The organism is Lewinella sp. W8, from assembly GCF_004375085.3.
GTDB lineage: Bacteria > Bacteroidota > Bacteroidia > Chitinophagales > Saprospiraceae > Neolewinella.
Genome location: NZ_SNAQ03000010.1, coordinates 57672 through 115342, shown reverse-complemented (window position 1 = coordinate 115342; position 57671 = coordinate 57672). Strand labels below are relative to the sequence as shown.

At 55.3% G+C, this 57671-nt stretch carries 42 protein-coding genes and 1 other RNA gene (2 of these 43 cut by a window edge); 10 read left to right on the top strand and 33 right to left on the bottom strand.

What is annotated here, in order from left to right; all coding sequences use genetic code 11:
• The 17 genes from E1J53_RS12755 to E1J53_RS12675 all read right to left on the bottom strand — a co-directional run.
• Positions 1-1027, bottom strand: the 5' portion of a protein-coding gene (locus tag E1J53_RS12755) for a response regulator (protein ID WP_134270794.1). Its footprint begins 20 nt before the window's first position; only the first 1027 of its 1047 coding nucleotides appear in the window; its start codon is at positions 1025-1027; its stop codon lies beyond the left edge, outside the window.
• A gap of 2 nt (positions 1028-1029) precedes the next feature.
• A complete protein-coding gene (locus tag E1J53_RS12750; protein WP_134270795.1) occupies positions 1030-2232 on the bottom strand; it encodes a PAS domain-containing sensor histidine kinase in 1203 nt (400 codons plus the stop codon).
• A 93-nt stretch (positions 2233-2325) separates the two neighbouring features.
• Complete coding sequence (locus E1J53_RS12745) at positions 2326-3021, bottom strand: sulfite exporter TauE/SafE family protein (protein WP_134270796.1); 696 nt, start codon at positions 3019-3021, stop codon at positions 2326-2328.
• 3 nt (positions 3022-3024) lie between these two features.
• Positions 3025-3471 (bottom strand): FixH family protein, encoded by a 447-nt coding sequence (locus E1J53_RS12740; RefSeq protein ID WP_134270797.1) that lies wholly within the window; start codon positions 3469-3471, stop codon positions 3025-3027.
• Between the two features lie 6 nt (positions 3472-3477).
• Entirely contained in the window at positions 3478-5091 is a 1614-nt protein-coding gene (locus E1J53_RS12735; RefSeq protein ID WP_134270798.1) for a 4Fe-4S dicluster domain-containing protein, read from the bottom strand.
• A gap of 115 nt (positions 5092-5206) precedes the next feature.
• Positions 5207-6181 carry a cbb3-type cytochrome c oxidase N-terminal domain-containing protein gene (locus E1J53_RS12730; RefSeq protein ID WP_134270799.1) on the bottom strand — a complete coding sequence of 325 codons (975 nt, stop codon included), beginning with the start codon at positions 6179-6181 and terminating at the stop codon, positions 5207-5209.
• 5 nt (positions 6182-6186) lie between these two features.
• Positions 6187-6363 (bottom strand): cbb3-type cytochrome c oxidase subunit 3, encoded by a 177-nt coding sequence (locus E1J53_RS12725; protein ID WP_134270800.1) that lies wholly within the window; start codon positions 6361-6363, stop codon positions 6187-6189.
• Positions 6364-6420: 57 nt separating this feature from the next.
• A complete protein-coding gene (gene ccoN / locus E1J53_RS12720) occupies positions 6421-8595 on the bottom strand; it encodes a cytochrome-c oxidase, cbb3-type subunit I (protein WP_134270801.1) in 2175 nt (724 codons plus the stop codon).
• The gene (gene ccoS / locus E1J53_RS12715; protein ID WP_134270802.1) at positions 8588-8761 is read right to left on the bottom strand and encodes a cbb3-type cytochrome oxidase assembly protein CcoS; all 174 of its coding nucleotides are present in this window, start codon (positions 8759-8761) and stop codon (positions 8588-8590) included. The genes ccoN and ccoS overlap by 8 nt, the downstream gene beginning before the upstream one ends.
• 397 nt (positions 8762-9158) lie before the next feature.
• Positions 9159-11609, bottom strand: coding sequence for a heavy metal translocating P-type ATPase metal-binding domain-containing protein (locus E1J53_RS12710; RefSeq protein WP_134270803.1), 2451 nt, complete (start codon positions 11607-11609; stop codon positions 9159-9161).
• A complete protein-coding gene (gene hemN / locus E1J53_RS12705) occupies positions 11609-12982 on the bottom strand; it encodes an oxygen-independent coproporphyrinogen III oxidase (RefSeq protein ID WP_134270804.1) in 1374 nt (457 codons plus the stop codon). Before hemN ends, E1J53_RS12710 begins: the two co-directional genes overlap by 1 nt.
• Before the next feature lie 156 nt (positions 12983-13138).
• Entirely contained in the window at positions 13139-14833 is a 1695-nt protein-coding gene (locus E1J53_RS12700) for a M1 family metallopeptidase (RefSeq protein WP_134270805.1), read from the bottom strand.
• 46 nt (positions 14834-14879) lie between these two features.
• The gene (locus E1J53_RS12695; protein WP_216650047.1) at positions 14880-15362 is read right to left on the bottom strand and encodes a RidA family protein; all 483 of its coding nucleotides are present in this window, start codon (positions 15360-15362) and stop codon (positions 14880-14882) included.
• Positions 15363-15699: 337 nt separating this feature from the next.
• Positions 15700-18201: an outer membrane beta-barrel protein gene (locus tag E1J53_RS12690; protein WP_134270806.1), complete on the bottom strand. Its 2502-nt coding sequence runs from the start codon at positions 18199-18201 to the stop codon at positions 15700-15702.
• Positions 18202-19108: 907 nt separating this feature from the next.
• Positions 19109-21643, bottom strand: coding sequence for a TonB-dependent receptor (locus E1J53_RS12685; RefSeq protein WP_134270807.1), 2535 nt, complete (start codon positions 21641-21643; stop codon positions 19109-19111).
• Positions 21644-21954: 311 nt separating this feature from the next.
• The gene (locus tag E1J53_RS12680) at positions 21955-22719 is read right to left on the bottom strand and encodes a Stf0 family sulfotransferase (RefSeq protein ID WP_134270808.1); all 765 of its coding nucleotides are present in this window, start codon (positions 22717-22719) and stop codon (positions 21955-21957) included.
• A 129-nt stretch (positions 22720-22848) separates the two neighbouring features.
• The gene (locus E1J53_RS12675; RefSeq protein WP_253931637.1) at positions 22849-24000 is read right to left on the bottom strand and encodes a Gfo/Idh/MocA family protein; all 1152 of its coding nucleotides are present in this window, start codon (positions 23998-24000) and stop codon (positions 22849-22851) included.
• 154 nt (positions 24001-24154) lie between these two features.
• Here E1J53_RS12675 and E1J53_RS12670 point away from each other — a divergent pair, with 154 nt between their 5' ends.
• The 4 genes from E1J53_RS12670 to E1J53_RS12655 all read left to right on the top strand — a co-directional run bounded on the left by E1J53_RS12670 (position 24155) and on the right by E1J53_RS12655 (position 29332).
• Complete coding sequence (locus E1J53_RS12670) at positions 24155-24568, top strand: thioesterase family protein (protein ID WP_134270809.1); 414 nt, start codon at positions 24155-24157, stop codon at positions 24566-24568.
• A complete protein-coding gene (locus tag E1J53_RS12665; RefSeq protein WP_134270810.1) occupies positions 24558-25553 on the top strand; it encodes a YihY/virulence factor BrkB family protein in 996 nt (331 codons plus the stop codon). The genes E1J53_RS12670 and E1J53_RS12665 overlap by 11 nt, the downstream gene beginning before the upstream one ends.
• A gap of 176 nt (positions 25554-25729) precedes the next feature.
• Positions 25730-26341, top strand: coding sequence for an L-threonylcarbamoyladenylate synthase (locus E1J53_RS12660; RefSeq protein ID WP_134270811.1), 612 nt, complete (start codon positions 25730-25732; stop codon positions 26339-26341).
• Positions 26342-26998: 657 nt separating this feature from the next.
• Positions 26999-29332 carry a TonB-dependent receptor gene (locus E1J53_RS12655; protein ID WP_134270812.1) on the top strand — a complete coding sequence of 778 codons (2334 nt, stop codon included), beginning with the start codon at positions 26999-27001 and terminating at the stop codon, positions 29330-29332.
• 36 nt (positions 29333-29368) lie between these two features.
• Here E1J53_RS12655 and E1J53_RS12650 read toward each other — a convergent pair whose 3' ends face one another.
• A complete protein-coding gene (locus E1J53_RS12650) occupies positions 29369-29590 on the bottom strand; it encodes a hypothetical protein (RefSeq protein ID WP_134270813.1) in 222 nt (73 codons plus the stop codon).
• A 150-nt stretch (positions 29591-29740) separates the two neighbouring features.
• Between E1J53_RS12650 and E1J53_RS12645 the strand changes: the two genes are divergently transcribed.
• Complete coding sequence (locus E1J53_RS12645; protein WP_134270896.1) at positions 29741-30559, top strand: hydroxymethylglutaryl-CoA lyase; 819 nt, start codon at positions 29741-29743, stop codon at positions 30557-30559.
• Here the strand turns inward: E1J53_RS12645 and E1J53_RS12640 are convergent.
• Positions 30556-31059, bottom strand: a complete 504-nt coding sequence (locus E1J53_RS12640) for a hypothetical protein (RefSeq protein WP_134270814.1) — start codon at positions 31057-31059, stop codon at positions 30556-30558. The two genes, E1J53_RS12645 and E1J53_RS12640, sit on opposite strands and share 4 nt — an antisense overlap.
• 104 nt (positions 31060-31163) lie before the next feature.
• Here E1J53_RS12640 and E1J53_RS12635 point away from each other — a divergent pair, with 104 nt between their 5' ends.
• Positions 31164-32870 (top strand): glycosyltransferase family 39 protein, encoded by a 1707-nt coding sequence (locus E1J53_RS12635; protein ID WP_134270815.1) that lies wholly within the window; start codon positions 31164-31166, stop codon positions 32868-32870.
• Here E1J53_RS12635 and E1J53_RS12630 read toward each other — a convergent pair.
• Positions 32867-33400, bottom strand: a complete 534-nt coding sequence (locus E1J53_RS12630) for a GNAT family N-acetyltransferase (protein WP_134270816.1) — start codon at positions 33398-33400, stop codon at positions 32867-32869. The genes E1J53_RS12635 and E1J53_RS12630 overlap by 4 nt on opposite strands.
• The gene (locus E1J53_RS12625; RefSeq protein ID WP_173021468.1) at positions 33397-34770 is read right to left on the bottom strand and encodes a cytochrome P450; all 1374 of its coding nucleotides are present in this window, start codon (positions 34768-34770) and stop codon (positions 33397-33399) included. The genes E1J53_RS12630 and E1J53_RS12625 overlap by 4 nt, the downstream gene beginning before the upstream one ends.
• Before the next feature lie 67 nt (positions 34771-34837).
• Between E1J53_RS12625 and E1J53_RS12620 the strand changes: the two genes are divergently transcribed.
• Positions 34838-40087: a C25 family cysteine peptidase gene (locus tag E1J53_RS12620; protein WP_173021467.1), complete on the top strand. Its 5250-nt coding sequence runs from the start codon at positions 34838-34840 to the stop codon at positions 40085-40087.
• Positions 40088-40092: 5 nt separating this feature from the next.
• Here E1J53_RS12620 and E1J53_RS12615 read toward each other — a convergent pair whose 3' ends face one another.
• The 4 genes from E1J53_RS12615 to E1J53_RS12600 all read right to left on the bottom strand — a co-directional run bounded on the left by E1J53_RS12615 (position 40093) and on the right by E1J53_RS12600 (position 43198).
• The gene (locus tag E1J53_RS12615) at positions 40093-40494 is read right to left on the bottom strand and encodes a DoxX family protein (RefSeq protein ID WP_134270819.1); all 402 of its coding nucleotides are present in this window, start codon (positions 40492-40494) and stop codon (positions 40093-40095) included.
• A gap of 83 nt (positions 40495-40577) precedes the next feature.
• Positions 40578-40673: signal recognition particle sRNA small type (gene ffs / locus E1J53_RS12610), an RNA gene on the bottom strand.
• 66 nt (positions 40674-40739) lie between these two features.
• The gene (locus E1J53_RS12605; RefSeq protein ID WP_134270820.1) at positions 40740-41480 is read right to left on the bottom strand and encodes a gluconate 2-dehydrogenase subunit 3 family protein; all 741 of its coding nucleotides are present in this window, start codon (positions 41478-41480) and stop codon (positions 40740-40742) included.
• The gene (locus E1J53_RS12600) at positions 41480-43198 is read right to left on the bottom strand and encodes a GMC family oxidoreductase (protein WP_134270821.1); all 1719 of its coding nucleotides are present in this window, start codon (positions 43196-43198) and stop codon (positions 41480-41482) included. Before E1J53_RS12600 ends, E1J53_RS12605 begins: the two co-directional genes overlap by 1 nt.
• Positions 43199-44153: 955 nt before the next feature.
• Between E1J53_RS12600 and E1J53_RS12595 the strand changes: the two genes are divergently transcribed.
• Positions 44154-44591 carry an energy transducer TonB gene (locus tag E1J53_RS12595; protein WP_134270822.1) on the top strand — a complete coding sequence of 146 codons (438 nt, stop codon included), beginning with the start codon at positions 44154-44156 and terminating at the stop codon, positions 44589-44591.
• Between the two features lie 104 nt (positions 44592-44695).
• On the opposite strand, the gene E1J53_RS12590 is transcribed toward E1J53_RS12595, so the two are convergent.
• From E1J53_RS12590 to E1J53_RS12575, 4 genes are all read right to left on the bottom strand, one after another.
• On the bottom strand, positions 44696-45679 hold the full coding sequence (locus E1J53_RS12590) for a hypothetical protein (RefSeq protein WP_134270823.1): 984 nt from the start codon (positions 45677-45679) through the stop codon (positions 44696-44698).
• Between the two features lie 114 nt (positions 45680-45793).
• Positions 45794-47512 (bottom strand): SusD/RagB family nutrient-binding outer membrane lipoprotein, encoded by a 1719-nt coding sequence (locus tag E1J53_RS12585; RefSeq protein ID WP_134270824.1) that lies wholly within the window; start codon positions 47510-47512, stop codon positions 45794-45796.
• A gap of 38 nt (positions 47513-47550) precedes the next feature.
• Positions 47551-50709, bottom strand: a complete 3159-nt coding sequence (locus E1J53_RS12580; protein WP_134270825.1) for a SusC/RagA family TonB-linked outer membrane protein — start codon at positions 50707-50709, stop codon at positions 47551-47553.
• A 441-nt stretch (positions 50710-51150) separates the two neighbouring features.
• Entirely contained in the window at positions 51151-51885 is a 735-nt protein-coding gene (locus E1J53_RS12575) for a pyridoxine 5'-phosphate synthase (RefSeq protein ID WP_134270826.1), read from the bottom strand.
• A gap of 254 nt (positions 51886-52139) precedes the next feature.
• Between E1J53_RS12575 and E1J53_RS12570 the strand changes: the two genes are divergently transcribed.
• A complete protein-coding gene (locus tag E1J53_RS12570; protein ID WP_134270827.1) occupies positions 52140-52469 on the top strand; it encodes a helix-turn-helix transcriptional regulator in 330 nt (109 codons plus the stop codon).
• A 366-nt stretch (positions 52470-52835) separates the two neighbouring features.
• On the opposite strand, the gene epsC is transcribed toward E1J53_RS12570, so the two are convergent.
• The 4 genes from epsC to E1J53_RS12550 all read right to left on the bottom strand — a co-directional run bounded on the left by epsC (position 52836) and on the right by E1J53_RS12550 (position 56854).
• Positions 52836-53639, bottom strand: a complete 804-nt coding sequence (gene epsC / locus E1J53_RS12565) for a serine O-acetyltransferase EpsC (protein ID WP_134270828.1) — start codon at positions 53637-53639, stop codon at positions 52836-52838.
• 35 nt (positions 53640-53674) lie between these two features.
• Positions 53675-54190, bottom strand: coding sequence for a DUF4920 domain-containing protein (locus E1J53_RS12560; RefSeq protein WP_134270829.1), 516 nt, complete (start codon positions 54188-54190; stop codon positions 53675-53677).
• A 150-nt stretch (positions 54191-54340) separates the two neighbouring features.
• Entirely contained in the window at positions 54341-54733 is a 393-nt protein-coding gene (locus E1J53_RS12555; protein WP_134270830.1) for a hypothetical protein, read from the bottom strand.
• A gap of 111 nt (positions 54734-54844) precedes the next feature.
• Entirely contained in the window at positions 54845-56854 is a 2010-nt protein-coding gene (locus E1J53_RS12550; protein WP_134270831.1) for an OmpA family protein, read from the bottom strand.
• A 247-nt stretch (positions 56855-57101) separates the two neighbouring features.
• On the opposite strand from E1J53_RS12550, the gene E1J53_RS12545 reads away from it, so the two are divergent.
• On the top strand, positions 57102-57671 hold the 5' portion of the coding sequence (locus E1J53_RS12545) for a hypothetical protein (RefSeq protein ID WP_134270832.1). 393 nt of this gene lie beyond the right edge of the window; 570 of the gene's 963 nt are visible here — the first part of the coding sequence; the start codon lies at positions 57102-57104; its stop codon lies beyond the right edge, outside the window.

The following is a 57671-nucleotide window of genomic DNA, read 5'->3' as shown; positions in this document are numbered from 1 at the left end:
GGGCTTTCAGCTCCAGCACTTCAATCTTGCTGCCCTGAATTCCCACCAGGCCTTCCCGCTTAAAATCGGACAGTGCCCGAATAACGCTTTCCTTGGTGGTGCCCACCATTTGAGCAAGGTCTTCCCGAGGCATGACGATGGGCTCCCCTTCGTGGCGAACCTGCAGATCACATAAGACCAGCGCGGTCCGGCGGCGGACGCTGTCGTATGCCTGATGAACGAGGTGGTCCTCGTTCTCCAGGACACGGCCGGCCAGTAGGCGGGTGATGGCCGCCGCCACGTCGGGATCTTCCCCGATCAGACTACGGCAGCGCTCTGCGGCGAGCATCCGGCACGTACACTCCTTGGCGGCCACCAGGGCATCGTAGGGGTAGACGCTTTGTTCCACCAGGGAGGGGAGTCCCAGGAATTCCTCCGGCCCCAGTTCTTTAAGGATGTAATCCTTTCCGTATTCATGAGACCGCCGGAGGTGAACGTGCCCTTTTTCAATGAGGAACAGGAAGCGGGGTAATTCTCCGGCGTGCACAATCCGCTCCCGCTGGACGAATGATTGCACCCGGCCTTCCTCGGCAAATACCTCGTAAAGCCTTTTCAGACCGCCGTCGGGGTCCAGCAAGGTTTTCTTCGGTCCCGCCGCAGCGCCCCGCAACTGGGCTTTCTTGAGTCTGGTTTTGATTACGGCCAGCAGTTCATCCTTGTAAAAGGGTTTGGTGATGTAATCATCAGCCCCAAGGTTCATGCCCCGACGAATATCTTCCTTTTCGGTGCGCGCGGTAATGAACACGAAGGGAATTCCCGCCGTGGTCGGGTCACCGGCCAGGATATCCAACACCCCATAGCCGTCGAGTTCGGGCATCATGACGTCGCAAAGAATGATGTCCGGCGGAGCGGCCTTGGCGGCCTTTACGCCTTCCATTCCGTTCGGTGCTTCCCGAATGTCATATCCATAAAGTTCCAGGATTTCCGACAAATTTTCCCGCACCTCGGGATTATCCTCGATGATGAGTATGGAGGTTTGTTTTTCCATGTTCAGCTTTTTTGATAGGGCAAGTGCACGTAGAAGGTGGTACCGGATCCCAGGTCACTGGAAAAAGTCACGGAGCCTCCCAATAATTCCACGTAGTGCTTCACAATATTAAGTCCCAGTCCCGTTCCCTTCACGTTCTCTACGTTGCGGGCCCGAAAGAAGCGGTCAAAAAGATGGACCTGATCTTCGGGCGGAATGCCGATCCCCTCATCCCGTATGGAAATCTGGTAAGCATCTCCATCCAGACCACCACCGATGGTAATGGTCTTATGGTTATCGGAGTATTTGGCCGCGTTAGAGATAAGGTTGATGAGAATATGCTTCAGTAACTTACTGTCCGATTCGATCTGTGCCGGCTGTTCGTCAATTTTCAGCATGACCTCCTGACCGGGTCGGAATTGCCCTTCGGCGGCCTCGATGCTGGAAGCCACGATGGCCCGCACGTTCACCTGTTTCAGGCTTACGTCTACTTTACCCTGTTCCAGTTTAGAGAGGGAGAGAAAATCGTTTAGCACATCGGTCAGTTGGCTGACCGCTTTTTTGATCCGCTCGGTGTGTTTTTCCCGCTTCGGTTGTTGTTCCCCTTCGGTATACATTTCAATGAGCTCAATTGAGCTCAGCACCGTGCTGAGGGGCGTTTTAAATTCGTGGGAGGCCATGCTCAGAAAGCGACTCTTCAATTCGTTGAGTTCTTTCTCCTTGCCGAGGGCTTCCCGGAGCTGTTGCTCCCGCAACCGGAGTGCGGCGGTACGGGCTTCTACCTTCTCTTCCAGTTCGGCATTGAGTTGCTCCACCTTGCGCTGGGCTTCCCGAATGGCCGAAATATCGTGCAGTATTCCCGTATAGATGACCGTTTCGTCTTCCAGCACTACCTCGCTCACGGCCAGGCGCAGGGGAAACAACGTACCGTCTTTCCTCCGTCCTACTACCTCCCGGCCAATACCGATGATGTGCGGGTCATGGGTTCTTTCGTAGCGATCCAGGTACTGGTCATGATGAGTCCGATCGTGGTCGTTCATTAAAATGTTGACCTTTTTTCCCCGGACCTCCTCCGCAGCATACCCGAAAAGCTTGCAACCGGCCCGGTTGATGGACTCAATTACCCCGCGATTATTGATGGTGATGATACCGTCCGTAGCCATCTCAAAAAGGGCCTGAAGACGTTTGTAATCATCAAGAGAATTCTGGGATTGCCTGTTGGGCATGCTTGCCGGTAGTTTTCAATTCGGCGGGAATATAGGCCTTCCCGACCAAGGATATGCACGGTGGGAACACATATTTCGTGCGGCAAAGGTCAATTAATGGCACATGGGGGCAAAGTTGGTGGCCTGAAAGAAGTCGAAATCTGCGGGAAGTTGTACCTGTCCGGCCCGCCAGATCAACAATACGCCTACGGCCGCCACGATGAGCGGAGCCCAGGATGGCAGGCGCAGCCCAAATTTTTTCAGTGCTCCCTTCCCTAGCCATACGCTAGCTACCAGCAGGGGGCTGGTGCCCAGGCCGAAGACTCCCATGTAGGCGGCTCCGAGTAGCGGGTTGCCGGCATTGGCCGCGGCAATGACCGCGACGTAGACCAACCCACAGGGCAGAAGGCCGTTCAGCGCTCCTACGCCGTAATGGTTAACGCCTCCACCCCGTTGAAAAAGACGCGCAAAACCGCTGCGCAGAAAAAGTTGAAACCGGGCGAAGGCGGGCAGTCGCTGGAGCCAGTTTCCGGGGTCCACCCGCAGGACGGCGAAGCCCACCAGTAAGATACCGGATACCCAGGCCAGGATTCCCTGGGCGTTCCACAGTTTGGCTCCCCACCCCAGCCACCCCAGCAGGAAACCGAGCACCATATAGCTGGTGATCCGTCCGCCCTGATACAACATCAGCCGGCTCGCGCGGGTAAGCGCACCGTCCGGAGAGGGCAAGGCCAGCATTAACGGACCACACATCCCCACGCAGTGCAGGCTACCGACTAGTCCCAACAGAAAGGCAGTCCAGAGTAACATAATCTAGGGGCGTAGTTGCATCGTGAATTCATCGAAAAACTCCTTGCCCCCGGCGTTCCACTCTACCTTGAGTCGGTAGAAACCCGCCGCCAGGTCATCGGAGGCCAGATACATGCTTCCGGCTTCACTGGTCTTCAGCTGCACCATCTTGTCAAAGTCACTGCTGCTGGGACGGTAGAAATGGGCCGTCCCCGATACGGGGCCCGCCAGGTCCGCCTGCGGAAAAATCAGGTTGAAGCCCCCTTCCATCCGTCGCAACTCAACCGGATTTTCCAGGGCCCGACTGTTGGCCTTGCGGTCAATCATCCGCTGATAAGTGATGTCCTTGGCGTAATAGTCTTCGGCGACGAGACTGTTGTCAAACTCCGTGCTCTTGATCACCACGATGATCAGGGAGAGTGCGAAGAGGCTGTAGAAGAGGAAAATGCCGTGTCCCCAATTGAATTTCATGGCGAATTAATTTATGGGTTGAATGAAGTTGGTTTTCAGCACGTCCAGCTTTTCGTCACCGGACCATACTTCGACCCTTACCTTTACTTTTGCCCCCGCTCCTTTGGTGGGTGGCAGATCAATGAACAGGGCCCCTTCCAGTACCTGCTGTGGTTTGGCGATTGGCGGTTCACCGACGAGTCGTACCCGGCCATCAGGGCGATCCTGCAGTCGGAACTCAATGGGTAAATCCCCCGTCGTTTTGTTCAGCAACTGGAAGGTGTACAGGTTATTCAGGGTGCCGTCTTCGTTTTTCTGATAGAGCAGCCCCGGAGTCCTCAGCAGGACGGCATCCACGGCTTCGCGGCCGGTAAGCAGGAAGATATTCAGTCCAATCAGGGCAACCAGTACGGCGCTGTAGGCCATCACCCGCGGAGACCAGAGTTTGGTTTCCTTTTGCTCCACTCCGGTATGACTGTCGTAACGGATCAGGCCGCGGGGGCGCTTGATTTTGTCCATCACCTCGTCACAGGCGTCGATACAGGCCGTGCAGTTGATACACTCCAGCTGCGTACCGTTACGGATATCAATTCCCGTAGGACAAACCTGCACGCAGAGATTGCAGTCGATACAGTCGCCCAGCGGCTTGGGTTCTTCCAGGGTCATGATCTCCTGGTTCGCAGCAACTTTCATGGGCGTGGCCGCAGGTGCCGTGGCTTTGGGAGCGGCCGTGCCTTCAAGCTGCGTCAATGCACTCGCCATTTTGTTCAGCACATCATCGTGGCAGCCGTCCTTTCCGTCCCGGCAGTTGGCACAATTGCTGCACTCTTTTTCCTTCTTCGGAGTCGCTGCCGGCTTTTTCTTTTTTTGCCGCTTGAGTTTCCCGCGGGGCTCTCCCCGCACCCAATCGTACATGACCGCTACACTGTTGTTGTCCAGCAAGACTCCCTGCAGCCGCCCGTACGGACACACAGCAATGCAGACCTGCTCCCGCATGTAACTGAACACGAAGTAGAATACCCCGATGAAGGCAACGATGGCGGTAAACAGGCCAAAGTTTTCGCGAGGACCGCCGGTAACGATTTCCTGTACGCGCTCCACGCCGATCAGGTAAGACCAAAAGGTGTGGGCGATGAGGGCGGAGATGAGGATGAAGATCAGTTGCTTCCCTCCCTTCTTGAGAATTTTTTCCGCGTTCCAGGGCGCTTTATTCAGGCGGCGCTGAGCGTTGGCGTCTCCCTCAATCCAGTATTCTACCTTGCGAAAAACCATCTCCATGAAGATGGTCTGGGGACAAACCCAGCCGCAAAAAAGGCGGCCCCAGATGACGGTAAACAGGATGATGAACACCACTGCGGTTATCATCAGGATCGCAAAGAGGTGGAAGTCCTGGGGAGTGAAGTGCAGTCCGAAGAGAATAAAGCGGCGCTCCAGGACATTGAGGAGTACCAGGGGCTCGCCGCCCATTTTGATGAAGGGTAAGCCAAACAGGATGGCCAACAGTCCCCAACTCACCCAGGTGCGCCAGCGGTAAAACCGGCCGTTGGGTTTCTTGGGGTAAATCCATTGTCGTTTCCCGTCGTCACCGACGGTCGCGATGGAGTCGCGATAAGTCCCTTTTTCGTCACCGACAGCTTGCATGGGTGTAGTTATTTGATTGATCAGGGAAAAGTGGTTGTCCGGGCCACCGTGAGTGCAGATAAGCGATAGGTGGTTTAGTTGGCGGCCCGGAACAACCGCGGTGTTAAGTCTGAAACTACTCGTTCATGGAGAGGCTTTCTTCACTGGGCTCCTCGGTCGTTTCCGCGGGATCATCCACGTAGATCTCTCCCTGTGCTTCCTTAGGGTTAGGTGGGTTGGTGCCCACCAGGGTCTTGATGAAGCTGGCGACCTCCTGGATTTGCGCGGGGCGCAAATCATTCTTCCAGGGTACCATGCCCTTTTCGGGTACGCCATACTTCACGGTCTTGAAGACGTCGGCGATCGATCCACCGTGCAGCCAGTACTGGTCCGTCAGGTTAGGGCCGATACCTCCTTCCCCGAGTTGGCCGTGACAGACGGCACATTTGGCGATGTAGGTCATTTCTCCCCGACCAATGGCTTCCGGGTCGTCAAGCATCACGACGTTGGTTTCATCCACGGCGTTGGCCTGGGTGGCCAGGAAGGCCTTGACCGAAGCTTCGGCTTCCTCCATTTCCATAACGTAGGCTTCCTGGCTGGACGTTCCGTAATCGGAAAAGTGCTGGTAACCGATGTAAAAGACCGCAAAGGCAGTAGTGACGTAGAAAATGGCCAGCCACCAGGGAGGTAGGCTGTTGTCTAATTCGTGGATACCGTCGTAGTCGTGGTCGAGCATAATGTCCTGCTCCTTTTCCACGGGGACAACGTTGGTCCACTTCTTGTACATTTCCTTCCACCAGGGTTCGGTGCTGACCACATTGGCGACGCCAATTTCCTGCAGTTGTTCGGGGGAGTATTTCTCCAGTACCCGTAGCTTTTGCATCTCCAGCAGGGAGAAGCTCAGCTTGATGATGCTGGCGGCTCCCAGCAGGAGAATCGTGCCAATGAGACCGAGCAGCAACAATTCCATGGACGAGAAACGATCAAGCCCGAGGGCGCCCCCCGTGGGGGCGGTCACGGCGGCTTCGGTAGCTTCCTGAGCCACGGCCGTAACCGAAGTAGTCAGGAGTAGGATAAAGCCGCCCGCTTTACGAATTTTGGTACTGTTCATGACGACTATTCTTTTGGGAGTTCAGGCTTATCGTCCAGCGGGAGGCTGGACACGTGGTCGTACTGCTTTGCCTTACGACCAAAAACCATAATGAGGGTGAGGGAAAAAATGAGGAAGAAAGTCACCAGTGCCATAATGGCCATCCAGTTAATATTTTCTCCCACGAGCAGATACTTTGCCATGATGATATTTTTTGGGCCCGCACCGGAACTACGAGCGCTCCGGTGCGGGACTGGCCATTATTTTTTGGTAGGCTCTCCTACCGTGGTTTTGATGTCGGTACCCAGGCGCTGGAGGTAAGCGATCATGGCAATGATCTGCTTGTCTTCCAGGCGGCCTTCGGCCGGCTCTTCGACGCCCTGCGCCCGGAGGCGATCGGCGATTTCCTTGGCCTGCCGCTGCATGTCCTCGGCGGCCGTTTCCGGATAATCGTCCGGATAGGGCGTGCCCAGCGTCATCAGGGTCCGGATCTTGGCGGGCGTGTAACGCGTGTCCAGATCCTTTTCCAGCATCCAGGCGTAGGGAGGCATGATGCTGCCCGGCGAAGTGATCCGGGGGTCCATCATGTGGTTATAGTGCCAGCTATCGGGGTATTTCTGTCCGACCCGGTGCAGGTCCGGACCAGTACGCTTACTGCCCCAGAGGTGGGGACGATCGTAAATGAATTCTCCGGACTTGGAGTACTCGCCGTAGCGCTCCGTCTCCGAGCGGAAGGGTCGGATCATCTGGCTGTGGCAGGTATTACATCCCTCTTTGATGTAGAGGTCCCGGCCGTTGAGTTCCAGGGCGGTGTAGGGGCGGACGGATTCGATTTTCGGAACGTTATCCTCCACCATAACCATGGGAAAGATTTCTACCATGCCCCCAATCAGGACGACTACCGCCGAACCAATTAACAGCTGCACCGGACGGCGCTCAATCCAGCGGTGCCAGTGCTCCCCTTTGTGGGCTTCCACGGCACCCTGCAGCGGCGGTGCAGAGGCGTCTTCATCGCCGATGAAGTTACCCTGTTTGACGGTTTTGATGAGGTTGTAGATCATCAGGATGACCCCGGCCAGGTAGATGGCACCACCGAAGGCCCGCATCATGTACATCGGCAGGATCGCCGTAACCGTTTCCAGGAAGTTACCGTACTGCAGCATCCCTTCGGGCAGGAATTGCTTCCACATGGAGCTCTGCGTCCAGCCCGCCCAGTACAGGGGAATGGCGTAGAAGAGCATCCCCAGGGTCGCAATCCAGAAGTGGACGTTCGCCAGCTTCTTGCTGTACAATTTGGTGTCAAAGAGACGGGGGAACAACCAGTAGAGGATACCGAAAGTCAGCATACCGTTCCAGCCCAGCGTACCGATGTGTACGTGGCCCACGGTCCAGTCCGTGTAGTGGCTGATGGCGTTGACGGACTTGATGGACAGCAGGGGCCCTTCGAGCGTGGCCATCCCGTAGGCCGTGACGGCCACTACCATCATTTTCAGCACGGGGTCTTCCCGCACCCGGTCCCAGGCACCCCGCAGGGTCAGCAGACCGTTCAGCATCCCACCCCAGCTCGGGGCGATGAGCATCAAACTAAAGACCATACCCAGAGACTGCGCCCAGTCGGGGAGACTGGTGTACAGCAAGTGGTGAGGACCGGCCCAGATGTAGATGAAGATCAGGGCCCAGAAGTGGATGATGGAAAGGCGGTAACTGTATACCGGGCGGTTGGCGGCCTTGGGCAGGAAGTAATACATCAGGCCCAGGTAAGGGGTGGTCAGGAAGAAAGCCACCGCATTATGCCCGTACCACCACTGCACCAGCGCATCCTGTACCCCGGCAAACAGCGGGTAGGACTTCCACAGCGTGGCGGGCAGTTCCAGACTATTACCCACGTGAAGTACCGTAACGGTAATCCAGGTAGCAATGTAGAACCACACGGCGACGTAGAGGTGGCGTTCCCGGCGCTTCATGATGGTCATGAACATATTGATGCCGAAGAAAATCCAGACCAGCGCGATCCCGATGTCAATGGGCCATTCCAGCTCGGCGTATTCCTTACCCGTGCTGATGCCCAGCGGAAGAGTAAGGGCCGCCGCCAGAATGATGATCTGCCAGCCGTAGAAGTGCAGGGTGCTCAATAAGTCACTCCACATCCGGGCCTTCATCAGGCGCTGAAGGGAGTAATAAACCCCCATGTAGATGCCGTTGCCCACGAAGGCAAAAATGGCAGCATTAGTGTGAAGGGGGCGAACACGACCGAAGGTGGTCTCGGGGGTAAAGTTGAGGGCCGGCCAGATCATCTGCAGGGCAGCAAGAAGACCTACCGTCATGCCGATCAAACCCCAAAATGCCGTTGCGTAGGCAAATTTCCGGACGATGTCGTTGTCGTACTTGAAATGCTCAAGTCCAAGGGCGTCCGTTTTGGTAGCCGTCTTAGTCATTAGACGAGGATTTAGAAGAGGTGGAGGGTGATTCATCAAAAAGCATCCGGATGGAAGGCGTTACTTCGTCTTCGTACTGACCGTCATCGACCGCCCAAAAAAAGGCTGCCAGGAAAATGAGGGCAACCACGAGGCTAAGACCAATCAGTAGCAGAATTACTTTCATCGCTGTGCTTTTATGTGCCGCAAGGTAGCGTGCACCCTAAGCGATTTTCATGACCCGAATCAAGGCCAATAGTGATCTATGTCATTTATGCATCAAGGGCCCGACGAAGGTCAACAAATTCCTATTTTTCAACACATTACACATTTAAATTAAGCACCAACAAAGCTTGAACGATCCTCCGAAAATTGAAGAATCCATCCGTAAGCAACAGGCCGTACACGCTGGTCGGATGAGAGCATAGAACTGCCGTCTTGCACGAAGCAAATTCCGGAGAGAACAAGAGAATATCCGGCTAGCCAGCAGTAAAGAGGCGGCACCTCATTCATCGATCCGTCACGGTGATCATTACTGCTTTAACGGGGAGGCCCGGCACCTGCGGTGATCGCCCTGATGAAGATCAGCGGCGAGCAACCAGATTCGTCCCGGCGATGCCGACCACCACGATAGAAATGGAGCTGAGGGGCATGAGAATGGCGGCCACCACCGGAGACAGCAGCCCCCGTACCGCGAAGCTCAGGCCAACGACGTTGTAGAGGAAAGCCAGCGCGTAGGCCACGTAAAGCACCATCTTTGCGCGCTTGATGCTCCGCAGCATTTCCGGCAGCTTCGGCAGGGCGTCGGAGGACAGAATGCCGTCGCAGGCCGGGGAGAACCCCGCCATATCCTCGCTAACTGCCACCCCGACTTCCGCGGTGCGCAGTGCCCCCGCATCATTGAGGCCGTCGCCCAACATGAGAACCCGCTGGCCATCACCCTGCAGTTGCTTGATGTAGCGCTGCTTATCAAAGGGGCTTTGCCGGAAGTGCATCCGGGAGTCGTCAAAATAGGTCATCCAGAACTCCCCGGTATGTGGCTCGTCCCCGGAGAGCAGGTGCAGGCTCCGGTGATCAATGCTATCGAGAAGCTGCAGGGCACCCTCCCGCAAACGGGGTAATTCCCGGCTGAAGGCTGCCTTCAGCTCTCCGTCAGCGGTGACGTAAACACTATGGTTTTCGTGCTGGGGCTGGCCGCAGAAACTGGCGCTTCCCACCCGGTACTCGATTCCCTGATGGTCAAGCCGCAACCCCTTACCCGCAATTTCTTCCACCGTCCCGGTGGCCAGCGGGCGGACACCGTCCGCCGCCAATAATCGGCCGAGGGCCGCGCTCTTGGGGTGATTCGACTGCCGCACCATCGCCAGCACCACCGCGGCGGTTAGCGGGTCCAGGGACGGTTCCTCGGCGGCGGGGGCGCCCAGTCCGGGCTCGGTCAGCGTTCCGGTTTTGTCCAGTACGTAATCCGTTATGCCGTGCAGGGCTTCCACCACCGCAACGCTGCGCAGGTACAGTCCGTGCTTACCCAACTGGCGAATCAGCGATCCGTACGTAAACGGGATGGCCAGCGCCAGGGCACAGGGACAGGCAATGATCAACACGGCCGTAGCGGCATTCAGGGCCCTTCCCGCGTCCGTAGGCCACCAAAACAGGAAAGTGAGCAGGGCGATGGACAGCACCACCAGGGTGAAGGTCTGACTGATCCGATCCGTCAGGTTTCGGTTGCGCACGGCATCTTCCCGGGCCTCCTGTCGCCATAGCTGCAGTAAGTAGCTGTCATCGACGGGTTTTTCTACCAGCAGGTCCAGGGCCGTGGCTACGGCCCGGCCACCGGCATAAATCTGGTCACCGGCTTCCCGGGGCTGGGGTTCGGCTTCTCCCGTGACGAAGCTGTAGTCAATTCCCTCTTTGGCGTCGTTGAGCAGTTTACCGTCGGCGGGAATCAACTCTCCGGGTCGGACCAGTAGCCAGTCTCCCGCCTTAATGTCCGCCAGGGCGATGGGCTCCGTCTGGGCCCCGGTCGCATCATAGCGGTTCGCGGCGATGGGGAAGTAGTGGCGATAGTCCCGGTCAAAGGACAACCGATCGAAGGTGCGGTCCTGAAACCAGCGGCCGACCAACAGAAAGAAGAGTAAACCGGCCAGGCTGTCGAAGTATCCCGCTCCGGTATGCGTCAGAACTTCGTAGGTGGAACGGCCGAACAGGGCCAACAAGCCCACCGAGATCGGCACGTCGATGGTGAGCATTCCGGCCCGCAGGCCGGACCAGGCCGACCGCAGGTAGTCCTGTCCACTATACAATAACAGGGGCACACTGAGCGCCAGGTTCAGGTAGCCAAACGCCCGCGCGAAGGTTCCTCCCTCCAGGTCAATACCCAGTCCGAGGTATTCGGGGAAGCTCAGCAACATCACGTTACCGAAGGTGAATCCCGCCAGTCCAATCTGATAAATAAGTCTGCGGTTCCGGGGCTTGCGGGCGTCGCCCTGATCGCGCTCGTGGAATACGGGGGGATAACCAATGCGGGCCAGCCACTCGGCCAGCTCCCGGAAGGAAATGGTATCCTGGCGGAACACGATGGTGGCGGTTCTCCGGCTGAAGTTAACCGTAACGGCGTGCACGCCTTCGGCCAGCCGGGGCAACCGCTCCAGCAACCAGACGCAGGAAGTACAGTGTATCTGGGGTAACTCAAGCGCCACCCGGGTCTGCTGATTGTCCCGGTACTGCACGAAGGGGGTGGCAAGTTCTTCGACGTCGAGCCAGTCGTAATTGGCGTCTCCCCGTTTTTGCTGGGAGCGGCCGGCCGCCTCATCGAGTTGGTAGAAATCGCCCAATCCGTTGGCCTGCAACAAGTCAAATACCGTAGCGCACCCCACACAACAGAAGTTATCTTCTCCTCTGCTGATTGGAGGCGTCGGACAGGGATCGCCGCAGTGACGGCAGGCAGACTTGTCTTTTACCGTGGCGGAGGAATCCGAAACGGTGTCCACTTCAAGGGCCCGGACGATATCGTTGGGGCTGGCCGTATCCTGTCCCATTACACTGACTGACTAAAGGTGGGGGCTTCCGGACGACGATTCCAAAAGTAGTCGTCCAGGGGCAGGCAAATATTCCGCAGGAAGGGCATCCCTTCCTCACGGACTTCGATGCGGTAGGGCGATCGCCGTAAGAGTCCATCGGCGGCCATGTCGTTCCACAGTGGAACGGCCCGCTCCAGGGCCGAAGCCCGTAGATGTTCTGCCCTCCACTCGGTGGCGTGCTGACACATCAGGTTAAGGATATGCTGCCGTACAACCTGGTCTTCTTCCGTCAGCTGGTGCCCCTTGATGATGGGTAGCCGCTTTTCTACGAAGACGGCTTTCTGGTAGTCTTCCACCTTCTTTTCGTTCTGGACGTACATATCCCAGCTGTCTCCAATGGAGGAACAACCCAGCGCGATGGTCATCTTGGTGGGTAGTGCCGTATAGCCCATGAAGTTGCGGTGTAATTCGCCCGCCTCGCTGGCCTGATACAAATCGTCTTCGGGCAACGCAAAATGGTCAAGGCCAATATCCTGGTAGCCGATGTCGGTCAGCATTTCCTTACCGAGCTCGTAGAGCGCTCGTTTCTCCAGACCGCGAGGAAGATCCGTTTCGTCGTAGGCCCGCTGTCCAGGACTAACCCAGGGCACGTGAGCGTAGCTGTAAAAAGCGATCCGCTCCGGGCGGAGCTCATCGATCCGTTGCACGGTGTTGATGATGTCTTCGCGCGTCTGGGTGGGCAACCCGTAAATGATGTCAAAATTCACCGACTTGTAGCCGGTCGCCCGGGCGTAATCCGCCGTATCGAGTACCTGCTGATGCGTCTGATCGCGGTTGATGAGCTGAAGAATGGCCTGGTTGAAATCCTGAACCCCGATGCTCAGTCGGTCGAATCCGCGGTCGGCCAGGGCCTGAAGGTGCTCCCTGCTCGTGCTGGAGGGGTGGGCCTCGAAACTGTAGTCGAATTTATCCGCCCGATCGGCGTGAACAAAGATTCCGTCAATGAGGCGCCCCAGTTCTTCCGGGCTGAAGAAGGTGGGCGTACCCCCGCCAAGGTGAAGCTCCTTGATGCGGGGACGATGGTTCATCGCCTCGACGTATAACTTCCATTCCGCCAGCACGGCGTTCACGTAGGGAGCCTCTACACCGTGATTAATCGTAATGCGTTTATTACAACCGCAATAGGTACAGAGTTTTTCGCAAAAGGGAAGGTGGATATACAGGCTGATGTCCTGGCTTTCCTCCATACGCTGATTGACGGCGGCCAACCATTCCCCCTGCGTCGGGGGCGTTTTTTGCCAGTAGGGCACCGTCGGATAGCTGGTATAGCGCGGCACGGGCCGGTCATACTTCTCGATCAGGTAGCCATTGGTCGTTGGAGGTACGAGCATAATTGAATAGAATCCTTGCTTCTTCAGGATTACTCTCCAAAGGTGCGGCAAAGCACTACCCTACTCCATGATGGCCATCAAAGGGAAAAATGATAAATATCAAGAATGGGAAAATCCCGTCATTTTCCACCGAAAAAGGTAGAAAAATCGGGGGGTTCAGGGTGCATTCACGATTTCGATCTCGGCCAGAAACCGTCGGCCGTCCAGCCTAACATCACGAGCACGGAACCCCCAGCCCAGTTCCTGCCACTCGGTCGGCACCGGTTGCAGCCGAATGGGCTCATCATCCACCCAAACCTGAACCGGCATATTGAAGGATTCGGCGGCCACTGACCACCGGTACTCAACGGCACCATCATTTTCCCGCAGTAGCAGCAGGGGAACCTCCGGATGCATCAGGTACTGCTCAAAGAAGGGTCCTAAATCCCGCTGGGCGTAACGGCTGAAGTAGTCGATCACCTGCTGGGTGTTGACGATGCTCCGTTCATGATCCTGGTAAAAACTCCGGAGCATACCGAAAAAGAGCGGATCGTCATTGATCGCGTGCCGCAGGGTGTGCAGCACCCAGGCCCCCTTGTAGTAGTGGTCGGAGCTGCCAAAGTCGTCAAAATTGACGTCCAGGGGGCCAAGGATCGGAGACTCATTCTGGATGAATCGCTTCTGGGTCATCAGGTAACGTATCGCGTCCGCCTGCCCGTAGAGAAATTCCACGTACAGCGCCTCCATGTAGGTGGTGAAGGATTCATGAATCCACATTTCGGCGTGGTCGGCCACGCTGATGGAGTTGCCGAAGTATTCGTGCCCCGTCTCGTGGATGATGATGTAATCCCAGTCCATATCCTCGGGGATCAGCCCCCCCAGGTACCCGCGCATGTAGCGGTTGCCGTAGGCAATTCCACTCTGGTGTTCCATGCCGAGGTAGGGGGTTTCGATGAGGGCAAAACCGTCTTCCCAGAAGGGATACTTCCCGAAGTAATGCTCATAGGCCCGCAACATCGGACCAACCTGACGAAACTGTTTACGGGCACGCGCTTCGTTGTAATCGATGACGTAATAGTCCAGGGCGAGTTCTTCTCCATCGGTGGCGACGTAGGTAGAATCAAAGTGGACGTAATGACCGATGCCCAGGGAAACGTTGTAGTTGTTGATCGGGTAGGATACGAACCAGTCGTAGCGCTTTTTCCAACGGCCCACTTCCTCCTCGGCCCGCAGGTTACCGTTGCTGGCCACGAATAAACGCTTCGGTACCGTCACGCTGATCAGCATCGAATCGGGTTCGTCGCTGAGGTGGTCCTTATTGGGCCACCAGAGGCTGGCTCCGGTGCCCTCGCAGGCCACGCCCACCCAGGTGCGGTCCTTTTGGTCGAGGCTCCAGACGAAGCCACCGTCCCAGGGAGCGTTCTTCGCCGCGATGGGCTTGCCCCCGTAATAGATGGTCATCGCGTGACGGGAATTTTCGGGAAGGATTTCCGGCAGGTCCACAAAGACAGCATCCTCGATCCGGGTAAAACGCAATTCCTTACCGTCCTGAACGATACGGTCCAGCCCCATATTCCGGAACAGGTCCAGCTGAAGGCGCCGGGTGGGCGCCACCACCGTGTATTCCATGACGACTTTACCCTCCAGTTCCCGGTCCTCCACGTCCACGTCCAGGTGAAGCTCGTAATAGGTCACGTCGAAGGAGGTACGTTCCGGGCGGAGTGCCCCCCGCAGGCTGTCGGCACGGCTGAAGCTGTGCTCCGCAAAGTAGGCCGGGTCGACCTGAGCGAGGACGCAGGTGCCGTGCCCCAGGCCAAGGAGCAAAGAACAAATGAGGGCAAAAGAACGCACGTTAAGGGGAGTAGCTTTCATTCAAGGGAGGTTGGTTGGGCGGCAGCGAACGCTGATTCGCCGCACTTTACTTTAATTCAACGATCATTTCAATTTCTACGGCAATGTTGCTGGGTAAGGCGGCCATACCCACCGCGGCGCGGGCGTGTTTACCCCGCTCGCCAAAGACTTCCACCATCAGGTCCGAAAAGCCGTTGATCACCTTGGGCTGATCGGTGAAGTCGGGGGTGGAATTCACCATCCCCAGCACCTTGACGATGCGGCGGACCCGGTTCAGGTCACCGATTTCGGCCTTGAGGGCGGCCAACTGGTTGACGCCCACCAACCTGGCGGCTGCGTAGCCTGCTTCGATGTCGAGGTCCTGCCCCAGCTTGCCGGTGACCCGCGTGCCATCGGCACGCGTGGGGCCCTTCCCGGCCAGGAAAACCAGCTTACCGGTCGTGACCGCGTTCACGTAGTTCGCCACGGGCTTACTCGGGGTGGGCAGGGTGATCCCCAGCGAATCAAGGATGGCCTCCACGTCCGTAGTGGTCTCCTGCTCCACGGCCATTACCTCGTCCGTAGACTGTTCCACTTCCGCTGAATCGATGGCTTGATCGCATCCGTATAGTAGCCCCGCCAGGGCCAGTAGCATCCAGTATTTCATGGGAGCAAGATAAACAGTATTGGGGTAGTTCATTAGGTTCCCCGGAACACTAACGAACTACCCCAATAATTATTCAGTCCGGTAGGACTAGCCCTAGGCTGTGCCCTGAGGTTTCATCAGCGATTCCTGCGGAATCGCGGCAGTTCAGAGGGGCAAATGGTAGCGGCAAGGCATGCCTTGCCGCTACTAGTAAATTCAATGACTTGATGGCCAAAGGATTAATTCACGGAACAGCCTAGGCCTACCCCCCTACCCGACTGGCTTCATCTTCCAGTCCGGTGTTCCGCTTGCGGCTCTTCACCTTCTGGTTGCCGAAGTTGTAGCTGATGCTCAGGGTCACCCGACGGCTGTCCCAGTTGCCCCGGCCGGAGCTCACCAGGCCGTTGAATTCCGAGGTTCCCCGCCAGCCGGTGGTGAAGAAAAGATCACTACCGCTCAGTTTCACGTTCATCTGATTGTCGAGGAATTTCTTCTGTAATCCGAGGTTGAAGGAGCCGCTGGTTTCGTACTCAAAGACGCCTCCCCACACACCGGGGCCGGAAAAATATCCACTTATTTCCCCCGTGAATCCTCCGGGCATCTGGAAGGTATGCTGGGAGAAGATACTGTAGGTGAAGGCCTGCAGATCAATGGTCACCCCGTCTCCGTAGTCCGCCTGGTTATCCAGATAACCTCCGGACAGGTTGAAAAAGGCGTTCCAGCTTTTGGTCACGGTAAAGGGCAGGGCGGCGTTGAAACTGTAGTTCGTTTGGGTCGCCAGATTATCCCATCCGACGAAGGCTGCCCGGGGATCGACGTTGTCCGGTCCGATCAGACGGGTGATCTGGTTGCTCGTCCGGCTAAAGGCCAGCTTGAAGTTATAGCGGTAGGCCAGGGTGTACCCCAGTTCGAGGTTGTCCACGATTTCCGGACTGAGGAAGGGGTTACCCTTCTCGTACATCAGCTGACTGATCTGGTTCCGGAACGGATTCAGCACATTGTAATCCGGACGGTTAATTCGCCGACCGTAGTTCAGCGAAACGGTGTTGCCCTTCTGGGCGTTCAACGCGTAGGTGATGCCCGCGCTGGGGAAAAAACTTACGTAGTTAAACTCCACGGGGGGTTCTTCCAGGTCAACCCGGAAGGCCCGCAAGTCGCCGGTAGCGTTGGTAATTTCAGACCGTAGTCCGGCCGAGAAGCTGATCTGATCGTTCAGCTTTCCGGCGTAGGATACGTAGCCCGCATACACCCGCTCGTCGTAGTTAAACTGGTTTGATTGTCCGTCGTTCAGCTCCCGGTTTCCTTCGGCGTCGACGTCATAAAACAGGAAGGTGTTGTCCGTTCCCACCTGGGACAACTTCACCCCCGTACTGAACTGCCCGCCCAGCAGGGGTTGTTCGTAATCCAGTTTTGCCGTCGCGATGTCAATTTCGATGGGTGTATCGAAGTAATTATCCACCCGGCTCAGTACGGTGGCGCCGTCGGGGCTGAGGTAAGTATTCGGTTGGTTACGGAGGTTATCGTTGCGGAATCGCCCGTAATCCAGGTCCACGTTCAGCGACTTGCCCTGTCCCATATCGTTGCGGTAATTGACGTTGAAGGTATTCTGCCCCCGGTCCGCCCGGGCAAAGCTTGATGCCCGGAGTAAACTATCGGCCGTGGCACTTACCACTCCGTTGTTGACCGAGAAAATATCCACGTCGTTCTGGTCGCGCTGCTCCATGTCCTGATAGCCGCCCCCGACGAGGAAGCCCAGGGTTTGCTGGTCGTTGAGGAAGAAATCAACCCCCACCCGGAAGTTGGGGTTCGTTCTGCTTCCCCGCATGACGGCTCCCTGATCCAGGAAGAGGCCGTTTTGGAAGCTCCGAAAATCCATGATGTTCCACCACTCGCCCTGAGCGTAGGTCAGGTTACCGAAGGCGTTCATGAATTTGTTGCGGTAGTTGCCCGTAACGTTGGTATTGAAGTTAGCGTACCGTCCCTGACTAAAGGTTCCCGAAACGGTGCCGTTAGCCCCTTCATTCTCGTTCTTCTTGAGTCGGATATCGATGATTCCGGCATTGCCCTGGGCCTCGTACTTTGCACTGGGATTGGTAATGATGTCGATCCGGTCAATTTGCTCGGCGGTGAGGTTGCGCAGGTAGTTTGCCAGGTCGTCTCCGGTAAGCGGTAGTCGTTTACCGTCCACGTACACCAGCACGCCCGAGCGACTCAGGACGTTGATGTTGTCGTTGTTATCGATGGTTACTCCGGGGGCTTTCCGCAGCAGGTCCAGGCCATTTTCGCCCACGGCGTTGATGGTCCCCTGCACGTTAAAGACGGTCCGGTCCGGTTTGATCTCTACCAGGGCCCGGGTGGCCGTCACGGTGGCGGCTTCCAGCTCGATGCCCGCCGGCTGCATGCTGAGTACCCCAAGGTCGATCAGGTCATTTTCCCCGATTTGCAGATCGGGGCGGCGCAAGTCCGGCATCCCAAGGTAGGTGGCCACCAGATCGTAGTCTCCGGGAGCTACCTGCTGCATCTGAAAAATACCGGCGTCGTCGGTGGTTTCCACCTTGACCAGGCTGGAATCCGCCTTCAGGTACAGGGCCACGTTCGCGAAGGGAACCGCCAGGCCATCCGTATCCTGCAGTTGGCCCTTAATGGTACTTTGGGCGAGGACGCAGGTGCCCAGTAGCCCCCAGAAAGCCAGCAGAAACAGTCGTTTCGGCTGGTTAAAGGGAAGGGGGGAACGGAGAAGAGAAAAAGGTAAAAAAGAATTCATTTGGAGGGTGTTACGTCAAAAAGTAAGCTGTCACCCAAAAGGACTGGCAATCCCTGTTCCCGTTGCACCACAAATCCCCGCATTCGGCGAACGGCCACCAGCGGCGGACGAATGCCCCCCGAGCCTATACCAACCGCCCGATGGTCAGCCCTTAACCCCCACAGGATCAGGGTCTAAACGCAGAAGACTCATTCGCACGGGGTTCGAAAATTCCGCAGGAATGAGTCTGCTAAAGGTAGGCTGTTCCGTGAATTAACCCTCTGGCCATTAAGTCATTGAATTTACTAGTAGCGGCAAGGCATGTGTTGGTTAGCACAAAGTTGTAACCCATGTAGTGGCGTTGAGTTACGACTGTATATTGCATTGTACTCTGTGCCCCATGAAGTATTTCCTTTGCTACCTTCAGGTGTGTCGGATCGTCAGTGAACCGTAGCCATTAGTCTAATGAGTTAATCACCTATTCTGAATTATTCCTCTTGAGGAAATTAGCAAATAATTGAGGTTAAATGGTGTTTCCTTTCCCCGAAAGGAAACCGAATTAGACTGGGATAACTAAAGGACCTTCCGCAAAAGAATGTGACAAATCGATCTTGTCTAATCTTACTTTCTTTGCTGGTGTGGTCGCCTTTCGGGGAAAGGCGACACCAAGATTTTCCAAAGGGTGGGTGATTTCGACCTTCAGATGATCATACCTAACAAGACGCCCGGAACCTAAAAATTTAGACTACAATATTACTGGACACAATTTAGCCTCTAGAAGGTGTATAACTCTACGCCATCCCACACATGCCTTGCCGCTACCATTTGCCCCTCTGAACTGCCGCGATTCCGCAGGAATCGCTGATGAAACCTCACGGAACAGCCTACTTCTAAAGGGAAGGAATTCTCCTTCCGGTGGCGCAATGGCTTACTTACTGCCTACCCGGCTGGCTTCGTCTTCCAGCCCCGTATTGCGCTTACGGCTTTTCACCTTCTGATTACCGAAGTTGTAGCTGATGCTCAGGGTCACCCGACGACTGTCACGGAATCCCCTTCCGGAACTCACCAGGCCGTTAAATTCGGAACCTCCCTGCCAGTTGGAGGTAAAGAGGATATCACTGGCACTCAGCTTCACGTTCATCTGGTCGTTGATGAACTTCTTCTGCAGGCCAAGATTCAGGGAGCCCAGTGCTTCGTACTTAAAGACTCCTCCCCACACCCCGGGCCCAGAATAGAACCCACTGATTTCACCGGTGAACTGACCGGGCAGTTGCCAGGTATGCTGGGAGAACAGGCTGTAGGTGAAGGCCTGAAGGTCAATGACGGCGCCGTCTCCGTAGTCCGCCTGGTTATCCAGGTACCCCGCCGAAACGTTGAAAAACGCGTTCCATTTCTTGGTCACCGTGAAGGGCAATGACGCATTGAAGCTGTAGTTCGTTTGGGTGGCCAGGTTGTCCCACCCGATGAATCCGGCACGCGGGTCGATATCGTCGGGTCCGATCAGGCGGGTAATCTGGTTACTGGTACGGCTGTAGGCTAACTTGAAGTTGTAGCGGTAGGCCAGGGTGTAGCCCAATTCAACATTGTCCACGATTTCGGGATTGAGGAAGGGGTTACCCTTTTCGTAGCTCAACTGGCTGATCTGGTTCCGGAACGGGTTGAGGACGTTGTAATCCGGCCGGTTGATCCGTCGTCCGTAGTTCAGGGCGATGGTATTCCCCTTTCGTTGGTTAACCGCATAGGTGAACCCAATGCTGGGGAAAAAGCTGAGGTAATTGAGTTCTACGGGAGGCTCTTCCAGGTCAACCCGGAAGGCCCGCAGGTCACCGGTGGCGTCGGTGAGCTCGGAACGTAGTCCCGCCGAATAGCTGATCTTGTCGTTGATTTTGCCGGCAAAACTGAGGTAGGCGGCGTAGACGCGCTCGTCGTAATCAAACTGGTTGGAGCGGGCATCGTTCAAGGTGCGGTTACCGTCCGCATCTACGTCGTAGAACAGGAAGGTATTGTCCGTCCCCACCTGAGAGAGCTTTATGCCGGTACTGAACTGTCCACCAAAAAGGGGTTGCTCATAGTCCACTTTGGCCGTGGAAATGTCGATGTCAATGGGGGTGTCGAAGTAATTATCAATTTGGGTAAGGACGGTACTTCCGTCGGGGCTGAGGTAAGCGTTGGGTTGGTCCCGAAAGTTGTCGTTGCGGAACCGGCCATAATCGAGGTCAACATTGAGGGACTTTCCCTCACCGATGGCGTAACGGTAATTGATGTTGAAGGTATTCTGGCTACGATCAGAGCGACCGAAGGTGGCCGCCCGCAGCAGGCTGTCGGCCTCCGCATTAACCACGCCATTGGTTACGGAATAGAGGTCAATATCGTTGCTGGCCCGGCTTTCGTTGTCCTGATAGCCTCCTCCGATGAGGAAACCGATGGTATGCTGGTCACTTAAGAAGAAGTCGACGCCGGCGCGGTAGCTGGGGTTGCGATCGCTTCCCCGTACCAGCGTTTCTTCGTCGAGGAAAAGTCCGTTTTGAAAACTGTCGAAGAAGAAATTATTCCACGACTCTCCCTGAGCGTAGGTCAGGTTCGCAAAGGCGTTCATGAACCGGTTGCGGTAGTTCCCCGTAAAGTTGGTGTTGAAGCGGGAGTACCGCCCCTGGCTGAAAGTGCCGGATACCGTTCCGTTAGCCCCCTCGTTTTCGTTTTTCTTCAACCGGATGTCGATGATTCCGGCGTTGCCCTCGGCCTCGTACTTGGCGCTGGGGTTGGTAATGATGTCAATGCGGTCGATCTGCTCGGCGGTGAGGTTACGCAGGTAGTTGGACAGATCATCTCCGGCCAGTGGAAGGCGCTTTCCGTCTACGTAGACCAGTACGCCGGAGCGGCTCAGCACGTTGATGTTATCGTTATTGTCGATGGTTACCCCCGGAGCTTTGCGCAGCAGGTCCAGACCGTTTTCGCCCACGGCGTTGATCGTCCCCTGAACGTTGAAAACGGTCCGGTCGGGTTTGATCTCCACCAGGGCGCGGGTGGCCGTTACCGTAGCCGCTTCCAGCTCAATGCCCGCGGGCTCCATGGAGAGTACTCCGAGATCAATCAGGTCATTGTTCGCAACTTCCAGTCCGGGTTGGCGGAGATCCGGCATCCCGAGATAGGTGACGACGAGGTCGTAGGTTCCGGCGGCCACCTGGGCCATCTGAAAAATACCCGCATCGTCCGTGGTTTCCACCTTGGCCAGGCTGGAGTCGGCCTTCAGGTAAAGGGCAACGTTGGCAAAGGGCACGGCTGCTCCATCGGCATCCTGCACCTGGCCCTTGATGCTGCCCTGAGCAAAAACTCCGGAGCAGAGGGCTAAACCGAGGACGAGAAACAACAAACGCCGACCGAAAGGCCGGACGTTCGTGTTACTCGAGAGAAACTGATTTGGATTGGGGAAATTGGGAATGCTAAAACGTAAAAATGATTTCATTTGGCGGGGTGTTAAATCAGTGAGATGCTACTCAGCAAAAGGTTGGGGTTTTGACCTTGTTCAATGGGAGTCCGGAATGTTGTGATTCACGAATGACGCCAAGGACAGGTTCCGATAGTTGATCTTAAATCCACCACAAATATCAAGCTTCCGGGAAGGCCAGGCATCCGGTTTTCGGTGAATGACCACCATTAATGGACGAACGCCCAATTAGTATGATGCTGCCGTTAAACCACCCGTAACCCCGGCTTCGCAGGGACGTACCTGGCACCTGCACTCCGTGTCCAATGCCTTACCATAGGAGTGAGGGCCTACCATACCTGGTGGGGCATGGCCGCCTGTAAATCCGTACGAAATCGTTGCACCCAGCGTTCGGAGTATTGGTTGGCGGTCCGTTGTAAATTTTTGGGCGGAAGCGTGGTGGGGCCCTTGATCTCCAGGTAATCCAGAATGCGCGTCAGGGTGCCGGGAAAGTCCTTGATCATGTCTTCGTAGACCACCACCAACGGACGCAGAGCATACTGATCAAACTGATCCTGCAGCGTGCACTCCTTGAGGTTTGCTTCCTTGAAGAGGTGCATGATCGCGTCAAAATCGTAGTGCTCTTCGTAAAAATCTTCCGTCTGTTCCTGGGTCTGCCCCGACGAAAGGTGCCAAACATCGTCCTTGATCGCCTTCCACCAGGAAACCGCCTGGCGGATTTTATTCCTGCGGGTCAGGTAAATGTGCTTACAGTTAGGAAACAGATCGGCAAGCACCGATTCCGGATCTCCCTCACGGTATTCCGGCGCTCCGTCAAGTGCGGCAATTTCTCCCAGTAAGTGGCGGTAGTAAGTATGGTGAACGGAGTGTTTGATGCCGAAGACGCCGTTAGAACTGCTGCCCAGCTTCCAGAGGTGCTCCCGAAAGGCGTCGTAAGATGTCACGCCGTATTTATCCCACAGCGTTTCCTCCATCGAAAGGTTAAAGAACTCTCCGGGTCTACCCGTAAGGCCCGTGTCTTCGAGTCCCTTACACAGCAAAGTGCTGCCACTGCGTTGCGTAAACCAGATGCGAAAAGATTGGTGGGGCTGCATAAACGGTGGTTTGGTTAGGGGTTATTTGGGAAAATAACCCGGAACCCACCTCCGAAAGTTGCGGCTAAAACGAGCGGTGGCGACCCCCGCAGGGAGCCGCCACCTTAATTTATGCCTGGGGACCATGGATTAAATCGTGGTCCACTTATCGTCACTCTGGCTGTTTTGCACCACTCGCTCAACGAAGACCATTCCACGCAGTCCGTCGTGCACGTCGGGGAAGTCAGTATACAGCGGATCGGGTTCTTTACCCGCGAGGCGGGCCTGCACGCAGTGGGCAAAGTTCTTGTAGATGTTGGCGAAAGCCTCCAGGTAGCCCTCCGGGTGTCCCGCGGGAACGCGCTGCGCCGCCTGGGCGGCGGCGGAAAGTTCCCCTACGCCGGTTCGGTAGTAGGTCGCGGGGCCCTCCAGGTTTTTCACGATGAGGGTGTTTGGTTCCTGCTGGTGCCATTCCAGGCCTCCGGTTTCTCCCCACACGCGGATGTTGAGGCCATTTTCTTCCCCAACGGCAATCTGGCTGCAGTGTAGGACGCCCTTGGCCCCTCCGGCAAAGCGAAGCAGGATATTGGCGTCGTCATCCAGGCGACGGCCGGGGACGAAGCTCGTCAGGTCCGCGCAAACGGACTCAATTTGCAGTCCCGTCATGTACTCGGCCAGGTTCTCGGCGTGGGTGCCGATATCTCCCATGGCCCCGCCCAGTCCGGATTTGCTGGGGTCGGTCCGCCAGCTGGCCTGTTTCTGGTCGGAATCTTCCAGTTTGGTGGCCAGCCACCCCTGCGGGTATTCCACGACGACCTTGCGGACTTTACCGATATCTCCCGCCTTGATCATATCCCGGGCCTGCTTGACCATGGGATATCCGGTATAGTTGTGGGTAAGCGCGAAAATCAGTCCGGTCTCCTCCACCAGTTTCACCAGCATTCTGGCTTCTTCCACGCTAAAGGTCATCGGCTTATCGCAAACGACGTGAAAGCCGTTTTCCAGGGCCATCTTTGCGGGCCCGAAGTGCACGTGATTGGGGGTCACGATGGAGATGAAGTCCATCCTCACGTCCTCCGGCAATTCCTTTTCCTTCAGGATCATTTCTTCGTAGCTCCCGTAAACCCGGTCGGCGGGCAGGAATAGATCTTCCCCACTCGCCTTAGATTTTTCGGGGCTGGAACTGAAGGCTCCGCATACGAGTTCAATTTGCTGATCAATGGCTGCGGCGATGCGGTGAACGGCACCAATGAAGGCTCCACGGCCTCCGCCAACCATTCCCATTCTAATTTTTCTGGACATTGTGTATCTACTTTAAACTGGATTGCGAGTATAGGGAAAATCGATGGAATCCGCTGCTTCACGGACCCCGGCAAAACGCCACTCCGCCCCCATAAACCTACAACTGGACCACTAACGCTAAATTTGCGGTCAAACAACAACTGTCGGACGATTCATGCTAAGTTCTACCACTACCCATCGCGTACGGTACGGAGAAACGGACCAAATGGGCTACCTCTACTACGGCCGCTACGCCATGCTGTACGAAATCGGCCGGGTGGAAATGCTGCGGGACATCGGGTTGAGTTATGCCTCCATGGAAGCAGAACATGGGGTGATGATGCCCGTCATGTCGCTCAACCAGCGCTTCGTCCGTCCGGGGCGTTACGATGAATTGCTGACCATCGAGACTACTTTACGGCGTCTGCCCGTCGACACAATTACCTTTCACGTCGAAATTCGTAACGAAAAGGGTAAATTGGTCAACGGAGGGTCCGTCAAATTGTGTTTTGTTGAAGTAGCTTCCGGTCGTACGACCGCTGCGCCGGACTACCTACTGGAAAAACTGCGCCCTCATTTTGAAGATTAGGCTGCCGAAACTTGCGGAGATAAAAACTTTCTTCACCCGCCATCCGTGGTGGTTGGGGCTGGTACACTACGCCAAGCACAACAGCTTTATCGGTTTTCACGGCGTCCCGATTTACGACGTCGTTGTCTTTGTCTTTCACGAAGTGCGGAGGGATGACCTTTTTACGCGGGCCAACAGTATCGCCTTCAGTTTTTTCCTTTCTCTCTTCCCCTCCATTCTGACGCTTTTCACCCTGGTGCCCTTTCTGCTGGATTTCTTTACCATCTGGTTTCCGGAACTGAGCAACTTCAATACCATCCTTTACGAAGAGATCAAGCAGGTGATGCCAGGGCAGGCGGGAGATATTCTTTTCGGTTTCGTGCAGGACATTACGAATCAGCCCAAATTCGGGTTGTTATCCTTTGGTTTCCTGCTGTCCATTTACTTCAGCACCAACGGCATGATGGCCATGATGCAGGCCTTCGAGAAGAGCTACGTCAAGACCTTCAAGCGCCGCAATGCCCTGCGCAAACGCCTTATTGCCGCCGGACTGACCCTGCAGGTCAGCCTGTTTATCGTAGCCAGCGTGGTTTTTGTTATCCTGGGGGGTAACATCATCGACTGGCTATCCAGCCTGCTGTCCATCGGTGATTTTACCAGCTTTTTGTTCAACCTCCTGCGCTGGGTCATCATGCTGGTGTTGTATTACGTCAGTATCGGCAGCCTGTACCGCTACGGAGCCGCTACCTTTCAAAAGTTCAGTTATTTCAGTCCGGGTGTCACGCTGGCAACCGTCCTCTCTCTGCTGACTTCGGTAGCCTTCAGCTTTTACGTGGACGGGTTTAACCGTTATGACACCTACACCAAGTTTTATGGCTCCATTGCGACCATCATCATCGTCATGCTCTGGCTCCAGCTGAACGCCCTGATTCTGATCATCGGCTTTGAATTGAACGCGGCCATTGCCGTTCACCGGGACCTGAAGACCATCGGGGAAGAGGAGTAAACTGTATCAATTGGGGGAATTCTCCCCCTAACATTGGGTTCACGGCTAACACCCCAACTGGCGGTTCAAGTTTTTTTGGAAATGTTCCAACTTCTCCCCTTATTACCTGGCAAAACCTTATTTCGCGAGTATTTCCCCACCGGGGTAAATGCCCTTAACCAAAAACTTTGCTGCCCATGCTTGTCTCCATCAATTCTGACAATCCCCAAGGACGTCTTATCAAGCAATTAGTTGAAATCCTTGAGGATGGCGGCGTCATCATCTACCCAACGGATACCGTCTACGGCATTGGATGCGACATCACCAACAAAAATGCGGTTGAGAAGGTCGCCCGGCTACGGGGGATGGATCCTTCCAAGGCCATGTTCAGCTTCATCTGTCAGGACATCAGTCAGGTAACGGACTATTCAGCAATGATCAACAATGACGTATTTCGCGTCATGAAGCACAACCTGCCCGGCCCCTTCACCTTCATTCTCAAATCCAACAATAAGACGCCGAAAATCCTCAAAAACCGCAAGGAAACCATCGGTGTGCGCATCATTAACAACAACATTGTGGATGCGCTGGTCCGTGGATTGGGGCGGCCCATCCTGACGGCCAGTCTGAAGAGCAACGATGAGATTGCGGAGTACTACACCGACCCACAGGATATTTACGAACGGTACGGAAAACTGGTGGATGCCGTAATTGATGGCGGCATGGGCGGAATTGAGCCGAGCACCATCATCGATTGTACTGGATCGGAGCCCGTACTACAACGAGAAGGCGCCGGAGTACTGCAGTAGTCCGATAGAATTACATCGTTAGAAATGAGCAGCTATCGGGGCGAAAGCCGGAATGGTACGCCCCGGTATTTCCGCTTCCTACTGACCGCACACGCAAATTGCTACGAGCGGAAGGGAAGATTCATTCCTAGCTGCTGCTTCGGTATTTTCGGATATTTGTCCAGCGGGGTGGATTTGGCTAGCCCCTACCTAGCGGTCATTGGCTGTGACCAAGGGAATTAACGTAGGGCGACGGCGCGCAGGTGCCAGGTTGGCGGGTGAGGGCCGCGGAAAAAACTGTCGATTTTTCGTCTACAGAGTCTACATGTAGACTCTGTAGACATAAAAATTAATTTAATTCGTAAACATCTGTAAATAAACATAATAAGACAAAAATGTAGTCAAAATATTTTAACCCACCCCCTCTACAACAATATTCTCTCCCGCCCAGCTATTTACCCATCACCCTGGCACCTGCGTCCGCGACAAAACGATGGCCCCCATGTGCTCTACCTGGGCTTCATCATCCCACTGCCTGTCTTCCAACACGGAGAAAGCACCATTTTCTGCCTCCATCATTTAACGTTAGGTTCCACGACCGACAAATACTATCTGTTCCGAAAGCGGTCCGGGGACTGCTAAAAGCGGTATGTTTGCGCCCGTTAGTTTTTCGACCTTATGCGCCACTATCTACTCACTTTTTGCCTCCTCCTTTCCGCTAGTTTCGTTTTTGCCCAGAGCGGAATTATTCGCGGAAACGTTTTTGACGAAGGGAACGGAGACCCCATTGCCTTTGGCACCATCCAGCTTAAGGGACCGGGTGGCCTGGAGCGCGGAGCCAACACCGACGTAGACGGATTTTTCAGCTTTGCCAACCTTCCCATCGGTGACTTCACCCTGATTGCTACCTACCTCGGTTACGATAGTGCCGTGGTGCAGGTCAACCTGGCGGTCGAAAATGAAATTGAATACCAACGCATCACCCTGACGGCCGGAGGGGTTAGCCTGAACACGGTCAACGTCAGCGCCCGGCGGGAGCGGGCTCGTTCGGACGTCGCCGTTTCCAAAGTAACCTTCAGCAGTGAGGATATCCAGGCCGTCCCCGCCACCGGCGGGGAGCCCGACATCGCTCAGTACCTGACCGTTATCCCCGGCATCGTCAGCTCCGGCGACCAGGGCGGTCAGCTCTACATCCGGGGAGGAAGCCCGGTGCAGAACAAGCTCATCCTGGACGGTATGACCGTCTATAATCCCTTCCATTCCATTGGCCTGTTCTCCGTCTTCGAAACCGAGGCCATCCGCTCCGCCGACGTGTACACCGGGGGATTTAACGCCAACTACGGGGGGCGGATATCCGCCATCGTGGACATCAAGACCCGGGAGGGCAATAAAAAACGCTTCGGAGGGCTGGTATCCGCTAGTCCGTTTCAGGCCAAAGTACTGGCGGAAGGTCCCATTAAATCCCTCGACCCGGCCACCGGCAGCAGCATTTCCTACCTGGTCACCGCCAAGAGAAGTATCCTCCCGGAAACCAGCAAAACCCTCTACGAATACGCCGTACAGGATAACTTCTTCAACCTGAGTGATACCAGCTCCCTGACCGCAGGAGATATCGGGCTTCCCTACAACTATCAGGACATCTACGGTAAAATCAGCCTGGTGGGGGGCAACGGCTCCAAGCTTAATCTTTTTGGCTTCAACTACACCGATGATTTTGAGGTGCCCAGCCTGGCCCGGTTGGACTGGACGAATTCCGGTGCGGGCCTGAGCTTTCTCCTGGTACCCCCCAGCAGTAACGTGGTCATTGACGGGGTGGTCAACGCCAGCACCTACGACATCGGGTTGAGTGACCTTACCGATGCGCCCCGCCGCAGCCAACTCGGCAACTACCGAATTCAGCTGAACTTCACCTATTTCGGCAACAAGGATGAGATTGGCTACGGCGTTGAATTCAACGGACTCAACACTGACTTTCAGTTCCGGAACCCCGTTGGAGTAACCTTTAATCAGGCCAACTTCACCACGGAATTAAATGGTTTCATCAAGTATAAACGAACCCTGGGCAATCTCATTCTGGAGCCGGGCTTACGGGTCCAATTCTACGGATCGCAGAATACGGTTTCCCTGGAACCCCGCATGGGTATCAAATACAATGCCACGCCCAGTGTCCGGTTTAAGGCCGCGGGTGGGCTCTACAGCCAGAACCTGATCTCTACCCAAAATGATCTGGACATCGTCAACTTCTTCTCCGGCTTCCTCGTCGGCCCCGAGAGCACCATCTTCGACAAGGATGGCGTAACTCCAACCAGCGACAACCTCCAGCGGGCTACTCACGCCGTAGTGGGCGTAGAGGTGGACGCCAATGATGATCTGACCTTTAACCTGGAAGGATATTATAAAGGCTTTGACCAGCTGATCGAACTCAACCGCAACAAACTGCGGGCCAGTGATCCGGATTTTGTAACCATCGACGGTGTTGCCTACGGTGGGGACATCTCCTTTGAATACCGGAAAAACGCCCTGTTGCTGGCGGGTAACTACAGCCTCGGTTTTGTCAACCGGGATGACGGCGAACAAGAATTTCCTACCAGCTTTGACCGACGACATAACGTCAATGCGTACGGGTCCTACATTTTCGGAAATGACAATGCCTGGGAATTCGGGTTCCGCTACAATTTCGGCTCCGCCTTCCCCTTCACCCAAACCCTGGGCTTCATTGAAGATCCGGACCTGAACTCCGCCCCGGTACTCCCCAATATTCTGACGGGGAACGGTGATTTGGGCATTCTGTTAAGCCCCGATCGCAATGGTGGGCGACTTTCTGATTTCCACCGTCTTGACCTCTCACTGAAGCGCACCTTCAGCTTCGGAGACTACACCCGACTGGAGGTAACCGCCAGCGTAACGAATGCCTACAATCGCGAAAATATCTTCTACGTGGATCGGGTTTCCAACGAACGGATCAACCAGCTCCCCATCCTGCCGAGTCTGTCCGGGACCTTCCACTGGTAGTTTTTCCGACAAGAGTGTTCATCAAGCGAGATGGGCTCAGGCTTCTTCCCGGTCCCAGTCCGTCTGTCCGACGTAGATCATGATCAGCCCCGCGATAACCATAACGAGGCGGATGATGAAAGACAGGGCGGGGTTGGTTTCGTAAAGCCACTTCATGAATACCAGGTCTACGCCCACCATGTTGAGGAACAGCGTCAGGATACCGACAAAGAGTAAGACAAAACCAACAACGGTTAGGGTGGCGGAGTGCTTGAGCATGGTTTAGCTATTTATGGTAAAACTACTGCGTAGGCCAAGGTGTTGAGCGGGAGAAAGGTAATTTTACCTTTACCTGAGTTTTCTGCCCACCAGCCACCAAATATAACCGTGCCCAGTCCCATCAAAATCATCGAATGCCCGCGCGACGCTATGCAGGGCCGAAAAGTTTTCATCCCCACGGCAACCAAAGCAGCCTATCTGCAGCAGTTGCTGGCCTGTGGATTTGATACGCTGGACTTTGGTAGCTTCGTTTCCCCCAAGGCCATTCCCCAAATGCGGGATACCGCGGAAGTCTTGTCGTTACTGGACCTATCACAGACTTCCACCAAACTCCTTGCCATCGTGGCTAACCGCCGGGGAGCCGTAGCGGCACTGGAGCATTCGGAAATTGATTTTCTGGGGTACCCCTTCAGCGTCAGCGAAACCTTTCAATTACGGAATACCAACGCTACCCTGAGTGAAAGCCTGGACCGGGTCAAGCAAATCCAGGAACTCACCGTCGCCGCCGGAAAACAGATGGTTGTGTATCTGAGTATGGGGTTTGGCAACCCCTACGGAGATCCATGGAACGTAGAAGTAGTAGAACGGTGGGTCGGTGAACTTGCCGGTTTGGATATTGGCATCTTTCAGCTCTCGGATACCATCGGGGTCAGTACACCCGCCAGCATTCAATACCTGTTCTCCAACCTGATCCCCGAATACCCGCAACTGGAAATTGGTGCGCACTTGCACACCACCCCCAGCACCTGGGAAGAGAAAATTGAAGCCGCGGCCATGGCCGGATGTGTACGCTTTGATGGCGCCATTCGGGGTTTCGGGGGGTGTCCCATGGCCAAGGACGAACTAACGGGAAATATGCCCACCGAAAATATGATCCACTACTTCGGCCACGATCGGACCGGAGTAGACCGGGAACAATTCCTGGCCGCCATGCAGGCATCCTCCGGCGTTTTCGTTGACGATCACTAATTGGATGTACGACTCACTAACCGCATCACGGACCGGTATTCATCGTCCTTCTCCCCGTCGAAATCATAGTCTACTACACCCCGCAAAGTAAGTCTTTGCTCCTCCATGAGGGGAGCATATGTGTAGGTAACTTCTGGCTCGATGATGAACAAGCTATCCGTTTCCGTCACTTTCCAGAGGCCATTGATCACACCGGCCATCTGGCCATCAGACAGTTTATGGGTTCTTTTTAGTTTACCGTCCGGAGTGAAGACCGTCCGGGAAGGTTGGACACCATATACCCTGCCCCAATCGGCTTCCTTGATCAGCTGATGCACCGCAGTGTCGCCTCCCTGATAGGTAGGAGAATGAACTTCGATTTCAATCGTCTCCCAGGTACCCAACATCGCCTCTTCCAGGCTTAGCTCCGCCGGAGCTGTTTCGGATGGTTGAGGGTCACCCTGGCAACTTACGAGAAAGCAAAGAAGCAACAGACCCGTGGCAGAAAATATGGTTCTCATAGTCGGGCAAATATCCGAAAATAATCAGACAAGCGCCACAATAAATCAGGGAATAGAACTATCTACCCACCAATCCATTTTTGCAGTTACCGCATTCTTTTATCATGCAATTGCCCCGCCGAGAAATATCTCCCCTTTGGCTGCTGGCCACCTGGCTGGTGATCAATTTGATCCAGGCCGCGGCAAGTCCACTGGATGCCGACGAAACCTATTATTGGATGTACTCCAATAATCTGGATTGGGGATATTTTGACCACCCGCCGATGGTTGCGCTGCTGATCTCGATGGGCAAAGATTGGTTACCCGGCGCGTTGGGCGTTCGATTTGGGCACGTACTGGCGGGCACGGCGACGCTGGCGGCCATCTGGCACCTGCTCGATCACCCCAAAGGACAATTATTGTGGCTGGCCGCCGCGCTTATTTTCGTCCAGCCCATCCTGCACGTCTACGGATTTATCGCCACTCCAGATGGCCCACTCCTGTTGTTTTCTGCCCTGTATCTGATCGCTTACCGAAATTTCCTGGCGAAGGGCACCATTAAGCACGGTCTGTTGTGGGGGATCACCATGGCCGGTCTTCTGTACAGTAAATACCACGGAGTCCTGCTCATCCTGCTTACCGTGTTGCCGCAGATCGGCTACCTGATCCGGAAGCCCGGGGCCTGGATCGCCGCCCTCGGCGGCGCATTACTGTTTGTTCCCCACCTTTACTGGCAGTACGCCCATGATTTTCCCTCCTTTCGCTACCACCTGAGTGGCCGTGATGACGCCTATCGACTGGAATTTACCCTTAGTTATCTGCTCAATCAACTCGTGGTTTTCAGTCCCTTTTTGCTCTATCATTACTGGAACACTTTGTTCCGCGTCCGGAGCAAGGAAGCCTTTGCCGGAGCCCTGCGTTGGCTGGTGCCTTCCTTCCTGATCTTCTTCCTGGTCAGCACCTTGAAGGGACGAACGGAGGCCCAGTGGACCGCCCTGCTCAGTATTCCCCTCATCTATCTCGTTTTCCGGGCGGCAGTGGACAATCGCCCCCAATGGCAACCGCAATTATGGAAACTATGCCTGTGGGGAGGAGGCATTTTACTCGTTTTCCGGTTGCTCCTGATCGCTCCCAGAACCTGGATCCCCTTTCCCAAACCTTTCGACCACGAGCCCTGGACGGAACGCCTTGCGGAGCTGGCCGGAGACCGCCCGGTCATTGTCCAGAATAGCTACCGTCTTGCTTCCCTGTACACTTACTACACCGGGAAACCGGCCTGGACGACTACCGACGTCTTCTATCGCCTCAATCAGTACGACCTTTGGCCGGGTGGAGCACGTTACCATAATCAGTCCGTACTGATGATGGGACAAAACACCTGGTACTACCCCGCGGCCGAACCATTCGTCTACCGGGACCTGGATATGCGCATTATGCCCATTGACAGTATGCAAATGCTACGGGGTACCCGCCTTAATTGGCGGGTTGGCCTTCCCGATACGCTGATCGCGGGAGCAGAATATCCGATAGAAATAAGTGTCCAGCGGCCCGCACAACCGGACTATACCGTTGAGCTCCACCGGGGCTTGCCGATGGACCTGTTCATCACCCTGTATCACAAAAAGGTGATGGACTTCGTCAAGCTGCGTCCCCTCATCAGCAATATCCTTCCCGCTGACTCGGAACAATTGCTCTTTGCGGGGACCATTACCATCCCGGAGGACGCGGTATTGGGAAAAACTAACATTGAGCTGGGACTGGGCTACCAGGGTATGCCCCCCCTTCGGGGACAAAGCGCATTGGTTTCCGCCATTATACTCCCCGCTCCCTAGCGCTCCATTTGTTCCGCTTCCCAATGGTAACTAATGGCCTGAACGGTATTGCCCCCCGGAAAATGATGGGTCTCCGTGATGCCACGACGTCCCCGAAGTCGGTCATAAAAACCGATGGCCTGCTCGTTACTTTCCAGGACCCACAAATAAAAGGGGGCCTTTGCTCCCCTAGCTTTTGATACGCTACTCATGGAACGAAGCAACAACTGCTTCCCGATTCCTTCCCCGTAGAACCCGGGGCGGACGTGCAGATTATCCAGCAAGTGGCCAAATGATTCGTGGTGATCGAGAAAAACGCAGGAAAAACCAACTACTTCCCCGTCGATAAGGGCCAGCTCCAGTAGCATCCTGGGATTATCCCGGGCTAACCGGTCCTTCCATACCAGCAAGCGTTCCGAGGGAGCCTCCCGGTCCAGGTAATCGTCGGTAAAATCTCCCCGGTAATGCAGCTGCCAGCTCCGGCAGTGTATTTCGGCGATAACCGCAGCATCTTCCTGCTTACCCGGACGAAAAGTAACGGTCCTACTCATGCGTCAACGGATTGACTTTTAAGACGATGGTTAATTCTGATCCGGACCCTCCGGTCCATATGCAGGGTGATGATGGGCCGCAGCCCCGGTTGCTCCTGGCCCGACACCAAAGTGAAGTCGTAGCGGTCCAGCACACTGGAAAGAAGTAGCTGCATCTCCAACATCGCGAAATGATTGCCGATGCAGAGGCGGGGGCCGCCCCCGAAGGGCAGAAAGGCAAAGGGATGGCGATCTTTTTTGGCCTCAGGGGACATCCGATCGGGACGAAACTCCTCGGGAGATTCGTAGTAGCGCTCCGAGTGGTGGACACCGTAAATGAAGATACCCACCACGGTCCCTTGCTCGATCTTCATATCCTTTACCGCATCATCCGCCAGGGCCACCCGGTCGGTAATCCAGGCGGGGGGATAGAGTCGCATACTTTCCTCAATCACCTGGGTCAGGTACTTCAGTTCGCGTACGCTGTCGAAGTCAATCGGCCCCTTTCTTTTCACCGTCTCGATTTCCTGACGAACCTTATCCAGCACCTCGGGATGCTGGGTGAGCAGATAGAAAATCCAGGAAAGGGCGTTGGCGGAAGTCTCGTAGCCCGCCGCAAAGAGGATGATGATCTCATCGATCAGTTGCTCGTCGGTCATGGGGCTGCCGTCGTCCTCGTAGCGGCTTTCAATCAGCATCTGCAACAAGTCATCCTTTACCGTACCACTTTCCCGACGCTGGTTGATGATCTCCAGTAGCTGATCGCGTACCTGCTGAGATAGCGCCAGGTGCTTCCGCTCCTGGCCCAGCCACCGGAGTGGCTTTCTCAGGAAGGGCATCCGGATGGGGTAAATCATGTACCCCTGAATGTCGTCCATAAGCTGGTTCAGCCTTTGGGTTTCCGCCTCGTCAAAACTGTCCGTAAAGATGGCCCGACTGATAATCTGAAACGCCGCCTGCTGGGTAAAGGAATACAAATCAACGGGCTCCTCCCGGGCCAGTTTTCCGTCGAGAAAGTCGCAGCGTTGCTGAATGACGGCATTCATTTCTTTAACCAGCGCCGCCAGCCGTTGACGGTGAAAACCGGGCTGAATCAGGCGGCGTTGCCGCAGCCAGCTGCTGCCGTTGTTGGTCAGTAGACCTCTGCCCAGATACAGGGCCATCTGATCGGCCTGAATCTCGCTCTTTTCGTAATTGCGATGATTACGCTGGAGGACGTGCTGCACGACATCGGCGTCCGTGGTCATGTGGGTTCGCCGCAGTTTACTGACGGAGAAGTGAAAATTATCGCCCAGTTCCCGGTGGTAGCCGGAGAACACCGTGACGGGTTGGCGGGCCAGGCGGGGAATGTCCCGGATGGCCCGCCATTTTTTTATGGCCGGAATTTTCATTGGTGGTCCTGTTTTCCGGTGGCAAGCTACGGCCCTTCGGAGAATTTCATCCGGTCCCTGTCCACTCATGGCTTCTCGCGCGAAGGTGTGGCACCTGCGTCCGCGGCAAAAGATGGAGCCCCTCATGCTCTACCGGGGCCGCGCCGGGCAATTCACCCAATCGTCGGCTCAGCGGCAATCCACCTCACCCGATCCCCACCCGATAGGTCAGCCCCCAACTGGTCCTTATCTTTGTCAGCTAACCGCCCCCTGGCGGCAGATTACCTTTTCCTTCGCCAAGCAGAGCCCCGATCCCATAACTACCCCCTGGATGCTACGCAGTTTACTATCACTATTCTTCGGCAGTCTTTCCTGGCTACTCCTGGCCCAAATGCCCTCTCCATCCGGCGCCGTCCGCTACGGGGATGAGTGGATTGATTTCGGACAGACCTACCTGCGCATTGCAGTAGCGGAAGATGGCTGGTACAGCATTGACAACCAACTCCTTAGCCAAATCGGTGAAGCACTTACCCCGGAAAACCAAAGCCGATGGGTACTGATCCGTGAAGGAGAAGCCGTCCCGCTGGAAGTAGGCCAAAATCAACTTCTTTTCTACGGGGAAATGAATCGTGGGGAGATGGACAGCTACCTGTTTGCTGACCCCGAAAGCCAGCAGCTCAACCCTCGGTATAGCATCTATAACGACACCAGCGTCTACTACCTCGGGCTGCGGGAATCCGGGGGACCTACCTACACGAATCCCGCCACCGGTACCCCCACTACTGCCGTCTCCACCATCGAGCGTAGCGCCGAACTGGTGTATTCAGCGGCGGCGAGCAAGGAACTTATCCGGGCCGATGGCTTCAGTATTTACTTCTCGCAGTATGACGTCGCGGAGGGCTACGGCAGCCTGTCGGTGAACGACATCATTTCCATTAGTGCGCCCACCGAAAGCGAACACACCCTGGAATTACCGCAGAGCAACGGGCAGGGCGGAGAAATCACGGGAAGATTTGGTTTGGGCATCGGTCCCCACACGCTTGACGTCAGCGTAAACGGTACCGTGGTGGAAACGATGGAACGCTTTGGCTGGAGCGTGGAATCTCCCCGGTACAGCTTTCAGCCCGATAATGGCCGGGTGAGTCTGGGCTTCCGGGGTTCCGGGGGGGATCAGGACCGGGCCAACGTAGCGTGGATTCGGGCCGATTATCCCGCCAATCCCGTAGCCGACGAAAGCCTGCAGCAATTTCGGGTAACCGCCAGTAATCAGGTACGTAGTCTGACCTTGACGGGATTGGGCGCGGACGCAGGTGCCCAGGTCACCCTGTACAGCCAGGAACAAGGGTGGCGTTTTCCGGCCACCGTAACGCCGGAGGGTACGGCTACTTATGTCCTGCCGCCCAGCGCTACGCCCCTGGAGCTCCTCATTCGCCGCCCCTCCAGCACACCCCCGACGGCAACCGTCGAGCCCGCCAGTTTTTCCGAGCTCCTCCCCCCGAACGGTCGGACGGAATACTTAATCATCAGCAGTCGGAGACTGGCCGGGAACGAACTGGAGGACTATGCTAACTACCGCCGCTCCACCGCGGGCGGAGGTTATGGTGTTCACCTTACCTACGTCGAGGACCTGTACGAAACCTTTGGCTACGGCATTCGTCGCCATCCCATGGCACTCCGTAATTATATTTCCCGCATTCAAATTGACCATCCCGAATTACGGTACCTGCTCATCGTGGGTAAGGGTCGGGAATACCGGGTGCTGCGCAGCGCGGAGCAACTCGCCGGTGCCCGCAGTACCTTTTTCGTGCCCAGTTTCGGGTTTCCGGCTTCGGACAACCTCATTTCCGCGCCCCTGGGCTCCGTAGTCCCCACCCTTTCCACCGGAAGGTTGCCCGTCATCAACCGCGGCGAGATTGCCCTCTACCTGCGTAAACTCCGCGACGTGGAAGCCCAGGTCAACCAGGGGGAGCAACGCCTGGAAGACCGGGAGTGGATGAAACAATTTATCCACCTGGGCGGAGGAATCACTCCGGGAGAACAGACCAGCATCAAGAGTGGTCTGGGGCTGCTGGAAAACGTCATCGAGCGTTCCCGCCTGGGAGGAAACGTCAGTTCGTTCTTCAAAACGAGTAGTGAGCCGATTGAACAAAGCCGGCAGGAAGCCATTTTCAACCGCATCAACAACGGCTCTTCGGTCATTACTTTCTTTGGGCACTCGAGTACCCAGAACTTTGACTTCAGCATCGATGACCCGGACAACTACGCCAACTTCGGCAAGTACCCCTTCATGCTGAGTTTAGGGTGCTATTCGGGTGATGCGTTTACGCCGGAGCGTTCCATCAGCGAGCGGTTTCTTTTCCTGCCGGACAAGGGGGCCATCGCCTTTGCCGCCTCCAAGGGCGTAGGTTTCATCACCTCCCTGGAAATCTGGGCCGAAGACCTTTACGACGCCATGGGCAACGAGCTCTACGGCCGGGGAATCGGCGACGCCATGCGTCGCGCCATTGAGGTCAACCAAAATGCTTCCGGCTATCAGTTGGCCATCCTGTTGGAGCAGTTTGCCCTCGGCGGGGATCCCGCCTATTCCCTGCACCCCCGGCCGGGGCCTGATCTGGTAATTGATCCGAGTTCGGTGCGGTTCTCCCCCCAGGTCATTCCCGCTCAGGACGAAGACTATGAAGTCCGGCTCCGGGTCGCCAACCTTGGGTCCGGCACCGGGACCCCCTCCGACAGCGTCAACCTGCTGTTCCAGCAGCGCCTTCCGGACGGCACCCTGACGGATTTGACGCGGCAACGTCTGGTGGTCCCCGCCTTCGCCGAAGAGCTAAGCGTTCGGTTACCTAACCTGGGCCTGGCTGCGGTTGGCATCAACCAACTGTTAATCACGGTGGACAGCGAAAGGGAATTACCCGAAGCCCCCAACCCATCGGCCGAACTCAACAACCAGTTGACCACCCGGGGCCAGTTGGGCGTTCCCCTGACGGTGATCGCCAACACCGCCAGACCCGCCTTCCCCCCACAGTATGCGGGCCTGGGTGGTCCGATTACGCTGGTGGCCTCCACCACCGATGCGCTGGCTCCCGACCGCGAGTACATCCTCCAGGTCGATACCAGCCGCTCATTTGCCGCTCCGCTGATCAATACTACCCTGACCAGTCCCGGTGGATTGATTCGCTTTCCCCTCACCCTTGACCTCCGGGACAGTACAACCTACTACTGGCGTATATCCCCCGACACTGCCAATACACAGGGAGCCGGTTTTATCTGGGGCGAGAGTAGCTTCACCTACCTGGAAGCCCTACCTACGGATCGCGTACAGTGGGCCCAGCAGCATCAGGGCCAAACGATTGACGGTACCTTTACCAACATTAGCGGTAACCGCGACACCCCCGGATGGGCTTTCCTGCGCACGACCCAGGACATTAAGATTATCAACGGACTCTACGAAAACGTGAATTTCCCCCGCCTCGAGCGGAACGGTTTGAGAATCCGATCTCCCTTTCCCTGGCGGGTCCGTGCGGGAATCCAGGTCATCGTTTACGATAGTCTCAACTTCCAGTGGCTGATTGACCAGGAGGGCCTCTATGGTTCCATTCCCTCCACCCTCGGCAACGTCTTCAGCTATGACGTCCGTAACCAGCAATCACGGGCGGACCTGATTAACTTTCTGGAGAACGTCGTGGAAACCGGGCAGTACGTACTGCTCTATACCGCTCAGCGCGGTAATAACACCGAGTATTTCAACGAAAGCTGGTTGTCGGACAGCACCGAAATCGGCCGCACCCTTTTCGGCGTCCTGGAGAGTGAAGGGGCCCGGGTAGTCCGGGGGATTGAAAATCTGGGATCGGTTCCCTACGCCCTGATCTACCAAAAGGGACTCGGAACGATCTCGGAGGCCCTGGCCGAAACCCCCTCCGATTCGGCCGTGGTGAGGGCCGTCTTACGCTCCAACTGGGAACGGGGAGAGTGGATTTCGCCACCGGTAGGGCCGGCCCAATCCTGGTCCGGCCTCGACTTTACGGTAAGCAGTCGCAACCTGACGGCCTCCGACACCGCCTGGTATTACCTCTACGGGAGAACGGCGCAAAATGCGCCGCCGGTATTGCTCATGAGCGACTCCCTGACGCTACCCGAGCAACTGGATTACCGCCTTTCCCTCGCCTCCCTTGATGCGGCACAGTATCCCTACTTGCAGCTGGAATTCCGGTTTCAGGACATTACCGGCAGGTCCGTGCCAACCATTAGCGGGCTTTACTTTGATTTCGAGGAATACGGCGACGTGGCCATCAATCCGCAACTGGCCTATGCCAGCCCGGACTCCCTGGAGCGGGGGCAGACCTTTACCCTCCGGGCGGGCTACGAAAACATTAGCCGAACCGACATGGACAGCTTGCTGGTGAACCTCCTACTCATCGACGAAAATAACCAACCGGAGTTGCGCCAGCTACGCCAACCGCCCCTACCGAGTGGGGCCACGGGGGAGGTCAGTTTCTCGATCCCCACGGATGAATTTTCGGGACTTTATCAGCTCCAGTTACGGCTGAATCCCGATCAGGACCAAACCGAACGCATACTGTTCAACAACACCCTGACGGGAAGCACGTCCATAAAGGAAGATCGGGTTCCTCCCAGCCTACAGGTGTTTTTTGACGGCAGGCGCATAAATGAAGGAGAACTGGTGTCCAGCCGGCCGGAAATCCACCTCCAGCTTCGGGACGAGAATACCTTCCGCCCGCTGAACGACACGGCGGACTTTCGCCTGGATCTGATCGCGCCCAGTGGCAGTCGCGAACGCATCTTTTTTGATGATGACCGGGTAGAATTCCTTCCGGCTTCGGGGGGCGAAGAAAATCTTGCGGAGGTCTTCTTCCGTCCCTCTCTTGATGAAGACGGCACCTACCGACTCCAGGTGAGCGGGCAAGATCGCACGGGCAATCCGGCGGGCCGATTGAATTTTGAAAAGTCGTTCTCCGTCATCAATCGCCGGGGTATTGGCAACGTGCTCCCCTACCCTAACCCCTTCTCTACCCGGGCACATTTCGTCTATACCGTAACGGGTAGTGAGCCACCTTCCGTTTTCCGTATCCAGATCATGACGGTTTCCGGCCGGGTCGTTCGGGACATCAACCTGCTCGACTACGAAACCATTGATATTGGCACCCACCAAACCGAGTTCAGTTGGGACGGTACGGACGAATACGGCGATCCCCTAGCCAACGGGGTGTACCTCTATCGCGTTATTACTACGGATGATCAGGGTACCGCCTTTGAGAAATATGATGATGGCAACGCAGCCTTCTTCAAAAATGAGCTGGGGAAAATCGTAATTCTACGGTAGGCCGCTTATCCGGCGGTTTTACTGACGAACAATCGTTGATCCAGCGAGTATTTTCCCGGACCGGCAATCAGCAAAACGATGGCCGCGACGGCATACATCAGTGGGTAGGCCATTTTGGACCATCCGTCTCCCCAGTGTACCAGGAAGGCGGCCACCAGCATCGTAATCAGGTAGGGAATGGCGGAGAGCCGGGTGAACAGGCCCAGAGCAATCGTAATGCCACAGATGAACTCTCCGAAAACGGCCAGGATCAGGCTCAGGGTGGGGCCAACCCCGATGGGATCAGCGAAGCCGAAATCACCGTTAAGCAATTTCATCAGTTTAGGCATCCCGTGCGCGATGGCCATTTCGAGGCCAAACCATATACGAAGCACCAGCATTCCCAGGTCAAAATTTCCTTTGGTCATTGGATAAATGATTCTACGATAATTGACAAAAAAAGCCCCGGCACGCTCAAGTACCGGGGCTTTTCATTTCGCCAGAGGGCATAAAAAAAGGGCAAGCATACCGGTCGCTACAACTCCCTACCCTTGCTGCGTTTCCGCCCTGGGGGAGTTCAGGAGGAGCTGACCGTATGCCGCCCGGGCACAAAGGTAATGCATTCCTCCAATTAGCGGTAGACTTGGCAAACTTTTTCTTCTCCGAAGAAGCATCAGCTGATCAGATTGCCCTCGTCGTCCCATTCCGCCATAATTTCCCGGCGGCTTTGATCGACGTAAAGCGGCAGGTATTTCTCGTCGTAGGCAAGGCCGTGCTTGTCCAGCACTTCCTGGGGAACGCCGTCCCAGACGTTAGCGGCATTGCCCTGGTAGTCAAGGGTTTTAATGCCCTCCTTACTGGTGAAGTAGCCCGAGACCGTCATGAATCGCATGTGGGAAAAGAAATTCGCACCGGCCTCCATCTCCGTACCCTCGGCTTCCTCCGGCCAGGCGATGTCATCTACGATTTCCAGGCGTTCGGCTTCCGTTAATTCGGAAAAAACTTTTCCCCCAAAGCGACGGCTGCTTTCAATATTAAGCCACATCAGGCCGCCCCGCATTTTGGTTTGGTGGTAGTCCGGCTGGTCGTTGGCCATGAATTCAATCCACTCGGGTACGCCGGCCTCGGTGGCCGAAGGCTCACCGTCTCCACCCGGAGCGATGATGTCCGCCAGGATGGCAATGGTTGCCAGTTCTGCGTCCGTGAAAAAACGGGCGGCCTTCACCTTGGCGTCGTGTTCAACCTCCTTGGCCGTCCGCAGACCGTAGCCCAGCGGTTGCGCCTCCGTGGCGCCCGGTGCCGGACCGGGGTTTACCACTTCCCCCGTGGGCGTTTCACAACCCGTAGTTTTGGCCACGAGGGCCGTCCCGACGGTCCCCGCCAGGAGGGTCTTTAATGTTTTACGGCGATCCATCAGATGTTCATTTTTTTGCGTTCGGAAATAATGTGGTCACTGGCTCTCCAGGCCAGGGCCATGATTGTCCAGGTGGGGTTTTTGTCCGCCTGACTCGTAAAGGTGGCCGCATCCGTGATGAAGACGTTGGGAACTTCGTGCAGTTGTCCCCACCGGTTCGTCACGCCCTGCTTGGGGTCGTCGTGCATTCTGGCGGTACCTACTTCGTGGATGATGCGCCCGGGGGCCAGCAATCCGTAGTCCTGCTCGGGGCCGGGCATATCGCCAAAGACTTCCCCACCCATTTCGGTGAGGACCTCCCGGATGGTTTCCTGCATATGCTTGGCCTGCAGCCGTTCATTATCGGACCATTTGTAGTGGAAGCGTAGCGTGGGGATTCCCCATTCATCCACCTGACCGGGATCAATTTCACAGTAATTATCGTACAGGGCGACGGCCTCCCCGCGTCCGCTCATGCCGACGACGGCGCCATAGACCTGCTTAACCTCCTTCATCAGCGGGTTACCATACCCTCCGACACGATAGCCAAGTTTCTCCTGGATCGCCAGGTGACTTCCGCCGAAGCCGTAGCTCGGCATACCCATGCCCCCCCAGACTTCCAGGTGATACCCCCGGGGAAAGTCCAGCTTCTTGTTGTCTCCCCACCAGGGAGCATAGACGTGCATTCCCCCCACGCCGTCTTCGTTGTAGCGCTCCCGATTCATCAGGGCGGGGATGAAGGCACCGGCACCGGCCCCCGTACTGTCGTGTAGGTACCGACCGAGCGTGCCGCTGCCGTTACCCATGCCGTTGGTTTGGCCGGGGGCCTCCGAGTTCATCAGGATGCGGGCCGTCTCGCAGGCCGAGGCCGCCAGGACGATGACCTTACCCTTCAGCTGGTATTCCCGCCGATCGGCCTTGGAGACATAACTGACCGCCGTCGCCTTACCCGTATTGTCGGTAATCACTTCCCGGGCCATGCAGTCCGTGAAGAGGTCGATCTGTCCGGTCCCCTTCATCGCGGGGAAAATGAGGCAGCTTCCCGCGGAGAAATCCGCGTATACCGCGCAGGCACGACTACACTGTCCGCAGTAGAAGCACACGCCCCGGTCTTCGTTGATCTTTTTGGTGACCATGGACAGTCTACCCGGGATGATCGGCACCCCCACCTTAGTGGCCGCCTGGGTTACGTACAATTCGTGCAACCGGGGTTTGGGGGGAGGGAGGAAGAAACCATCGGGATCGTTGGGCAGTCCTTCGTTGGTACCAAACACGCCGATGAGTTTATCCACTTTATCGTAATAGGGAGAAATATCCTCGTAACGAATGGGCCAGTTCTCCCCGAGTCCATCAAGGTCTTTCCGGTGGAAATCATCGGGGCCGAAGCGCAGGCTGATGCGCCCCCAGTGGTTCGTTCTGCCCCCCAGCATCCGGCTGCGGAACCAGTCAAATTTTGTTCCCGGCGCCCGGCTGTAGGGTTCTCCGGGGATTTCCCAGCCGCCGAAAGCAGCGTTGTAATCTCCGAAGGGTCGGGTGGTACCCGCCCCCCGCCGGGGACTTTCCCAGGGCCAGCGCATTTGCGTTTTGTGTTCGGGATCCGCCGGATCGAAATAGGGCCCCGCCTCAATAATGGCCACACTTAAGCCCGCTTCGGAGAGGACTTTGGCGGTCATTCCGCCACCCGCTCCGGAACCCACGATTACGGCATCGTAGGTTTTACTACTTGTCTTTATTTGCACGTTTTGTCCATGTTTTAAGACCTTAAGATAAGCAGCCCGACTCGAGTATTCCCTTGATTGGGCCACTTTCAAATAAGACGGCTTTCTTCGGTCCGCTCACCCACAATTTCGTAGGAGGAATCGCAAGAAACTAAGAGCTTGTTTGGATTTTGGTCGTCTGGCCGAATTTGAGATTTTTTTGGTGGTAGCAAGGCGGGAACCACGAAGTAGCCGCGAAGCGAAACCGGAGTTTAGCAGCGCTAAATGAGGATTTTCCCAACGAAGCTAGCGCCAAAAAAGGCCAAATGGAGGTCGATTTCTAAAGTCTAAACAAGCTCTAAGTTCCCATTTATCCCAAAAGTGGGCAACGGTCCCGAGTTCCGCACAGCTCGTCGGGATCACCGATTTTAAAAAAATGCGGCGACGTGCAGGTGCCGTGTAGTAGGATTAAGGTTTAAGGGTTCAGGATAAAGGATTAATCCTGGTGTGACTTTTCGCCGAAAAATCACCACATTTCTTTCCGTACTGGTTTGCGCGTACGCAGTAATAAGTAAACTCCTAATGGAGGAAGTCTTGTTGGGAAAACCGAAGTTGGTTGAGTGGCTTTTCGGCGAAAGGCCACGACAGGGGGAATGGAGACTGGATAGAGGTGACAACTCATTGCTTTTTCGGGAAGTACCCGGCACCTGCGGTCCCTCGCCCCCTTGATAAGGAATGGATGATTGAATGATTGAAGGGTTGAAGGGTTGAATGAAGGAATATCCCCCGGGGATATTGGGTGATAAAAATTTCGCGCTTGAGCTATACATCAAAGAGTGTTCGGACGCCATTTCACTCGGCTACGCCCTCGCAAAACGGGCTTCCGACCACGATTTACCCTGGTCTGAACAGTAAATTTTTATCACCCTACCCAGCATAACTTCCCTAATTCTTAGATCATTCAGTCATTCCTTCCTTCAATCCTTAACTTTATCCCATGGCAAAAAATCGCCCCACCCACGTATCAAAACCGGTTTATCCGGGAGGAAACAAGGCCCTGCGGAAATTCGTATCCAGCCAGCTGAAGTATCCTCCGGAGGCCCTTTCCGCTAAGGTAGAAGGTAGCGTGACCGTCCGGTATTCGCTGGACTATACGGGTAAGGTAGTCGACGCAAAGGTCAAACGGGGGCTAGGGTACGGATGCGATGAAGAAGCCCTCCGAGTGGTGAAATTGCTGCGTTTCGAAGTTCCCCAATCCCGAAAAAAGAAGGTGCGTATTCATCAGGATATTACCATCAATTTCAAGCTGCCCAATACCAAGACCAAGCCCGCTCCGCAACAACTCTCCGTAAGTTACACCACCACCAAAAAGGGTTCCGATTCCCAGGGTTCCACACCGGAGCAGGTAAGGTATTCTTACACCATAAAGTGGTAAACGTATCCGAATTACGCCCACATCCGTACAATGAAGAAGGGGTACCGTCCAAGTGAACGGTACCCCTTCTGGGTTAAAGCCCGGGGGCTTTAGCGTGAATTAGCTTACTGCTTGGAGAATACCAGTGAGTATTCCATGGCAGCAACGCCACATCCACCGTCGTTGTCACCGTACTCCACGTAGTTGATGGTCCAGGTGCTGTCGTCATTCAGATCGAATGGATCAGCAGCCACCTGAACGGCGGCGATAGAGCCACCACCACAACCGGCACCGGAGTCGATGGCCGTAGAAGTAACGATGTCACAGGCGAATTCCAGCGTAGTGTCGCTGGCACCGAAACCGTATCCAGGGTTTACCGTGGTACCTACGTTAAACACGCGACGGGTGGTAGAACCAGAAACGAGACCGAGGGTTACGGTCAGGTTCAGTGGGGGGTTGCCCAGGGCCTGAACGGGAGCGCCGAAGAGGGCAAACTCGTCGTATACCGTGCCGTACTCCACCGCGTAGTCACCGGCGAACTGATCGTCGGCCAGGGGGCAGGTAGCGTTTACGTTGAAGTTCCAGATACCACCGAAAGCGTTGGTGATGGCGGGCGTAGAGTTATCGGAAGAGAAAACCCGTCCGTCAGAGTGAACGATTTCCGTGCGGAACAGGAAACGGTCACCGGAGATCACGTCACCGGCATTACCGGCACCCACGAAGGCAGCGATCTCAGAGAAGGGAATTTCCACATCGAGACCGAGGTTACCCGTGCTCTGGGCGGAGAAATCGGCTGCCGTGAAAGATTTCCACAGCATCGTTTCCGTAGACAGGTCACCGTTGTCGGGGTTGTTGTCGTCAAAGGCAACGTAGACGTTGTACTGACCAACGAGGTCACCACCGGCGTTGTCGACAAAGTCAACCGTCATGGAGTAGGCGGAACCCGCCAGGTCGGCGAGGTCAAACTCCGCAGCGCGAAGCTCCTGCAGCCGGGGGAAAGCACCGAAGAGGAGCGTATCCTGGGTAACAACCGGCGCAAGTTCCTCATCCGTACAGCCGGTGAGCACGATGGCGCAGGCGGCTAGTAGAAATAGTGATTTCTTAAGCATTGTTTATGTTTTTGCTGCTGCCGGAGGGGGAGCAGCTAAAGTTTAGGATTTGTTTTCGAGGGAGGCGGGTACCGGGGCACCCGCCTCCATATATCGAAAGTTTATCGCAGCAACTTAGTAGTTACAGCTGGCGTCATTGGTATCCCAGAATACCGGCTCCGTAAAGGACTCCTTCTGTGAAGCGTTCAGGTTACGCTGAACGTGTACGGCGGGGTACAGGGCAGAACGGATGAAGGGACCGGGGTTGGGGTCGATCGCGGGCTGAATGTTCGCGGGGAAACAGGTACGGCGGTACAGGTTGTACGCGTCGATACCGTTACCGTAAAGCGCGATCAGGTACTCCCGGGCGATGATGGCCAGGCGATCATCGTCAGAAGCAGCGTCATCGTATTCAGCGAGTACAGCGTCGCGGTACTGCGTGAATACTGAATCAACCGGGTAGGTATCTTCAACCGTTACGATCGTAGGTACCGTAGCCAGTACTTCCGCACCGTCTACGAGGCCTTCGAAGGCACGTACGCGATCCATGGAGAGATCGATACCGTCAGAAAGGAGCTGGCGGGCGTCGCCATCAGCACCAACCGTCAGTACGGCTTCTGCCAGGATAAAGTGCGTGAAGGAAGCCTGCCAGATGGGGAGAATACCCTCACCCAGTGCACCGTCAGTACCGGCGTTCAGCACGTTTCCAGCGGCGATACCGTTGTCGAACTTACCACCACCGGGGTAGAGACCGAATACGGTACGGTAGTTTCCGTCAGGTGGAATACCGGAACCGTTCATGTGGTCACGACCGAAGTAGCTTTGGTCGTAGCTACCCAGACAGTACGGCATATCCTCGCTTACCGCCTCGTAGTGAGCGGGCAGGAAGTCCGGATCGGGAACTGCGGTGAAGATACAGTCGAAAGCGTTGGGATCGTCAGAAGTCTGGTCGGGGAATACCGTCAGTGACTGGCGGTAGAAGTAGTAGCGCGTACGAGGATCGGGCGTACCCTTAGACTCGGCCAGCAGCCACATGTACCAGTTGCTCTGGTAAGCACCGTCGTTTACTTCGTAGCTGTCGTTGTAGAAGAAGTGACGGTTGTTGGGGTTAGCCCGGTTGGTACCGTACTGCCACTCAAAGTTCTGACCGTTGGCGGCGATGAAGTCGCCACCAGAGGTGATTGCATTGATGTCAGCAGCGGCAGAACCGCTTACCAGACGCGTGTTTACCGCAGCGCGGATTTTCAGCGTCTTGGCGAAGGTAGCCCAGTCAGAAGCGCTACCACCGTAGAAGTTGTCAAAGGCAACGTCAAAGTCGGCGGCACCGTCGAGTTGAGCGATGGCTTCGTCGAGCAGCGCGATGGCACCTGCGTAAACGTCAGCACCCGGATCATCTACGGGGTTGGTGTTACCATCATCTCCAGTCAGGGCTTCAGAGAAAGGTACGTCACCAAAGAGGTCAACCAGGGTCATGTAGGTGTAAGCCTTCATGATTTTGGCGGAAGCGGCGGCGGCATCCAGGTTCAGAGGCTCCACAATATTGAGGAAAGCCTCGATATCGGGAAGCAGGTCAGAGTAGGCATTTTCCCACAACGCGTCGAACTCCGTAGGACCGTGGTGGGCCTGGTAGGTAAATCCGCCCGTCTCCGAGTCCATCCGGGCAAGGCCGGCAGTGAAGAAGTAGTTACCGGTAAATACATTCCGGAACTCGAGCTGGATGTTGTTGTAAAGCGAGGAAGCGTCGGCTTGATCCGGGCTAACCCCGTTTGGGTTGACCAGCAGTTCGTCCAGATCGGCACAGGCGGCCATGGAGAGGACGATAACCGCTAGTGCGATTTTCTTAAACAAGTTCATATTTCTTGTTACTTAATTGTCTTCTTTAATCTGGTTGCTTAGAACGTAAGGCTCAGCGTAGCACCGTACTTCCGGGCCGTGGGACCGGTCAGGAAGTCAAAACCACGACCGTTACCTACACCAAGGGAGAGTACTTCGGGGTCGAAGTTCACACCTTTGGGGAAGTTGGGTGCGTAGTACCACATGTTCTCACCCGTGAAACGGATAGAAGCGGAACCGAAGGGCAGCTTGTCCAGCAGGCTGCTGGGCAGGTCGTAGCTCAGGTATACCTCACGCAGACGTACTACCGTACCGTCGAAGATGGAACCTTCGTCAGCACCGAAGTAAGCGGCGAAGAAGTAGTCACCAGCGTAACCCTGTACCGTGTTCTCGTTACCTTCTGCATCTTCACCGGGGAGGATCAGGGGCAGGAAGCGGTCGAAGTCGGTATCCGTGGTCAGACCACGAGCAAGCATGGTAGCCGTAGTTACGGAGTAGATGTCACCACCGGCGGTGTAGCTGAACTGCCAGCCCAGACGCAGACCCTTGTAGCTGAGGGTGTTAATCCAGTTTGCCTGGTAGTCAGGTACGGGATCACCAATGATCTGAATGTCGTTGGTAGCTTCGTACTCACCAGCAGCGTTTACCAGCAGGCCGCCGTTGGGGCCACGAACGAAGGCAGAACCCTGGATGGCACCGAAAGATTCACCGGGGATAGCGAAGTTACCCAGGTTGGTGTAACCAGCAAAGGCAATCTCTTCTACGCCGTCAGCAAGGCTTTCTACCTTGTTTACGTTGCGGGTGAAGTTCAGGGTGATGTCCCAGGTGAAGTCTCCCTTAACCGGAATCAGGTTCAGGTTAGCTTCGATACCTTTGTTAGATACCTCGGCCGCGTTGATCTGCGTGGTCCGGTATCCGGAAGCGGGGTCAAGCGGCAGGTCAACCAGAAGGTCGCTAGACTGCTTGTCGTATACACTCACGTCGATACCAACACGGTTGTTGAAGAAACGACCTTCCACACCGAATTCGAGTTCTCCGATGATCTCGGGGTTCAGGTCAGTGTTACCCAGGCGGTTTGCCACGGAGTTGGTGTTCAGGGCCTGACCACCGGGGGTCTGGCTTACGTTGGTGGCGCTGGCCAGGATGGCACGCGTCGTGTAAGGAGCGGGGAAACGGGCAGAGGTACCGTAGCCGGCACGCAGTTTCAAGTAGTTCAGTACCCGGCTACCCTGCAGGCTTTCGAAAGCATCCGTGGGAACGAAGCTCAAGCTAACGGAGGGGTAGAGGATAGAACGGTTAGCTGCTTCCAGCGTAGAGCTCCAGTCGTTACGGGCAGAAGCCGTCAGGTAGAGGTAACGGTTGTAGCCAGCGGTTACACTAGCGTAAACACCGCGGTAAGCCTCGTCGGTAACGCCACCGCTACCGATGTGCTCGATGAAGTTATCCTGGTCGAACAGACCAAAGATGAACTGCTGCGAAGAGCTAACGCGCGTGAAACGGAATTTGTCAACGCGTTCGTTGTATCCAACTACACCACTCAGGTTGAAGCTTTCGCTCAGGTCGGTGTCGAAGCTCAGGTTCAGTACCTGGTCAACGATGGTGTTGCTACGCTGGGTGGTAACGAGCTGTCCGTCAGCCAGCTGAGAACCACCTTTGTTGATCTCACGGCGAGACTCCTGAGAGTAGGTGTCAACACCGATACGGTAGCTAGCCGTCAGCCAGTCGGTAAGTTCGTAGCTCATGCTTACGTTACCAAAGTAACGGTTGATGGCCTCACGGTCGAACATGTTATTCAGACCCCAGCGTGGGTTCTGGATAGCGGAACCACGACGGTAGTACACCTGAGAACCGTCAATGGGGTTCTGGAACGGCAGACCGGCGAGGTCAATGGAACGAGGCGTGTAGAGTACGTTGGCGAATACGGAAGGACCGGAGGGGTTAGAACCGAAACCTACGGAAGCAGGAGGTGCAACCCGGTCAGAAGCAACTACGTTCAAAGATGCCTGGATCTTCAGACCGTTGCTCAGGTCCACTTTACCACCGATACCAGCGTTGTGCTTGGCGAAGGTGTTCTGGGGAACGAAGCCCTGGTCGTCCAGGTAGCTGTAGTTAGCGTTCAGGCTGATGCCGTTACCGAAGTTACGGTCGATGCTTACGCTGGTGTTGTAAACCGTACCAGCCTGGAAGAACTCCCCTACGTTATCGTAGGGCTGGTAGGGGTAACGAGCGCCCTGGAATTCAGGGAAAGCAGCAGCGTACTGATCCTGATCGTAGGGGTGCTCTACCGTACCGTCTTCGGCAATACCGTTGCTTCCGCGAACGTCGAAGGCAGGTCCCCAGTTGGAGAAGAACCATCCGAAGTTACCGGAGAATCCGTTACCGAAAGTGTTCTGGTAGTCGGGAAGGTTAGCCACTTCGGTACGAGCGATACCCTGCTGGAGGGTTACTTCGAAGCCTTTCTGAGCGTCAGCCCCGCCCTGACCGTTCTTGGTCGTTACGAGGATTACACCGTTGGCTCCCTGCTCACCGTACAGTACGGTAGCGGACAGACCCTTCAGTACGCTGATCTCAGCGATGTTGTTGGGGTCAAGGTCAAGGAAGCGGCTGGAAGCGGTAGCACCACCAGTTACGAAGTTGCGGTCGTTGTTGGTGCTGGTGTTAAAGGGAACACCATCAACAACGAAAAGCGGCTGGTTCGTTCCGTTAATGGAAGAGTAGCCACGGATGATGATGTTCGTACCAGAACCGGCAACACCGGAAGTCTGGGTGATGTCTACACCGGCAGCTTTACCGCGAAGGATACGGCCCACGTCAGACTCGACGCGTTGCTCTACTTCGCCGGAGCCGATGGTAGCTACGGAATAACCGAGGGCCTTCTTCTCCTTGCGGATACCGAGGGCCGTTACCACAACTTCGTTAAGTTGGGCAGCACTTTCGGAAAGTACGATGGTTACACCACTCGTTTCGGATCCGATGGGATACTCAAGTGTGGCAAAACCGGTGTAACTAACGACAAGTACTTCGGCGTTGGCCGGAACGGCCAGTGAAAAATTTCCGTCGATATCAGTTACCGTACCGGAAGTGGTGCCTTTGACCAGGAGTGATGCCCCGATCAGCGGCTCTCCGGATTCGTCCGTAACGGTTCCGGAGATCGTCTGTGCCACTACAAAACTCATGGCGAAACAGACGAAAGCAATCACTAGTGAAATTTTCTTCATTCTAGCTGAAATTTAGTTGATTACTAGTCTCAAATGGTTAAGAAATAAGGTGACGTACACGGCGGGAAACCCCGCCTTGTTTCTTTAAACAAGGAGTCTTATCCTTTAAATCTTCAATTTGGTTGAATGGGGGGCGTAGAGAAAAATAGTGAGTGTGTAGTTTGATTAGAGTGTGTGGGAAAAAAATCTTGATAACCGAGTTTAAGCTTCTACGCAAAGTTGATTGTCGCGGGAACTGCTTGTTAATAGAACAGCGTTTCCGCCAAAATGTGAACGCAAAGTTAAAATATTTCGCTGCCTAGACAAACTACAAACTTTTAAATCGTGATGAATGTCATCGTGCCTAACAATAATTTGGTCGATTATTTCCGGGCTCCCATCGATAAAAAAGCTCAGGATTTGGGCCCTAAGGAGGCCACGACAGTCACCGGAAATCGGCCACTAGCCCCTGAGGCTAACGGCGTTATGTAAACAGCGTAAATACATCTGAATTACGTTGGCAAGTCCAAAGTAGAGGGCATCACTCACCAAAGCATGCCCGATACTGACTTCCTGCAGTCCGGGCATGTTGGCCGCAAAAAAAGTAAGGTTGTCGAGGTTGAGATCGTGGCCAGCGTTAATTCCCAGCCCCAAATCCATTGCCATTTGACTGGCTTTGGTGAATTTCTCCACGGCTGCCTGCGGGTTTTGGGGGTACTGGTGGGCAAAGGGTCCGGTGTAAAATTCAATCCGGTCCGTTCCCGTAGCTACGGCTCCCTCCAAAATTTCGGGACTAGGGTCCACAAAAATGGACGTTCTGATTCCGGCAGCCTTCAGGGGATCGATGATTCGCCGCAGTTCATCCCGTCGATTGACCGTATCCCAGCCATGATCACTGGTCAGTTGGCCCGGAGCGTCCGGCACCAGGGTTACCTGATGGGGAGGATGAGCCAATACCACTTCCAGAAATTTTTCCGAAGGGTAGCCTTCAATATTGAGTTCGGTGGTAACCACTTCCTTCAGGGCCGCCACGTCGTCGTAGCGGGCGTGACGCTGGTCGGGGCGCGGATGGATGGTGATGCCCTGAGCTCCAAAGCGTTCGCAATCGGTCGCTACCTGTATCAGGTCAGGGTAATTAGCCCCACGGCTGTTCCGGATGAGCGCTACCTTATTCAGGTTTACGGAAAGTCTGATCATGTTGGCCTGATTATTACGGTAGCGAAGGTAAGGCACAGCAACTCCGGGGAGCCGCGTTCTACAATCTTTTGACAATGCGGTGGTCCTTCCGCGGAGTCTCCTGAAGGTCCTGAGGTTGGACTTGATGTAAGCTATTTGACCAGGGGATGAAGCCGGTGGCGTGATGGCAGTTGTTGGCGACGGGGCGCAGGTGCAGCGTGGATCGGGGGCGAATTTAAAACTTTCTGTTTATATTTATTGCAAAACACCTAAAAATGGCAAAAAGTAAATCCATTGCGTTTTCTGCTGAATTTCAGCAATTAGCCACGCTGGGGCATGCCCTGGCACATCCGGCTCGAGTCATCATGGTTAAGCGATTAAGGGAGGGCGCTACCAATTACAATGGGCTTGTGGGAGGCATCCCTTTGACCAGGCCAACCCTACAACAGCACCTCAACTTATTAGACCGGCTAGGTTTCATCGAACACGTATTGCTGCCCTCCGGGAAATCGGGATATCAACTAAACGAAGAGGCGTTTACGGTTGCAAGCGACTCTTTGGATTTGATAATTCCTGACGGGGAGCGTATTGGGGGCATTTATTGAAAAAGTTGAGGACGGAAAAAAGTCGTACTTCTACATATCTACGATGGATTCGGCAACCCAAAACCAACTTTGTCGTACTTCTACATATCTACGTTGGATTCGGCAACCCAAAACCAACTTTGTCGTACTTCTACATATCTACGTTGGATCCGGCAGCCCAAAACCAACTTTGTCGTACTTCTACATATCTACGTTGGATCCGGCGACCCAAACCCAACTTTGTCGTACTTCTACATACCTACGATGAATTCGGTAACCCGAAATTCCTAAGTCCCCTGCTTTATTCCATCTACCCCGGCACCTGCGCCCCGTCGCCCACGGAAGGCTGCGGGCCAGTAGAACATCCATTTCCGTCTATGTAAACCACTATTCCGCCCCGGGCTCCGACGCCCGCCAGTTGTAGTATATCCGGCTATTGGGCGGAACGCTCTTCACCAACCAGGTGTTACCCCCAATAATGGAACCAGCCCCAATCACGGTGTCTCCCCCCAGAATGGTAGCTCCCGCATAAATAACGACACCATCCTCGATGGTGGGGTGCCGCTTCGTACGAGCCATATCCTTCCGGACACTGAGGGCACCAAGGGTAACGCCCTGATACATTTTTACGTCGTCACCAATGTTCACCGTCTCGCCAATGACGATGCCGGTGCCATGATCAATACAGAAGCGATGACCAATACTGGCCTTGGGATGGATCTCTACGCCCGTTTTGCTGTGCGCAATTTCACTAAGCATCCTTGGCACCAGAGGCACCCCCAGCCCGCAAAGTGCATGCGCAATGCGGTGCACCGCCAACGCATAAAAGCCGGGGTAGGTACTGATGACTTCCGTCAGGGTAAGTGCCGCGGGATCTCCCGCCAGGATGGCTTCACCATCTTCCCTGAGCCGAGCATATATTTCCGGAAGCTGATCTTCAAAGGTACGGCGGATGTGCTCCGCCGTGTTGGGGAGATCCTCGTGCAGGCCATCCAAAATGGTGACCAGTTTAAGGTCATTTGTCTGGTAGTGCAGCCGGAAGGCACGTTCTGTGGCAAACCGGACCGGGCTGTATTCGGGAAACAGGAACTGCAGTAACCCCTCCAACCACTCCGCGATTAAGCGAGGAGAGGGAAGGTTGTTGGTCCGCTGGTGGTCCGCGAAGCGCTCGCGGAGAAAATGATCATTCATGGCACCTTCCAGTACACCCGAAGGTCGCCGCAAGTTTACTTGCTGGCCTCAAGCAATTCCACGCCGGAAGCCAGGAATTTCATTTCCCGCTTGGGTTCCGTGATGGCCGCGATTTCTTCGGCGCTTTTGCCCGCATCTTCGGCGTAGTGACGCAGCTCGTCTACCGGAGTCTCCTCCACGTAGGCCTTACCGTGCATCACGACTTCACGGCCGCTGATGTCCATCGGCATGAAGAAGCCATAGTCCTTGAAGCGGACCATCATTTCCTCTTCACCGGCCGCAATGGTCATCCAGCATCCCTTCTTCTGGCAAACTTCGTTTACCGTGCCCCGCAGCGTGGTTTCCAGGGTATCCGTCAGTCCCTCCATGGCGACCTTCTGAGAGAAATCATTGACGGCCATGATCTCAGAGGCTTCGAAGGGTTCGCCAAAAATGTTTGACGTCTCAACCGCCTCAGCAGTCATTTCAGTTTCTTCGGTGGCTACTTCCTGGCCTTCGTTAGCACAGGCAACAAAAAGAGTAAAGCAGAACAACAAGCACAAGAATCGCATAGTACAGGGCGGTTATTGACCGACAAGGGTCACTTTTATCGATTATTCTCCGGGCTAATGCCAACGGACCACAAAGTTATGGATTATCAGCGAGAAGAAAAGGGCTTTTGAAATTAATCAAACCCCTCGCGTCCAGCACCGGCCAGCCGGTTACTGATACCCCAGTAGTTCCGTCAGATAGGCACCTTCATAGCCCAGTTTCTTGAGCTCATTTTGCAGAGCGACGGCGTCCGCTTTGTTGGAAAAACTTTCCCGGCTCTCAATGACCCAAACCTCTTCGCAGGGACGATAGCGGGCCACCAGCTTGGGGTGAAACGGATATTCTGCCGGGTCGGTATACCGGAGAATGGCTACCTGAATTTTGTATTCTTTGGTCGGAGTGGTGGAAAAGCGCGGTAAGGGAGGAGCCGTACTTCCTCCAGGAATCGCGGCGACGCTGCCGTAAGTGGATGGACCCTCTTCGCAGTAAGCGGGCTTTTCGGTTTGGGCCGTCAAACCAGCAGTCATCACAACTGCCAGGCATAGTGTAATAAGATATTTCATGATTGGTATATCGTTGTAAGTCGTTGGTTTATTTACATGAAATAGCCGGGGAAAAGTTCGGTACAGTCAACTTGTAGACGCATAAATCTCCTTAAAGTTACACCCATTAAATTAATTTCTTACTTCTATCAACTCCGTATACGTTACCTGAATTTCAACTTTTCGGTTTAGTGCCCGCTGAAGGGCGCCCTGAATTTCTCCCAGTCCAACAATATTTATTTCGTTTGCCTTCAGACCAGCCCCCTGCAAATGAATACCCACGGCCTTGGCACGCTGCTGGCTCAGCTTATAGTTGTATCCCTTATCCCCAATGTCGTCCGTATAGCCCGTAATGATGATCTCATCAATGTTCTTTCCCTTCATGCGTTCGACAAACTTTTCGATGCCCTCAATCTCCCGGACGGTGAGGCTGGCATCATCAAAATTGAAGCGGACAATGTAGGGAGAGGGCTTGACCAGGCGGGGAATGTAAGACACCGAATCTTTGGGTTCCGGCTCCTCTTCTTCCACCACCTCTTCTGCTACTGGCGGTACGTATTCCTTTTGGAGCAACAGGTCGATGCGGTAGGGTTTTAGGTTTTCCCAGCTAGGAATTGCGAAGTCGCGCTGGTAGGGAAGATAATCGGGGTGGTCGACCGAAAGGGGAAGCACCCCATCCGAGGGAGCACAGATAAAGAACCGTCCCTGATCATTGGTGTAATAGGTGGCTCCGTCGGCAACTGGGATGGGAAAGTCCGGAATGGGCGTGCCGGTAAGACTATCCGTAACGTAGCCGGAAACGTAGGTGACCGGCTCGCTGCTCAGCCGGTCGGCCAGCTTGAAGGTGTAGATGTCTAGGTCCCCCAGTCCTCCTGGGCGATCGCTGGCCACATAGCCGGTTTGTCCATCGGAACTCAGGTGAAAACCCAGCTCCCGGTGGGGGCCGTTCACCGGCGGCCCCAAATTGATGGCCCGGGTCCATCGTTGTTCCACCCGGTCCCACCAGCTCATGAAGATGTCAGTATCGCCCAGAGAATAATGCCCGTTGCTGGTGAAGTAGAGCGTATTCCCATCGTCACTCAGGAAGGGAGCCTCTTCGTCGTAGGGAGTATTTACCCCCGTCCCCAAATTTTTGGGTTCCGACCAGCTGCCATCCGGCATTTTATGGCAGGTATAAATATCACTTCCTCCTACCCCACCGGGGCGAAAGCTGGCAAAAAAAAGCTGTTGCCCGTCACAACTGATGGCCGCCTGGCTGTCCCAGCTCGGAGAATTGACGTACTCCGGCAGCGGCTCCACCAACTGAATCTTATTGTTGCGCAGAATACCCGTAAACAAATCACAGCCGCCACCTTGGTCTTCTTTCGAGCAAACGGTGAAGTAAATGCGTTCGCCATCGCGAACGATACTCAGCATTCCTTCCCCCAGTTTCTTGTCTACGCTGACGAAGGGAGCAATCGTGAAATTACCCGCCAGGTCGCGCCGACGCCCCCGAAGAAAATCCTCATCACCGACGTAACTCTCCCTCCGGGTAAAAATCAACTCCTTGCGGTCACTGCTAAAGAATGGAAAAAGATCAAGTCGGGGAGAATTGATGGGAGGCCCCAGGTTACTAATCTCCGTCACGTTGATGAACTGACTGCTGTCCTGGGTGATTTTGGCCGAGCGGATATCTCCCTCCAGTCGCTTCAACACCCGGGCCTCTTCTTCGGCTTCCTCTTCTCCATTGCGGCCAAATACTCCAATATTTTCCTCCTGCAAATCCCGGAATTGTTCGAGGTAATGGAGGGCTATTTTGGGGCGGGACATTCGATAATAGGCCATGCCCAACTGGTAGTAAAGCAGCCGGGAGAAGTAGGGGTTACGGTTCAGTACTTCCTGATAGGCCGATGCTGCTCCCGGGTAATCCCCCAGTAATTCCAGGGCAATGCCCTGGAACCGGTAGGCCGCCACGAAGCCCGTATCCAGCCGGACGGCCTGGGTAAAAGATTTGGAAGCTCTCTTAGCCTTCCCCGCTAATAAAAAATTGACACCATCTTCGTAGGCCTCCATGGCCTGCTCCAGGTTATCGCGTCGCTGCGCCCCGGCATCTGGCATGAAAAGAGAGAAAAGGAGAACGGTCAGCAGCAGGTGTCTAAGCATGATCCGTGGGCTTTAAGAATAGCATTCATGCCTCCAAAAAAAGCTTGGGCCCCGCCAAAAGCGGGGCCTCAAGATAAAATGAGTGCATTAGTAAACTATCGGCGCTAATGTAGGTACTTTTTTGGGAATCACCCCCATTTTACGGGCAGATGCGTATTCGCCAACCCCACGAAAACGGTCCATATTCATGCCTGAACTATTCTTCGGGCAGACAAAACCTCCCCCACAAAATCCTTGTTGCGCAAGTATGAGAAAGCTGATCCTTCCCCTGTTTATTCTTTTTCTCCTCTTCGGGTGTGAGGCGCCCGCCGACAACGTAAACCAGGCCAGCCTGGCCTCCCGATCCGGAACAACGGAAATGTCCCCGGGCCACTTTAGTGGGGTGCTGCCCGAGTACTGGTACCAGGGGAAGGCTGAGTTAAACACCTACGAACTGGAGCAAATCCGTTACGGTGAGGTGCACCCCGGACAGGCAACCCTGATTTTCGTGTCGGAAGATTTCCTCACGGACAAGCAGGTGAAAAACGATAACTACACCAACCCCAACTCTGCCCCGATCATCAAGACAAATATGTTCCGCCGCTTTACGACGGGACTATACGATTACTCCATCATGAGCTCGGTGTTTACCCCAACGGCTACCGACAAGCAACCCCACACATTAAAGGTCACCACCAGTCTGCAGGATTGGTGTGGACAGACGTTCACCCAGCTGAACTACGACGAAGACAAGGTCTGGAAACAGCAATTGCGCTCCTACTTCGAGCGGGAGAATGATCAGAACAACAACCTCAATGCCGACTTCCTGGAAGACGAA

Coding starts and splice junctions, on each gene's coding strand:
- E1J53_RS12690 (WP_134270806.1), bottom strand. CDS start 18,201: ATGAATTCTTTTTTACCTTTTTCTCTTCTCCGTTCCCCCCTTCCCTTT.
- E1J53_RS12670 (WP_134270809.1), top strand. CDS start 24,155: ATGCTAAGTTCTACCACTACCCATCGCGTACGGTACGGAGAAACGGAC.
- E1J53_RS12685 (WP_134270807.1), bottom strand. CDS start 21,643: ATGAAATCATTTTTACGTTTTAGCATTCCCAATTTCCCCAATCCAAAT.
- E1J53_RS12700 (WP_134270805.1), bottom strand. CDS start 14,833: ATGAAAGCTACTCCCCTTAACGTGCGTTCTTTTGCCCTCATTTGTTCT.
- E1J53_RS12730 (WP_134270799.1), bottom strand. CDS start 6,181: ATGAACAGTACCAAAATTCGTAAAGCGGGCGGCTTTATCCTACTCCTG.
- E1J53_RS12650 (WP_134270813.1), bottom strand. CDS start 29,590: ATGCTCAAGCACTCCGCCACCCTAACCGTTGTTGGTTTTGTCTTACTC.
- ccoN (WP_134270801.1), bottom strand. CDS start 8,595: ATGACTAAGACGGCTACCAAAACGGACGCCCTTGGACTTGAGCATTTC.
- E1J53_RS12595 (WP_134270822.1), top strand. CDS start 44,154: ATGGCAAAAAATCGCCCCACCCACGTATCAAAACCGGTTTATCCGGGA.
- E1J53_RS12680 (WP_134270808.1), bottom strand. CDS start 22,719: ATGCAGCCCCACCAATCTTTTCGCATCTGGTTTACGCAACGCAGTGGC.
- E1J53_RS12580 (WP_134270825.1), bottom strand. CDS start 50,709: ATGAAGAAAATTTCACTAGTGATTGCTTTCGTCTGTTTCGCCATGAGT.
- E1J53_RS12635 (WP_134270815.1), top strand. CDS start 31,164: ATGCAATTGCCCCGCCGAGAAATATCTCCCCTTTGGCTGCTGGCCACC.
- E1J53_RS12630 (WP_134270816.1), bottom strand. CDS start 33,400: ATGAGTAGGACCGTTACTTTTCGTCCGGGTAAGCAGGAAGATGCTGCG.
- E1J53_RS12745 (WP_134270796.1), bottom strand. CDS start 3,021: ATGTTACTCTGGACTGCCTTTCTGTTGGGACTAGTCGGTAGCCTGCAC.
- E1J53_RS12695 (WP_216650047.1), bottom strand. CDS start 15,362: ATGGCCGTGGAGCAGGAGACCACTACGGACGTGGAGGCCATCCTTGAT.
- E1J53_RS12655 (WP_134270812.1), top strand. CDS start 26,999: ATGCGCCACTATCTACTCACTTTTTGCCTCCTCCTTTCCGCTAGTTTC.
- E1J53_RS12640 (WP_134270814.1), bottom strand. CDS start 31,059: ATGAGAACCATATTTTCTGCCACGGGTCTGTTGCTTCTTTGCTTTCTC.
- ccoS (WP_134270802.1), bottom strand. CDS start 8,761: ATGAAAGTAATTCTGCTACTGATTGGTCTTAGCCTCGTGGTTGCCCTC.
- E1J53_RS12570 (WP_134270827.1), top strand. CDS start 52,140: ATGGCAAAAAGTAAATCCATTGCGTTTTCTGCTGAATTTCAGCAATTA.
- E1J53_RS12585 (WP_134270824.1), bottom strand. CDS start 47,512: ATGAACTTGTTTAAGAAAATCGCACTAGCGGTTATCGTCCTCTCCATG.
- E1J53_RS12660 (WP_134270811.1), top strand. CDS start 25,730: ATGCTTGTCTCCATCAATTCTGACAATCCCCAAGGACGTCTTATCAAG.
- E1J53_RS12560 (WP_134270829.1), bottom strand. CDS start 54,190: ATGCGATTCTTGTGCTTGTTGTTCTGCTTTACTCTTTTTGTTGCCTGT.
- E1J53_RS12750 (WP_134270795.1), bottom strand. CDS start 2,232: ATGCCCAACAGGCAATCCCAGAATTCTCTTGATGATTACAAACGTCTT.
- E1J53_RS12645 (WP_134270896.1), top strand. CDS start 29,741: ATGCAGGGCCGAAAAGTTTTCATCCCCACGGCAACCAAAGCAGCCTAT.
- E1J53_RS12550 (WP_134270831.1), bottom strand. CDS start 56,854: ATGCTTAGACACCTGCTGCTGACCGTTCTCCTTTTCTCTCTTTTCATG.
- E1J53_RS12675 (WP_253931637.1), bottom strand. CDS start 24,000: ATGTCCAGAAAAATTAGAATGGGAATGGTTGGCGGAGGCCGTGGAGCC.
- E1J53_RS12575 (WP_134270826.1), bottom strand. CDS start 51,885: ATGATCAGACTTTCCGTAAACCTGAATAAGGTAGCGCTCATCCGGAAC.
- E1J53_RS12620 (WP_173021467.1), top strand. CDS start 34,838: ATGGCTTCTCGCGCGAAGGTGTGGCACCTGCGTCCGCGGCAAAAGATG.
- E1J53_RS12735 (WP_134270798.1), bottom strand. CDS start 5,091: ATGCAAGCTGTCGGTGACGAAAAAGGGACTTATCGCGACTCCATCGCG.
- E1J53_RS12740 (WP_134270797.1), bottom strand. CDS start 3,471: ATGAAATTCAATTGGGGACACGGCATTTTCCTCTTCTACAGCCTCTTC.
- E1J53_RS12615 (WP_134270819.1), bottom strand. CDS start 40,494: ATGACCAAAGGAAATTTTGACCTGGGAATGCTGGTGCTTCGTATATGG.
- epsC (WP_134270828.1), bottom strand. CDS start 53,639: ATGAATGATCATTTTCTCCGCGAGCGCTTCGCGGACCACCAGCGGACC.
- E1J53_RS12725 (WP_134270800.1), bottom strand. CDS start 6,363: ATGGCAAAGTATCTGCTCGTGGGAGAAAATATTAACTGGATGGCCATT.
- E1J53_RS12605 (WP_134270820.1), bottom strand. CDS start 41,480: ATGGATCGCCGTAAAACATTAAAGACCCTCCTGGCGGGGACCGTCGGG.
- E1J53_RS12555 (WP_134270830.1), bottom strand. CDS start 54,733: ATGAAATATCTTATTACACTATGCCTGGCAGTTGTGATGACTGCTGGT.
- E1J53_RS12625 (WP_173021468.1), bottom strand. CDS start 34,770: ATGAAAATTCCGGCCATAAAAAAATGGCGGGCCATCCGGGACATTCCC.
- E1J53_RS12590 (WP_134270823.1), bottom strand. CDS start 45,679: ATGCTTAAGAAATCACTATTTCTACTAGCCGCCTGCGCCATCGTGCTC.
- E1J53_RS12710 (WP_134270803.1), bottom strand. CDS start 11,609: ATGGGACAGGATACGGCCAGCCCCAACGATATCGTCCGGGCCCTTGAA.
- hemN (WP_134270804.1), bottom strand. CDS start 12,982: ATGCTCGTACCTCCAACGACCAATGGCTACCTGATCGAGAAGTATGAC.